We start from the raw sequence: 57527 nt of genomic DNA, 5'->3' as shown, positions 1-57527 counted from the left end.
TCCACGCCACATTTATTCCGGCCCGCTCAGCGATATCCAGCACATTGTCGGTCGATTTGGCTACCTTTTCACGGTAATTTTTTCTGTCCAACAGCGAGAACATACAGGGTACGGACACTGCAGTAGCGGTACCACAGGACCAAACGTTATCGAAACTGAACACATTCCGTTCGGCCAGCATAGGGTTCGTGATTTTCGTATATCCATTCAGTGAAAAGTGATCCCATCGTGCGGTTTCTCCAACCACCAAAATAATTAGCCGCCGTTTTCGATCCGACACTTCCTGTCTGGCATCCAGACCAATTTTCTTAAATGACGTGTCATCGCTATCTTCGAGCTTCCCCTGGACGTATTTTATCGCCGTGTATACCGGTGTTTCAGGGTTTGAATAGAAGCGAACCGATTTATGCTCTCGAAAAAACGACGCATAGCTACTACTAAACAGAAACAGCATCAAAATAATTGCAGCACCGGACAAGACAATTAGCTTTCCACGAGACAGTGCCTCTCGAATTACCGCCTGTTTACTGACAGGCATGAACCAAAGCAGGGTGCAGGGAAGAACGCCGGAAAATACCAGATAAATAAATAGCCTGGCATTTAGCAGTCCCAGCGACTCGGATGCATCGGTTTGCAACGCACTTTGGAGTATCTCACTGCTGATAACGACATTGTAGGTATCCATAAAGTATGCCGACGCTGTTGAAACCAGCAGGACGATCATAAGTAACGGCTTATACAAACGCCCAATCGCGAAGGTCGATATCAGGATGTTGGTCAATGCAATCAGTAGTATGACCAGAGAAGAGATGAACCCTGCATTCTTCCAGGAAACCGGATATATGGCGAACAAATTGGAAAAGAATGCAAAGTTACCGGTTACCGTCACCCAGATCGAAACGGCGACGATAACCAGAATGGATGGATATTGACGTTGTTTCTGCGCAGACATCTAGAACCTTGCCTCTGGCGATTTGACTCACCGAGAGACTAGGCTTAAGGAAATCAATTTCTTGTTCAGACAATGTCAAAAATTTGTCAAAACGGGTAATGGAATAGAAAAATTGCGCCCAAACTACACTTTCGCCTCTAATCAGCTTTTAGATCCACGCAAAATACACATCCCTGCGGCTGTAACTGGCGGACGCTGACGCTCCATCCCTGATACTCGCAGATCCGTTTCACGAGGGAAAGTCCCAGACCAAGCCCTTCCCCCCGGGCATGATCCCCACGCTGGAATGGCTCAAACAGCCGTGATTGCTGCTCAGGTGCGATTCCGGGCCCGGTATCTTCCACTCTAAATCCACCATTGAACAGTTGCAGCTCTACCCTGCCCTTTTCCGTGTAATGAAGAGCGTTACGCAGAAGGTTTGACATCACCGTCCGAAGAAATATCGCTTGATACCGGTTGTCATCCGCCTCCTCCAGAGTGCAGCGATAATCGATACCACGCGCCGCAAACTGTGGCCCCCAAAATTTATCCTGCTCGATCGCCGCATCTTCCAATGGCACAAGACTCACACTGTCGGTCATTGATCCCTTTTCCCGCGCGAGTAATAGAAGCGTTTCGACCAATTCAAGCATTTCATCACTGGCCCGGCGGATGCGGGCCACCTGCTGCATCTGCTTGTCGGTAAGTCCGGTTGAATGCGACAACAACTCGCATGAAGTACCAATGACCATGAGCGGTGTACGCAGCTCATGACTGACATCACTGGTAAATAGCTTTTCCCGATCCAGTGAACGCCGCAATTGCGCGAAGGTCTTATCAAACGCCTCGGCCAATCTTCCAACCTCATCATCTGCGTAGTTTTTGGCGAGTAGCTCACTGCCTCGATACCGAGCGCCAGAGCGAACGTCATTCGCAAGCTGGGCAACTGGCTGCAACACCCGATTTGCCAGCAGAGCGCCTAATCCCCAGGCAATCAGCAGGCTGACAAGAAAACAAGCCAATACCGCTTGATAAATCAACTGCTCTCGAGCTTCAAACTCACGCTGATCCTGAGTTAGAACATAGGTGTGGTCATCACGCAGTAACTTGAATGCGTAATACGCCTGCTCCCCAGCGACCACCTCGGAAAACCCCGGCTTCAGCGAAAGAAACTCCGCAGGTGGGTACAGCTGTTTGGCCGCCGTGGTGTACAACTTTTCACTCTTGTCTAATTGCACTGCCCGCCCTGTACCGAGAGCATCCACCGCGATTTCAAGATCCGAACGCATGCCTTTGGAGACCAGACGCTCTTCGACATGATGAACAATTTCAACGATTCCGAAAGAAAATGCACCACTGGTCAACAACGTCATCAGTACGAAGGCAAAAACGATTCGCTGCTTTAACGGTTGTCTTGCGCTCACGATTCGATCTCCGCAAGACGGTAACCAACGCCATGTACGGTATGAATCAGCTGTTTCGCGAAGGGTTTATCGACAACCTGACGCAGCTGATGTATGTGACTTCGCAGGCTATCTCGGTCAGGGATATCTTCACCCCAGATTTCCATTTCCATGACTTCCCGCTTTACCACCGCAGGGCTCTTACGCATCAGCAATACCAGGAGCTTGGTCCCCATGGGATTGAGTTTGAGTGGCTGACCGGCGCGGACAGCCTGATGTGTTGCCGGATCGAATACGAGATCGGCTACACGTAGCTCCACCAGCCCTACTCCCCGACTCCGCCGAGTAATCGCTTCGATCCGCGCCACCAACTCTGCCAGTGAAAAGGGTTTGATCAGATAATCATCAGCACCTGCCCGAAGTCCACGCAGACGATCATCCAGTGCATCTCTGGCGGTTAACATCAGAATCGGGGTATCACGCCGTGCGTCTTCCCTGAGTTTCTGGCAAAACTGGTAACCATCGAGCCCCGGAAGCATGATATCGAGTACGATCAGGTCGTAGTGATGGGTCGCTGCGAGATGCAGACCGCTGAGGCCATCCTGCGCACAGTCTACGCTGAAGCCGCCCATTTCCAGATAATCAAGCACGTTTGCGAGAATATCTACGTTATCTTCAACCACCAGAATCCGCATCGACACCCTCCGCTCGCTCTTATTGGAGATAAAATTCTCCGCGCATATTTAATGACTAGCAAGACAAATCTATAGCTTCTCCCCCATTGCTGCGGGCCGCAGTTTTCAGGTCACTTGATTTCCGTATATGATGCGACCCCGCTGACTCCCAGTAAATCCGATCTGGGTATCGTTGACTCGAGGAAAATACCATATGGGACGCTGGAGACCGCCGCGCCCGCGAGGCTCACGCTACATCACCCCAGAGGGTGCCCAGCGCATGCGTGCCGAAGTCAAGCAACTGTGGGAAGTGGAACGCCCGCGGGTTACCCAGGCTGTAAGCGACGCAGCGAAACTCGGGGACCGCAGCGAGAATGCGGACTACATCTACGGCAAGAAAAGACTGCGGGAAATCGACAGTCGAGTGCGCTTTCTCACCAAGCGCCTGGAAGAAATTACCGTGGTGGATCGTATCCCTGACGATCGCGAAAAGATATTTTTCGGTGCCTGGGTCACGCTGGAGGATGAAAACGGTAACACGGTCCGGTACCGCATCGTCGGACCGGACGAATTCAATGTTAAGGAAGGCCTGATTTCCATGGATTCCCCGGTCGCCCGCGCGCTACTGGGAAAGCGCCTCGACGATGAGGTAGAGGTGCAGCAACTGGAACAATGGGTAACCTACTACATTGTCGAAATCGACTACCTGGAAATTTCCACAGGAAATTAGGCTCCTGCTGCAGCAGCTCCGTCAATCACTACTATTCCAGGGAAAGCAATACTGGCAAGCACCGGTCAACCGACTTGAGTTGACCTGGATAGAAATGGATAGAGATGGAAAGTTGAGCAAATAGCCTCAACTCACAAAATTTCGGAGCGGATCAGCTCGCCAGTCAATGCTTCAGCAAATTTCTGTACATCGGCCTCTTCCGGCATTATGTAGTTGGTCGCTGCAATAGTGCGAACGTACGTATCAGCGACCATGCTCCAGACCAGTTTTTGGGTAACGACACTGAACAGTTTGATCTCTGCCCTTGCCACCTGTGTCGCTGGATAGTCCCTTTCGACCTGTTTCACCTCCAACACATTGACAGAAAGAACCGACGTATATTCACCGGAAGTTACCACGGGCACAACTTGCCTGCGACTCGGCCCATGTACGCCCGGTACTGCTATATGCCAGGCGACTGCAGACACTCCCTGATCTTGCAACTGCCGCACCACAACACTCTCTACCATGTCGCTCACCACCGGGGTACGCGTATAGACAATCACCATGGTCCGCCCCATTGTGTAGGCGCCACTGCCAGGGGCACTCCATACATTGCTGACCTCGGTCGTCGTATGAGTACAGGCTCCGAGCATCAGTGATAGGGTAAATATCAGTACGCGTGGTATCTGAAACAACGAACACATCTGCCATCTGGTCCAGCTTGTTTTCAAGGATCGATCCTTTAGGTGATTCGTCATCGCGATGCCCTAAAACGTCATACGGCTGGTGAATTGAAAACGGGTCACAGAGCCCCTTCTGTCATCCCTGTCGACGCGAGAGCCATAAATCGCTTCAACACCAAACAGCCACTTGGGAAAAGGCGTCCACACAAGGTTAGCGCTGCTGTACTTTGCGCGCCGGTAGGCTTCAGGTCGCTGAAATTCGTAGTTGTCCACCCGGAGTTGCCCATGTGTTACCACTGAATAGAAATCCGGATTCCACCAGTGCTGAAATCCAAGATAGCCGCCCCGTGAGGTGATGGTATCCAGGGTATCGTTTTCGAAGTCATAAATGGCACCAGGCGGAGAGTCATTCAATAGGCCACCAATACCTTCTCCAAGAACGTAGCCGAACGTCAAAAAATCCTGTTTATTTGACCAGGGCATATTGATTCTTCCGGAGAGATTTACGCCCCAGGCACTCTCGGATATTGTGCCCTCATTGTTCGCACTGAAGCGGAGGTCGCGGGTAATTACCGCACCCTCAATATGCGCGTCATCCGTCTCCCACGCGAGAGCAGCCACGGTATCCGGCCACTCCGGCACAGAATCCAGGTCCGCAAATATTTCCACGACCTCGAATAAGGGCGCATTGGTAAAAACCCGGCCATTCGGATCTTCCAGGGCCAACTTCAGATTGAGGCAGCGCCTGAGTTCCTTCGTCCAACGCAGCATCGCGCGCCGGGTTGCCACCGCTGAGGGCGGTCCCTCAAAGTCCAATGTATTGGGGAATCCGGGCAGGTACGTAAAGGTGGACCAGTCTTGTCCCAGCAAAAGATCGCCACCGAAAAGAATATCACTCACCTCACCGTAAGCCTGACGCAAACGGGGATCGGCATCTGCGGCAAAGAATTGACCGAAGTAGTCCATGGAAATGAAGGTTGTCAGCTGGTGCTTGCCAACGGGTGTCCGGGTTTCCACCGCAAGCCGCGAGGTCTGAACCGAAAAATGGGTGAGGCCGTCAGACCCCTCTGCGGGGATACCGCCGCGTGTCGCGATGGCAGCGGTAACAAACGCTGTCGGTGAGCCAATAGCATGATTGTCGTGGGAGATATCCAGCTCGGCAAAACCGCTGATTTTGAAACGTGTTTTGCTCCCAAACACATCAAATGAGCCGGGCCAATTGACCTCAGCCTCTTGCGCCTCTTTATCCAAAAGTACTTTCAACTCGGTTTCTTCAGAGGAAGTGAGTTCTACGGGATGGACCGAAGGATCTGAAGGGACCGAAGGTGTTGAAGGGGTAATTACCGGTTGCTGTTGCAAGGCTTCGAGTTGCCGGCGCAACCGCTGCTGTTCGCGTTCCTGCGCGTCCAGGCGGCGCTGCTGCACCTTAATGACCTCGAGCAGTTGCCCTGTTTCGTCATTTTCACCCTGAGCATATGAGGAAGGTACTGCCAGTCCGACACTGACAACGAGCCAAGCAATTAAAAAATAGTGAATTCGCACGTGCTAGAACCGTAAACCTACCCAGTACCCTATAGGCCCCGCATCTTGCGGGGATACTTTTGAAGGTAAAGTTAGTCAACAATTTCCCCTGCGCGTGTTTCGCTACGCCTGCCTATGCGAATTTTCGACATTGGCAGGCACTCCAGTCTACCGACGGTCTTAAAAGTGGCAGACCTGTTACATTTTCGAGGTCGAATATGCGGAAATTTCTACCGACGATAAAACCGGTTCACGTGCGTGCCAGTCGGCGAGTGCCCTACGAGTATCGATATCAACCGCTGCACGGGGCATCGAGCAGGCGATAACCGGCAATTCGCCACTGTTTAGCAGATTGCGCGCGCCTATATCAACACTTCGATCAACACTTCGATCAACACTTCGATCAACACTTCGATCAACACTTCGATCAACACTTCGATCAACACGTCGATCAGCACTTGGGTTTCCAGGGAGATTTTTCAGCATCTCAAAATATGGGGCCCCGAATATTGCGGGCACGCCGTGGCGCCCGAAGTAAGCCCCGCAGACAATATTGTTGCGGTCAAATTGCGACAGTAGCGCCCGTATGTCTTCTTGAGTGATCGCCACTTGATCTGCCAGCAGTATCAATACGCCATCAAATTCCGCGGCGATCGCTGCAACGCCAGTTGCGATAGAGCTACCCAGGCCACGCTGCCAGTTGGCATTGTGAATCAGCGTCACGCCGGAAATCCTCCCCGCACTCAACGCCATCGCAATCTCACTGTGCCAGGCGCCGGTTACCGCATAGGTTTCCGCAACCAGTCCGTGCACACAATCCACCGAGGATTGCAGCATGGGAACCCCGTCAACCTCGGCCAGATGCTTGCAGCCGCCAAACCGCGCCGATTCCCCGGCTGCCATAATCAGTGCGGCGATGCGTAACTCATTCACAATTCAATATTCCACTGATGGAGCGTCCACTACCCTGGTTCAGCGCCGCCTGGCACTCTGCCAGGATGGACAGGGCGATGGTTTCCGGGAGGTCGGCGCCGATTTCGAGCCCCGCCGGACCGGCGATTTGCAGAGAACACGTTTGCAAGTCAATTCCCGCTTCCACAATCACCCGCTCGCGACGGTTTCGCGGTCCGAGCAGTGCGAGGTAGTGCAGCGACTCGTTGTACAGGGCCGACAGGGCCGCGGCGTCCAATCCGATACTGTGGCTCATCAGTACCGCCGCGGTGACGTTATGGCTGCACGCAAATGCCGTCAGCTGCTCAACCGGCATATTGAGCAAGTCATCAGCACCAGGAAAATACTCGCGCCGGGCATTGGCCGGGCGTGGGTCCCACACGCTGATACGCCAACCCAGCTCGTGCCCAATTGCCGCCAGCGGTCGCGCATCAATACCTCCACCGACAATCAGCAGGTGCGGCGGTGGGGTTACACCGGTGCACAGCCACAGGCTTTCCCCCTCTTCCACCAGTTGCGCACGCACGCGGAAAGAATCCCCGCGGACCGGATCACTGTCCATAAAGCGGGCCCGGGTTGTGCCGCAGTTATCGGGAATGTATTGGTAGTAATACCCGCTGCGAAATCCCTGTAGCGCAAAGTGTATGCGATCAAGTTCGAGATAGCGGTTTGCGCGGTGCAACGGCTGCAACAGAATATCCACGGTTCCACCACAGCCGATCCCCAGCTGGAAGGACAAATCATCTTCGTCGCTGCCGTCGTAGGTCAGGGTCACCGCGCGGCCACTGTGCATGACGCGGCGTGCCTGCCGGTGAATGTCCGACTCCAGGCATCCGCCGCTCAACATACCCAGCTGATGTCCACCAGAACTGAACAGCATCATGGCGCCAGCCTTGCGGTAGCAAGGGCCGGCGGTGCGGAACACGGTACCCAGTACCCAGTCGCAGCTATCGCGCAGCGGATACCAGGTTTTCAGGAGTGAGATCAGGTGGTTCGACATCGACTACTCAAAACTCTTTATCAACAAGTCGTCGTCAAACCTTGATCGGTAATGTGTAGTAGCGCTTGCCGGTCGCCGCGGCCAGCGCGTTGGCCACCGCCGGCGCAATCGGCGGCACCCCCGGCTCACCGACACCGGTAGGAGGTTCCGCGGAAGGTACTATGTGCACCTCCACCTCAGGCATCTGGTTAATGCGCAGTACCTGGTAGTTGTGGAAATTGGATTCAACGACCTTGCCGTCCTTGAAGGTAATCGCGCTCACCAGCGCCGGTGCCAGACCGAAACCGATGCCGCCCTCCATCTGCGCGCGGATCACATCCGGGTTGATCGGCACACCACAATCCACCGCGCACACCACCCGCTCCACCTTGAACTTGCCGTCCTCCGCCACGGACACTTCCGCCACCTGGGCCACGTAGGTGTTGAAGGACTCGTGTACGGCAACGCCGCGGCCCCAGCCTTTTGGCAGTGTCTTACTCCAACCGGCCTTGTCTGCGGCCAGTTTCAACACCCCCTGCCACCGCGGGTGATCCGCCAACAATTTCATACGCAGTGCTAACGGGTCTTGCCCGGCTTTTACTGCCAACTCATCGATAAAGGTTTCCGTCGAATAGGCGGTATGGGTATGGCCCACAGAGCGCCACCACTGCACAGGAACTTTCTCTTCGGTGGAAGTGACTGCCACGCGCAGGTTGGGAATGGCATAAGGCAGCGTGCTCGCGCCCTCGACCGATGAGTGATCAACCCCATTCTTGATGCCCTGTCCAAATACCGTACCGGTAAGAATGGACTGGCCGACGATGTGCTGTTCCCAGCCGACAATATTGCCCTCGGCATCCATCCCACCTCGCACCCGGTGCACATAGGCCGGACGAAAATAGCCCGCGTGCATATCGTCTTCGCGGGACCACACCAGTTTGACCGGCGTACCCATTTTTTCCCTGGCGATATGCACCGCTTCCACCAGATAGTCGGAAACGGGATTGGCGCGGCGACCGAAGCTGCCACCGGCAAACAGCATATTCAGTTTTACCTTTTCTGCCGGAAGTCCCAGTAGTTTGCCGATATTCATCTGGTCCACGGATTGGAACTGCTCGCCGTTCCAGATTTCGCAACTGTCCCTGTTGACCAGCGCCACGCAATTCATGGGTTCCATCGCTGCGTGGGCTAGATAGGGAAATTCGTACGTAGCCTCGATCACCCTGTGCGCGGTAGCAAAAGCGCCTTGCACGTCGCCATCGTTGCGCGCAACGCTGCCGCTTTCTTTCGACCGAGCGCGGTACTCTGCCATCATTTCCTCGGTATTTCTGGTCATCGCCCGGGATTCGTCCCAATCGATTTTGAGCTTGTCCCGCGCGACCTTGGCACTCCAGTAGTCCCTGGCGATCACGGCTATACCGGTAGGGATTTCTATTACGTCCACCACACGATTGGACGCCTTGGCTTCCTCCGCGTCGAAGGATTTCACTTTTGCTCCAAAACGCGGCGGGTGAGCAACCATGGCGGTAAGCATGCCGTCCAGCCGCATGTCCTGGGTATAAACCGCGGTGCCGTCGGTTTTCCCCACATCCTTGCGCGGCAGGGGCTGCCCGATATAGGTAAATTCTCCAGGTGCCTTGAGGCGAATGGTGCTCTCATCCGGTACCGGTATTGTAGCGGCGAGTTCTGCCAGCTCACCAAAGCTCGCTTGTTTGCCGCTCCCCGGGTGGCTCACCACGCCCTTCTTCACCATAATTTCTGCCGCTGGCAGGTTCCAGCGCTGCGCTGCGGCAGCAATCAGCATTGCCTTGGCGGTGGCGCCGGCAATACGCATCTGCTGGTAGGAGTTGGCAATGGCCGAGCTGCCACCGGTACCCTGCATCGGGCCCCAGTGCAGATTGTTATAGCGCTTGCCATCGGCAGGCGCGCCAACGGAATCAATCTGCTCCCAGTCCGCGTCCAATTCTTCCGCCACCAGGCTGGCAAGACCGGTGTACGTGCCCTGCCCCATTTCCACGTGCTTGATAACCACCGCCACACGGTTGTCGGCACCTATACGCACAAAAGCGTTGGGGGCAAACATCTCACCCGCGGCCGCAGCCTCCGACCGTGGAAGGATTTTTGCCAACACCCCCGGGCTGCCGATCGCCAGGGTAAGGCCGGCACCGACGCCCCCCATTACCTTGAGAAAATTCCGGCGACTCTCACTTCTGCTTTCATGCCCGCTCGCCGAGCCATTCATATCCTGAAGATTCTTTTCCAACTCTGCTCGGGTTTCATTATCAATCCAGCGCATATTTCCTTCTCCCCTCAAGCCAGTTTCTTCGACGCATCTTTGATGGCACCGCGAATACGCTGGTAGGTGTTGCAGCGACAGATATTGCCGGACATGGCGGAATCGATATCTGCGTCGGTGGGTTTCGGGGTTTTCTCCAGCAGTGCGATGGCGGACATGATCTGGCCTGACTGGCAATAGCCGCACTGGACTACCTGTTCGTCATTCCAAGCCTGCTGAACGGCCTTGGCCACGGGGGAAGCTGCCGTCGAAGATACACCTTCGATGGTGGTGATTTTCTTGCCGGCCGCCAGCTGTACCGGTGTAGAACAGGAACGGATTGGCTGGCCATCCATATGTACAGTACAGGCGCCGCACAGGGCCATACCACAACCAAACTTGGTACCCGTCATTTCCAGATAATCGCGAATCACCCACAGTAGCGGCGTATCCGGCGTGGCGTCGACCTGATGATCCGCGCCATTGACGTTGAGTTTGACAGGCATGGGGTTCCCCTCTGGTTATGGATTTTTCTCAGCGATTCAGCGCACCGGTGCCCAAACTACAGGATCTCAAACTTCCAGCACGGAGCCCATTACCGATACTAATTGGTCGCTGCAACAAGTATTAGTTGGATCTTACTGGATTCTTGCCTATTCCTACTGCATTGGCGAGGAACGTATTGTGAGGCGCGGTACCGCGCTGCTAGGCTGCCAACCATGCATCCACCGAGTGAAACCGAATAGCCATGCCTGTCACGCCCACTCCATCCCAATCGGCTACCGATGCGCGGAAAGTTGTAACGGCCCCCGCCAGCACTGGCCTGGCGCAAAGAATGGCGCGCTGGACTGTGGGCCGGGAACAGCTGGAAACAAGTATTTCCGGTCTCTCGCTGCACCGCTGGGAGGCGCCAACGGAACAGGCGAGTTATATGCTCGCCCCCAGTATCTGCCTGATCGGCCAAGGCCGAAAACGCCTGGTGCTGGGAGAACAAGATTACATTTACGACACCAACAATTTCCTGATTACCTCGGTGGATTTGCCTGTCGTCACTCAGGTCATCGAAGCGAGCACAGCGCGGCCCTACCTGGGGTTGACCATGGCTCTGGACCTCCAGGTAATTGCAGAATTATTACTGACCCTTGATGACCATTCCCGCGCGCCCACTGCCAGCGATCGCGTGTGCCTTGCCGTCAGTGCTGTATCTCCGTTGCTGCTGAACGCATTTGAGCGACTATTGGATTTACTCGACCAACCCCAGGACATCACCGCTTTAGCGCCGCTGATAAAACAAGAGATCTTTTATCGTCTTTTGACCGGTGAACAGGGGCCGCGCCTGCGGCAGATTGTGACGGCGGGTAATCATGGGGAGAAAATTTCCCGGGTGATCGACTGGCTGAAAAAAAATCTGGAAAAGCCCTTTCGGGTAGAAGAGCTGGCGGCCACTGCCGGACTGAGTTCGTCCGCATTCCACCACCACTTTCGCGCCATGACTGCCATGAGCCCGCTGCAGTTCCAGAAACGCATGCGCCTGAACGAAGCCCGCCGGCTGATGTTGACCGAGCACTTGGACGTGTCTTCTGCAGCATTCAAGGTGGGCTACGAAAGTCCATCGCAGTTCAGCCGCGAGTACAGCCGTCAATTCGGCAATTCGCCGCTTCGGGATATCAAGCAACTGAATCAAGCACCTTAACAAATCAACTGCGGTACCCGCTCGGTACCTTCTCTCATAGTTTCTGTTGTCTGGAGATGAATATGAGCACCAACACCAAAGCCTTCGGCGCCTACGCTGGCGATAAACCACTGGAACCCATGCAGATCAAACGCCGGGCTCCTGGTGATCACGATGTACAGATCGACATCCAGTTCTGTGGCGTCTGCCATTCTGACCTGCACCAGGTACGCGCGGAATGGGCTGGAACCCTGTTCCCCTGTGTCCCGGGGCACGAAATTGTCGGCAAGGTATCTGCCGTCGGCAACCAGGTGGAAGATTTTGCGATTGGCGATCTGGTCGGTGTCGGCTGTATCGTGGACAGTTGCCAGCACTGCGACGACTGCGAATCTGGCCTGGAAAACTACTGCGACAGCATGACCGGGACCTACAACTTCCCCACCCCGGATGAGCCTGGCCATACCCTGGGCGGCTATTCCCAGAACATCGTGGTACACGAGCGTTATGTACTGCGTATTCGTCATCCAGAAGAGCAATTGGCGGCCGTGGCGCCGCTGCTGTGTGCCGGCATCACCACCTATTCGCCCCTGCGCCACTGGAAGGTCGGCCCTGGCAAGAAAATCGGTATCGTGGGTATCGGCGGTCTGGGTCACATGGGCATCAAACTCGCCCATGCCATGGGCGCCCATGTGGTGGCCTTTACCACCTCAGAGTCGAAGCGTGAAGATGCGAAAGCGCTGGGCGCAGACGAAGTGGTGATTTCCCGCAATGAAGACGAAATGGCCGCGCACGGGAAAAGTTTCGACCTGATCCTGAACACGGTCGCCGCCCCGCACGATCTGGATGCCTACCTAATGCTGCTGAAACGCGACGGCACCATGACCCTGGTGGGCGCACCGTCGAGTCCACACCCGTCTCCGCAGATTTTCAACCTGATCTTCAAGCGTCGTGCCATCGCCGGCTCCATGATCGGCGGTATCCCGGAAACCCAGGAAATGCTCGATTTCTGCGCCGAGCACGATATCGTCGCGGATATTGAAATGATTCGGATGGAGGAGATCAACGAAGCCTACGAACGCATGCTCAAGGGTGATGTGAAGTACCGTTTCGTAATCGACAGCGCCACGCTGTAATCAAAGCCTACCAGGCAATCAAATTCAGCGGGCACCTGCCCGCTGAATTCACATTGGGTTAGCGCACACCCTCCAGCAGATGTCGCGCAATAATCAAGCGCTGGATCTCACTGGTGCCCTCGTAGATGGTGGTAATGCGTACATCCCGCGCCATACGCTCCAGCGGAAACTCCCGCGTATACCCCACACCGCCGTGCATCTGCAGCGCAACATAGCAGGCTTCGTTGGCTTTCTCGGACGCATAGAGTTTGGCCATGGACGCCGCCGGGCCAAACGACTGACCGGCATCTTTCTGCCAGGCGGCCTGGAGCAACAGCAGCCGCGCCGCTTCCATCTCTGTGTACTTGTCCGCGAGCTGCCACTGCAGCCCCTGGAACTGTGCCAGTGGTTTGCCAAACTGCTCGCGTTCGTGAAGGTAACTGCGCGCGCAGTCCAGCGCCTCCAGACCAATGCCCAGCGCCAGCGACCCGATGCCAATGCGCCCGCCTGCCAGTTCGCCGGCAGCGATGCGGAATCCGCGGTTTTCCTCTCCCAGCATATTGCTGGCAGGAACGCGACAATCCTCGAAGGCGACCTCGTTGGTAACCGAGGCCTTCTGCCCCATTTTCTCTTCCGCCTTGCCGATGATCAGTCCGGGGGTGCCCGCTTCCACCAGGAAACAGGAAATTCCCTTGCCTTTCGGCGCCGCCCCATCGGTTACCGCCCATACCACGAACACACCGGCGAACTCGGCGCTGCTGATAAACAGCTTGCTGCCATTCAGTATATATTCGTCGCCATCTTTAACCGCGCGGGTGCGCATCGCGGCGGCGTCGGAACCGGAGCTTGGCTCGGTCAGACAAAAAGAACCCGCCGCGTATTCGCCGCTGCAGATCCTCGGCAGGAAGTCGTTTTTCTGCTCGTCAGTGCCCATCACCTGAATGACTTCGGCCACCATATTGGTGACCGATGTTGTCGTCGCCGTGGAGGCACAACCGCGAGCGATTTCCGTAATGGCCAGGCTGAAGGCGACCGTGCCAGCACCGGTGCCACCGAATTCCGGATCGATGTTGATCCCCATAAAACCGAGTTCTGCCAGCTCCCTGAGTTTTTGTAAAAACAACGGGCGGTTGCCGGTTTTGTCCAGGTCTGCGGCAATCGGTTTCAGTTCGCTGTCTGCAAACTGGCGCGCGGCCTCCTGGATCATCTGCTGCTCTTCGGTCAGTGCAAAATTCATGACGTTTTCTCGCTCATGCTCGCCTGTCGCGCACACTGCAGCGCAGGCTGGTTATTGTTTTAGTAGCCAGATTCTGTATCCGTAATATTCTGGTAAAGGCAATATTTGCAGATGGCAGTATCTGCTGAACGTATTCACCCGCCCTGCCGGAATAGAATTCGCCGCAGTGCGCCCTGCTGAACCGCCACGCCGAGCAGGATCAAACCGAGACCCGCTATGGTGGCGACGTGGATTTTTTCTCCCACCAGCAGTGCAATCAGGAGCAGTGATAGCGGTGGGGACAGATAGATAAAGTTGCTGATACGCGCGGTATTGTCACAACTGAGTAATGCGCCTTGCCACAGCAGGAAAGCAATGCCCATTTCAAACAGGCCCACATACAGCGCGCCCAGCCACCCGGCCGCGGGCGGCCACTGCCAGTCGTCCTGCCCGATTCCCTGCCAGAGCACGGCGACGATGAGCCACGGCAACCCACAGCAAAATGTCAGCAGTAAATTTACCGCAGCATTGCCGCCAATACGGGTGTTCAGCAACCAGTAGCAGGACCAGATCACCGTACTCAGTAACGCCAGCGCAACACCCAGAGGCTGATCGAATTGCATAGACAGGGGGTCGCCGCGGGTGGCGATCACCAATACGCCGGTATAGCACACCAACCCGGCAAGCAGATCCTGGCGGCGCAATTTCTGCTTCAGCAACGGGACAGATAAAAGTGCCAGTACCACACCCCAGGTGTAATTGAGGGGTTGCGCCTGCTGTGCCGGTAGCAGGGCGTAGGCATGGAAAAGTATCAGGTAATAAAGGAAGGGGTTGCAGAACCCCAGGGCAAGATACCAGTTGCGATTGGCGCGCCAACTACTGGCCAGCTCCGGCAATCGCCCCTGCCAGGTGATGACCCCGAGCATGAAAATGGTGGAGACCACCGATGCGATGGTCACCAGTTGCAGCGGCGACAGGTATTGCAGCGACAGTTTGAAAGCACTGGCCACCGTCGACCAGCACAGTACGGCCGCCAGCGCCAATTTGGTGGCGCGGCGGTTGCCTTGTATTGGCGATACCGCCTGCTCAGTCATGAACTGGACACCACCCATTGGAACTCATAAAACCCCGGCGTCAATTTACCCGCATAAACTTACGCATAAACTTAAGGGAAAGAACAGACGATCAACGCTTGCCGCTTTTCGGCTCGGGGTCCGGTACCGCCACCGAGGTATCTGTCTTCACCTCCTGGATCACCACATAAGTATGGGTTTCGCGCACGCCGGGGACAGATGCCAGCTTTTCGCCAAGGAATTGACGGTAGCCGAGCATATCCTTAATACGGATTTTCACCAGATAGTCGAAGCCACCGGCCACCATGTGGCATTCCTGAACCTCATCGAGGCCAGAAACGTGCTTATTAAATGCTTCCAGTGCTTCCGTGGCCGTATCGGTCAGGGAGACCTGGATATAAACCACCAGACCCGCGTGAACTTTCAACGGGTCCAACAGCGCTACGTATTCCTTGATAAAGCCCTCGCGCTCCAGACGCTTGACCCGCTCGAGACAGGGAGTCGGGCTGAGATTGACGCGACGTGCAAGCTCCACATTTGGCAGTCGCCCCGCGTGCTGCAAAATGCGCAAAATCTGGCGGTCGATACGGTCCAGATCTTCCAACTTACGAGACATAGCAAGATACCCTACTAGTGATTAAGCAGATAAGCGCTATATTTAACCACACCTTTTCCCAATATGGCGATTAATTCTGGGAGAATTCCCACATAATCCGGATTTTTATACTGCCCCTATTTAAGTCTGGGAGACATCATGACTACACAGTTCGCCGGAGATCTGCACAACGCCCGCCAAAAGGCTCGTGAATATCTGCATGCCGACGAAAACCAGTGCGTCAGCGAGCTGCTGGCCGCACCCCGCCCCGGAGAGGCACTGCGGGAGAAGATCCTCGCCACCGCCAGCCAGCTGGTGGTCAAGTCCCGCGAACATCGCAGCAAGCGCGGCACCCTGGATGCATTCCTGCAGCAATTCGGCCTGTCTAATAAAGAAGGCGTTGCCCTGATGTGTCTGGCGGAATCCCTGCTGCGGGTGCCGGATGCCGATACCGCAGACAAGTTGATTGCGGAAAAGGTGCACTCCGGTAACTGGTCCAGCCACCGCGGCCAGTCCGACTCCCTGTTCGTGAATGCGTCTACCTGGGGCCTGATGCTTACCGGCAACATCGTCGAGCTGGATCCGGATATTACCGAAAAGCCATCCACCTGGATGAAACGACTGGTCAGCCGCCTGGGTGAGCCCATGGTGCGCACATCCATGATGCAGGCAATGAAAATCATGGGCGGCCAGTACGTACTCGGCCGCAACATCAAGGAAGCCCTGAAGCGCGGCCCGGCGGAGAACAAGCCCGGCACTCGCTTTTCCTTCGACATGCTGGGAGAAGGCGCCCGCACCATGGCGGACGCCCAGCGCTACTTCGACGCTTACATGATGGCGATTGAGGCGATCGGCGCCGACAATCTGAAAAAAAGCAGTGACCAGCGCAATGTCGAGGAGGCCAACGGCATTTCCATCAAGCTCTCGGCCCTGCACCCCCGCTACAGTGAGCTACAGCGCGAGCGCGTTATGGGCGAGCTGCTGCCCAAGGTAAAAGAACTGTGCCTGGCCGCCGCCAAATACGACATGGGCCTCAACATCGATGCGGAAGAAGCCGACCGACTGGATATCTCGCTGGATATCTTTGAAGCCCTCGCCCGCGATCCGGCGCTGAACAACTGGCAGGGGCTGGGCTTTGTACTTCAGGCCTACCAGAAACGCGCCCCCCATGTGGCAGACTGGCTGATCGCCCTCGGCCGCGATACGGGCCGCAAGCTGATGGTGCGCCTGGTTAAAGGTGCCTACTGGGATTCCGAAATCAAACACGCCCAGCAGATGGGCCTTAGCGATTACCCGGTTTACACCCGCAAGTGCCACACGGACCTGTCCTATCAGGTGTGCGCGAGAAAACTGCTCGATGCTCGCGATGCCATTTACCCGCAATTTGCCACCCACAATGCCTACACCGTGGGCCTGATTCTGGAGCTTGCCGGCAACAGCAACGACTATGAATTCCAGCGCCTGCACGGCATGGGCCACCTGCTCTATGACCAGATCGAAGCGGTACATGGCAAGCGCGTACCCGTGCGCGTATACGCACCGGTGGGAGCCCACAAAGACCTGCTGCCCTATCTGGTCCGCCGTCTGCTGGAAAACGGCGCCAACAGCTCCTTCGTCAACCGCTTTATGGATGAGAAAACACCGGTCAGTGCTCTGGTGCAGGATATCCTCAAGCAAAGTGAAGCCTGCAACCCCTACCGCCACCCGGAGATTCCGGTACCAGCGGACATTTACATCGGCCATGAATCTCTGCCGCGGAAAAACTCCCACGGCTTTGAGTTGACCGACCCGCTCGCCGCAGCCCCCCTGCAACAAGTCGTAAGCGCGTCTGCAGGAAATACCTGGAGCGGCGCACCTATCGTAAACGGTGTTGCTGGCACTGCAGATTTGCCAGTACTGAATCCGGCGACCGGCGAGGTTGTCGGACACACCACCGATACCAGCCCCGAAATGATCGACAACGCATTTGCGGTTGCCGCCGAGCACCAGCGCGCCTGGAACCGCCTCGGTGGTAATGCCCGCGCGAACATTCTGGACAAAGTGGCAGACCTCTACGAACAGCACATGAACGAGCTGGTGGCGATAATCTGTCGCGAAGCGGGCCGCACCCTGAACGACGGTATTTCGGAAGTGCGTGAGGCAGTAGACTTCTGTCGCTACTACGCCAACGGTGCCCGCAAGCATTTCAGTGAAGCCACTGTGCTGCCGGGCCCCACCGGCGAGAGCAATGAGCTCAGCCTTTGCGGCCGCGGTGTATTCGTATGTATCAGTCCGTGGAACTTCCCGCTGGCCATTTTTACCGGCCAGGTTGTCGCGGCACTGGCAGCGGGCAATGCCGTGCTCGCCAAGCCCGCCGAGCAGACCCCCTGTATTGCGCACCGCGCCGTCCAATTGATGCACGAAGCGGGCATTCCGCAACAGGTACTGCACCTGGTAACCGGTACCGGAGCCGCCATTGGCAAGCCACTGCTGGACAACCCCCGCGTAGCCGGGGTGGCCTTTACCGGTTCCACCGAAACCGCCAAGCACATCAATATGCAGCTGGCAGCCAAAGATGGCCCCATTGTGCCGTTGATTGCGGAAACCGGTGGTCAGAACGTAATGATCGTCGACTCCACCGCACTGCCGGAACAGGTCGTGGACGACGTCATCAACTCCGCATTCCTGAGTGCTGGACAGCGCTGTTCTGCACTGCGAATTCTGTGTGTGCAAGACGTCATTGCAGACAACCTGATCGCAATGCTGAAAGGCGCCTGTGAGGAGCTGGTCCTCGGCGACCCGTCTCAGCTGGAAACGGATATTGGCCCGGTGATCGACGAAAAAGCCCTGGGCTTGCTGGAAAACCACCGCGAGCGCATGAGCATGGAAGCGAAGACCCTGTTTGCGTTTGACGAAAGCAAGCGCCCGCAAAACGGCACTTTCTTCGGTCCGCAGGTGGTGGAAATCAGCGATTTCAATTTGCTGAAGCGGGAAGTCTTCGGCCCCTTCCTGCACGTAGTGCGCTTCAAGGCAGAAGAACTGGAAGATGTGATTCGCCGTATCAACGCCACCGGCTACGGCCTCACCTTCGGCTTGCATTCCCGCATCGAGGGTCGTGCCAACGCCATCTTCAAGCGTATTGATGCGGGCAACTGCTATGTGAACCGCGATATGGTCGGCGCAGTTGTGGGGGTCAACCCCTTCGGTGGCATGGGATTGTCAGGCACCGGACCCAAGGCCGGCGGCCCACACTACCTGTTCCGCTTCGCCAACGAGAAAACCAAAACGGTCAATATCGTGGCTACTGGTGGTAACACCCAGCTGTTTACTCTGGGCCAGTAACGGTTCCGAAACCGCCTGCCAGAAGCTGAAAAGCGCAAGCCCACATGGCAACATGTGGGCTTTTTTTATCGACAAAAAAGGCCGGAGCGAAGTCCGGCCAAGCCAAGTCCTGTGAGTTGCCGAATAGCACTTGGAGTTAATTCAACACGCGGTATCCACGCCCGCGCAGACAATTGCGCGTGATATAGCGTTCTTCCGTATGGGCACTGCCTACCCCGCTGACGCCGCCAAGCAGGGCCCCGGCTCCGGCACCGGCAGCCGCGGCACTACTGGTATCGCCGATAATAGCGCCCAGCGCTCCGCCCAACAGTGCACCACCGGCAGCCCGCACAACCCCACGCCGCCCCGCGTCATAGCGCGCGGCCGTCGCCAGTCCGCGACAATCGGCGAGATCCAGCTGGTATTGCCGCATATTCACGCCGTAGGTATCAATCACAATACCGCCGGCTCCCGGCACTTGTTCAGGTTGATAAGCGCATCCCAGCACCGTTGCTGCGCTCAGGCCCACAGCGGCCAATAACTTGTATTTCATTGGCGCTCCTCACCACATATGTCGCCTGTTTCCCTTGTAGGTTTAGACGACATTGCGGCCCGGTGCCAGTTATCAGCAAAATTTTACCAAGCGTTGCAGGGAAGGACGAATCAGAGCTTCTCGATAGACGCCCATGTGAAGCGATGCACAGGAAACACGGGTGCAAGCCACTCTCAGGGATAGAAATAGCGGATAGACAACTTTTGACTGGCACCCTGCTCATCAAGCAGATTCACCACTCCGCCAAAATAACGCAACCGACGATCTTCAGGGGAATACGCCAGAAAGAGATCGCCGGCCAGCCAGCGCAACCAGGGCCTGGCAAGATCAACTTCCAGGCATAGCCATTGATCGTTTACTCTGCTCCCGCACCCAACTCTACGGGCCCGCAAGAGAACCACCTGCCCATGCACCGGCGAAGCAAAGTGGAATTCGATAGCCTTCCCCGACACCAGCTGCTCCCAACGCTGGCGCACAAACGGGTCGAAACCTGCATCAATAACATCCACATCCACCGCTGCGGTCATCCGCTCTTGCCAGCGACTCCGTTTATTTTTCCGGTAGCGCATGTGCCAATATTCGCCTGCACGGGTAATTTCACGCACCTCGTGGTGGCGAAAATCCTCTTGCTTAACTGCCGGACGCACAATATCCAGTGCGGAATCCGCATTACTGTTGGTGGGAAGCGACAGGCGCTTTACTGCAACCTTATGACCATCGGGGTCGTAGTACAGTACACGCGCACTACCCTCTTCGCCGCGCAGGAAATATTCGCAGTAACGCACATCTTCGACGTCACCGGCTCCAGAATCAAAGCTCTGCGCACGCCCCACCACCAGGGCCCCGCTAACCTCCTCCGGAGCGGGACAACCCGCAACGGATATGGCCGCCGCCAAGATCCACTCCATCACGCCGTGTACCTGAAACTGTGGAGTCTGGCCAGCCACATGGTGCCGTACAGAAACAAAGCCCAGAGTACGGAAAGCAGCAACAGGGTCTGCCCAACCGGCTCCGCCAGAGCGACCAGACCACCAACAGCCGCACCGAAGAAATAACTGAGAGGACCACCCACTGCACCGAACAGTGCCGCGACGAGGAGGTTGCGGCGGAGGAACACGAACGCGAATCGTAAGGCAAGGGCAAAATTAACCCACAAACAGACCAACCAGAGTGGAAGAAAATGAAATTCTGCACTTTTTAACGTCGGCCTGAACAAACCCAGCTTGAACAGAACGGCATCCATAGTGATTCCCACCAATGCGACCATCCCCACCCAAACGCAGCAACGCCCTATTAGCCCGGGAGAAAAATTATCCCCTTTTCCTACGCCACGCCTATCACCGACACGGCAAAACAACAACAGGATGAAGGCAATATTAAGTGCGGTTAATCCGATGAGCGAGACGGCTCCCGGATTTAACACACATACGAACCAGACAAACTCAAAAACCAATCCCGCAATCAGCTGGTGATGCAGGGGCGGCACAAAGGTATCGGTGTTGTCCACTTATGCTCCCGCCGCCGCTTACCAAGGGTTACCTGCAGCCACTGATCAGCAATGACGGGGCAATTGTCGGCAACGGGGTTTCACGAAGGTAAACTGCGCGGTACTGATGGCGCGCTCCAGAAACCCTCCCTCGCAATAGCAGAAATAAAACTCCCACATATTGATAAATCTCTGATCGAAACCCTGACTGCGTATTGCCTCAACGTTCTCAAAAAAGGCATCGCGCCAGGCGGCAAGCGTTTTTGCGTAATCAAAGGTAATATCATCCAGACCGACAATCTGCATATCCGTATCTTCGGCAATATGCTTGGCAATAATTTGATTGGAAGGCAAGCAACCGCCCGGGAAAATATAACGCTGGATAAAATCGACACTGCTTTTGTAACTGTCGAAGCGCTGATCCTGAATCGTAATGGCCTGCATTACCATAATGCCATCCGGTTTCAACAAGCTACTGCAGCGGGAAAAAAACTCGCGGTAGTTTTCATGTCCCACAGCCTCAATCATTTCGATAGAAACCAGCTTGTCGAATCGGCCCTCGAGCTTATTACTATCCAGCTCGCGATAATCCTGCAGCAGTACGATAACGCGATCTTGTAATCCCTCGCGTTTCACCCATGCCCGGGCGTAGTCAAACTGTTCCCTGGAGAGCGTGATACTGGTCACTCTACAGCCATAGTGCCTGGCTGCATAAATCGCCATTCCTCCCCAGCCAGTGCCAATTTCGAGCAAGTGATCACTGGACTGCAATCTCAACTTGCGGCAGATGCGCGCCAGTTTGAACTGGGATGCATCAGCGAGGCTTGCTTCCCCATCGGGAAATACGGCAGACGAATAGAGCATGCTCGGATCGAGAAACAGACGAAAAAAGTCGTTACCAAGATCATAGTGAGCCGCGATATTTTTACGTGAGCCCTTGAGCGAATTCGCATTCAGGCGATGCAACCCTTTCAGCAGCAATCTTGAAACCGAACTCCAGCGAGAGTCCAGCTGCTCCAGCACCGACATATTGGCGACAAACACGCGAATCACCTGAACCAGATCTGGTGAATGCCAGGCACCATCCATATAGGCTTCACCAGAACCGATGGAGCCATTCAACAACACCTGCACGTATGTGGAAATGTCCCGCACATGGATATGCGCCTCAATTTCCGAAGTGCCCGGCGGCTCTCCAAACTGATGTGAGGGATTTTTCAGGCGGACGTCGTCGGCCTGCCCCGGCATGGAATGCTCATACACATACAGGGTGCCGATTGAAATTTCAGCAAGGCGAGCCAGCACCAATTTACGCGCCAGTCGGTCAAACCAGGCTGCTCTTTTGCCCTCCGTATTGCCACCCTCTTTGCCTCCAGCGGCAGCCTGAGACGGTTGCGCAATGTCAGACGGCAGGTTTACGGAAACTCCTGAGGCCGTTTGCGAAGTGGTCATTGCGGCTTGAACTACAGACTTCATATCCTGCTGACTCCATCTTATGAATGCTTGTTGCTAGGGTGGCTAGAAGAAACAGCCGTTGTTTTTTCCGGGTGACTGAACAGCGGTACTCGCTTCAGCACCAGTCGCAGCGCCTGCCAGTATATGGCGACAATGACTTTTACGGTAAACAGTGGGAACTGGATCAGCTTTTTACGCAGTACCGCCGGAGATATTTCCTCCCGCGCAAGGCTCATGCAGGCATCAAAAACGCATTCACCCGCTTCTTGCGAGCGAATACTGACCGTAAGGCGATCACCTGGAGTAGTACTCCTCCACTGGTAAACCTGATCCAGAGGCATAAAAGGCGAAACGTGCAGTGTTTTCTGGAAACAAGTACGGTGTACCCTGCTCGGCTTTCTTTCTGAGGAGATTGCCTGATCGCTATCGCCGTTCATATTTACCAGGGACAACACGTATCCGTGGCGCTCATTCCAGGGTGTGTTATGTACATCAAGCAGCAGCGCTTCGACCCCACCGCCGGACTGATCAAAGCAGTAATAGATACTGATAGGATTCATGTTGTACCCGAAGTAGCGCCAATTGGCGAGTAAGGCAATTGGTCCCTTCGGACGACGACCGCTCTCCGCTTCAACTCTGTCACGCACCGCCTTGTCCAACGGCACTTCCGGATCGCCATAAAAATCAGCGCGGCGGAACTGCGCTGGTGCGCGACCGCGATCAGACCAGAACGCCGACTGTGCAAGGATTTCCGGGAGTTCATCCAGAAACGCGTACACCATAAAACCGCGGTACCGAAAGCTGTGAGCCCGTGGTTTAAAACGTCTGTGCTGAATCCAGCCAGTATAGATACCACTGCGCACTAAAATTCCACTCCCAGGCCACGTGCGACCCGTATCGCGCTCACCACACCGTCCTCGTGAAAACCATTTGCCCAGTAAGCGCCACAAAACCAGGTGCGCCGGACACCGTTAATTTCTCGCCAGCGGCTCTGTGCCTTATTTCCCTCGGCGGAGAACTGGGGATGGTCGTATTCAAAACGTTGCAGAATCTTTTGGGGATCAATCGCAGAGTCGGCATTAAGCGTCACACAGTAAGTATGTTTGCTATTGAGACGCTGCAGAATGTTCATGTTGTAGGTAAGTACCGGCAACTGATCCTGTGCACCTTGCAAGCGGTAATTCCAGCTGGCCCAGGCGGTTTTACGGGAAGGTAGAAGGCTGGTATCTGTATGCAGCACCACTGAATTTTTTTCATAGGGTATCTGCGCAAGGATATCTGACTCCTCCACACTGGGGTCCTGCAGCATCGACAGTGCCTGATCCGAATGACAGGCCAGCACCACCTCATCAAAGGACTCGCTTCGCTCGCCCCCTTCGGCATCGCGAAAGGTCAACTGCACACCCGCTTCAGTGCGACGGATTCGGGTCACCGGACAAGAAAGGCGAATGCGATCACGAAATCCTTCCGTCAGTGGGTCGATATACGTTCGGGAACCGCCTTTTATCACCCGCCACTGCGGGCGGTTGAACAGATTCAGCAAACCGTGGTTGTAAAAGAAGCGGATAAAAAAATGTACCGAGAAATCAAGCATCCGCGCCATGCTCGCTGACCAGATGGCGGATCCCATGGGAACCAGATATCGGTAGGCGAATTCGCTGGAATAGTTGTTACTGGTCAGATAATTCCCGAGCGTCATTTCTTCATCCAGCGCACCCTGCTTCCAGTCTGCAACGGCGTCGCGATTGAAGCGCACAATATCCCGAAGCATACGCCAGTGACCGCCATCAATCAGATTGCGACGCTGGGCAAACAATGAATTGACGCTATTACCGGCATACTCGAAGTTGTCTTCCGGGGCGGCCACACTGAAGCCCATATCCGTGGGCTGGGACTCTACGCCGAGTTGCTGTATCAACTTGATGAAGTTCGGATAGGTCCAGTCATTGAACACGATAAAACCGGTATCTACCGCCAGCTTCCGTCCGTCTTCGTCTACATCCACAGTAGCGGTGTGCCCTCCTAGACGGTCTCCTGCCTCGAACAGAGTGACCTGGTATTTCCGCTCAAGCAGAAACGCGGCGGTAAGTCCGGCAATCCCGCTTCCGACAATGGCAATACGCATCAGGTATTCCTCAACTTTCTAATTCTTGTGATGCGCGGTGCGCAGAGTTTGTACCAAACCGGCCGAAAAAATCCGAGCAGCCGCAAAGGCCAGCTCAGGCGACGCGGAAAATCGATAATCGAACGCTTCCCTTCAAGACCACGCAGAATTCGCTGCGCGGCCTGTTGCGGGCTCATCAGGAATGGCATGGAAAAATCATTGCTTTCGGTCAGGGGCGTATCAATGAACCCGGGGCGAATCAGCACCGTGCGCAGGCGCACACGGGATGTATCTGCACGCACGGCATCGAGAAAATAACTGAGTGCCGCCTTGGAAGCCCCATAGGCTTCGGCACGGGGAAATCCGACAACCGAGGAGAGGCTACCCACGGCGGCAAACACCGGTGTGCGACTGTTCGCCAGCAACGGCAAGGCGTAGTGGAGCGTATTGACCACACCAAAAAAATTCGCATTAAAAACCCGGCGGTACAGTTCAATATCGAGCTTCAGGTCGTCTTCGTACTCGCAGATTCCAGCACAGGCAATGACCAGATCCAGCTGATCGGTAATCTCCGCAAGCGCCCGACCGGCATCCGACATGGCCCCGTCATCTCCCACATCGCAGGGCAGAACCCGGATCAACTTTGGCGTCGGCTGCTGGATAGTCAACAGCGCGTCGCGATTGCGACCACTGATGATTACAAAATGCCCTTCCTCGACCAGTTGTCTTACCAGTGCCTCGCCAATACCGGAACTTGCCCCGGTCACCCAGACGATTTTTTTACCCGCAAGTCTGGCTGAGTCGGCGCTGGACAACACCTCAGTTTGACGGTTCATCTATGCGCTTCTCGCTTGCTTGTGCTGTGACGCTTCCCTTTGCCAGGCTGGCTTTGACCAAGTTCACTACGCGACCCAACACTGGAATCTGTTCATAGACCATGGCCCCCAGATCGTATACGTCCTCGTGCATCACTACCCTGTTCAACTGCGGGTCTATCAGCAGCAAAGACGCACCGCGCAATTTAAGAGGACTACCGCCTCCCAGGCGCGGGTGCCGGTAGTACATGGTCCACCATAGGCTTACCCGACCACCATCGATCAAGGATTGATCAAACTCAAAACGACATTCCTGCAGATTTTCTGCCATCCCGGCAAAGTAGCCCTGTAACGAGGCTAGCCCACAGAGCTCATGTACCGGGTCACGAAAAACAGTGTTTTCCGCGTAAATCTCCGCGATCTGCCGGGAATCTGCGGCGAGAAAGTCCGAATAGAGCTCCCTAATCCGCGTCACCAACGCGTCCATACCCGACCTCCTAATGACAAAATCATTGTTCTTGATCTCTCCTTACGCTGAATGGGAGATATCGGATTACTGCGCCAAGGGGGGCACTTCAGCCGTTTAGCACCGGCAACGGGCCAACGAGTGATCCAAAGCGGGAACACTCGCGTAAACAGTGCAACAAATGGTGACTTCCAATGATTTCAGCAAGCGAAACGTAATAACATGGCGGCAACGGAAGCGAGAAAAGGTGGTCTGAAGACAATGCAGTCTTCCCCGCAAACACGAGACGACGAATGGAGCGCCCTCCTGGTCAAGGTGGGCAATAGCCGTGATCGACTGGCATTTGAGCGTTTGTTCTCACACTTCGCACCTCTGATCAAAGGCTTCCAGTTCAGTCGGGGTGGCCAAAGTTCGGCACCCGAGGCCGCGGACGAACTCGTACAGGAAGTCATGTTTCGGGTATGGCGCAAGGCTCCGAGCTTCGATCCACAGAAATCATCTGCGAGCACCTGGATATTCACCATTATGCGCAATTGCCGTATCGATGCGCTGCGCCGCAACAGCCGTCTGCCAGATACCGATGACACCCTCGAAGTAGAGGATATCTGGGATGACAGCCAGGACAATCAGCCATTGATCTTTCTGCAGCAGTCGCGCAGCCAGAATTCCGTGGCGGCAGGACTCAAGAGCCTGCCCCCGGAGCAAAGTCACGTTATTGAAAAAGCATATCTGGAGGGAAAATCTCACAGTGAGATCTCCGTGGAGCTGGGCCTGCCCCTGGGGACCGTCAAATCCCGCGTGCGCCTGGCATTGAAAAAATTACAGAGCACTCTTGTCAGGTAGGTAACCATGATTCATCACCACCCCGACAACAATATGCTGCTGGAGTATGCCAGCGGCAGCCTGAACTGGGCACACAGCCTCGTGGTGTCCGCACACCTGCAGCTATGCACCAAGTGCGCCGCACAGTACCGCATGATGAACAGCATCGGTGGTACCTTACTGGACAGCGCCGTACCAGCCACCAACGAAGACGGGGAAAGTGCGAACGCCTTTGCGCGCCTGATGGACAGAATTGAGTCTGGCGATCAGGCACCGGAGAAACAGGCGGAAAAGGTTGTGGCGCGTGTCCACAAACCGTTCGCGATGAAAGATCCGGTATTTTCCGACCTTCCCCCTGTGGTCTCAAAGTTGATGCGCACCAATTCAACCCTGAAATGGCGCCGCCTGTCGAAGGGACTGAAAGAAGCGCGCCTGAAAACCGGTCAACGTCACCACGAAGTGTCATTCCACCGCATTGCACCCGGCAACAAAGTCGCCGAACACGATCATCGCGGCAAGGAAATTACCATGGTGCTATACGGGAGCTTCTCCGATGCCGATGGTGTTTATACCCGGGGCGACTTTCTGGTGCGGGAACCCGGTGAAATCCACCGTCCCACCGCCACTCAGGACCAGGAGTGTCTGTGCCTGTCCGTGGTTGAAGCACCGGTAGCGCTGACAGGGGTCTTCGGCAAGCTGATCAACCCGTTCCTGTCGATCAAGCCTCAGTAGCCGACACTTTTGTTCCGAAAGAGCAGATAGCAACAAGCCCGGAATTCCCGGGTTTGTTGCTATCCATATGAACCAATTTTCAAATCGGACTTCCGGGCTCCCGGATTTAAGCGATCACCGCACCGCGGCGATCACCCCGGCTGGGACACAGGGACTGCCACCGTCGGTAAAGCGGCTTTTCAACAGATCCCAACGCGGCCGGATGACTGACATCTTCTCTGCACGCACATGCCCGTACCCACGAACCTCCTGAGGTAATGCCAACAGTTCGGCCGCGACATCCGCATTTCCAGAGGCCAGCGATGCAGCCACCGCACGCACAGTGTTATGCACTTCCCGTGCCCAGCGCCGTTCATCACGACGCTCGCTGGTGTAGCCGAACACATCAAAAATGGTCCCGCGCAGCGCCTTACCCTTCGCCAGTACCGGCAACACCCTGGCGAGCCAGGGACCGAACGTAATCTTACGAATCTTGCCACTGGCATTTCCGCGCGCGATCAACGGCGGTGCCATCAGGAAACGGATTTTGTAATCACCACTGAAAGTATCCTGCAGCTGTCGTCGGAAGGAATCACCACTGTAGAGACGCGCTACTTCATATTCATCCTTGTAGGCCATGGCTTTGAACAGACTCCGGGCGGCGATGCGAGTGAGATCGCTATTGCTGCCCGGAAGCCGGCGTTCTGCCTGCTGTAATTCGGCAATAGCAGAGGTAAATTTCCCCGCGTAGCCTGTGCCCTGATATGCGATGAGTTCTGCCCGCAATCTCGCAATCAACTGATCTGTCGTCTCCAGTGGTTGTGCGAAATCAAACGCTCCGGCCGGGACAATCAGCTCGTCAATCGCCTGCGGATTTTCCACCAGCAGGCGTCCGGCCCGGAACGCGCGCAGGTTGTTTTCCACCGCCACACCATTTAACTCAACGGCTCGCTCAATCGCACGCTGAGACACAGGCAACAGTCCCTGCTGGCACGCATAGCCCAGTAGCATCAGATTCGCCGCAACCGTATCGCCGAACAACGCCTCTGCATAACGATTGGCATCGAAGGCAAAGTAGCTCGCGGCCACAGACTCAATACTTCCCTCAGTGGCCTGTGCTGGGAACGCGAGATCGTTATCGCGCACAAATGCGGCAACAGGTACTGCGGCGGTGTTGAGCACTGCCCGCATTTTTCCGCGGGCAAACTTGTTACGCTGGCCTGCGGCAGTGACCATGTCGCAGCCTAACAGCAGATCCGTGGAGCCATCGCGAATACGCGCGGTGTTTATATCCTCCGGCCGGTTACCCACTTTTACATGTGCCACCACAGCACCATTCTTTTGCGAGAGACCGGTGAAATACAGCGTAGTACTGCCCTTTTCCTCCAGGTGCGCAGCCATCCCCAGTAGCGCGGCCACTGTGAGTACGCCACTGCCACCGATACCTGCCACAAGAATATTCAATGGCTGCTCCAGTTGCGGCCTGGGCGCCGCTGAAAGATTGGCCGTGGCGAGATCAATTGCATCAGCGAGAGTGTTCAGGTCCGATTTTTTAAGCGCCCCACCCTCGATGCGCACAAAGCTCGGGCAGAAGCCGTCGGCACAGCGCATGTCTTTATTGCAGCTGGATTGATTCACCTGGCGCTTGCGGCCGAATTCTGTCTCCAGTGGTTCCACCGCGATACAACTGGATTGCACGCTGCAATCCCCGCAGCCTTCACACACCCGATGATTGATCAGCACGCGCTGTGCGGGATCGACCATCTGTCCTTTTTTGCGTCGACGGCGCTTTTCTGCCGCGCACACCTGCTCGTAAATAATGGCGGTGACGCCGACCACCTCGCGCAGGTTGCGCTGTACCAGATCCAGTTCATGGCGATGGAAAATCTGCAGCCCGTCCGGGAGAGCCTGGCGATGATCACGCCAGTGGTCGGGGTTTTCGCTGACCAGGCAGACCTGCCCGACCCCTTCCGCGAACAGCTGGCTGGACAGGCTCGGCACGGTGACTTCGCCATCGGCGGGCTGGCCACCGGTCATGGCGACAGCATCATTCAGGAGAATCTTGTAGGTAATATTGACGTTGCTCGCAACCGCCTGGCGAATGGCCAACAGACCCGAGTGGTTGTAGGTTCCATCTCCCATATTCTGGAAGATGTGTTTGTCGGAAGAAAAGCGGTGCAAGCCGACCCAGTGCGCGCCTTCCCCCCCCATGTGAGAATAGGTATCGGTGCGCAATCCTTTCCCCAACGCCATGATGTGGCAGCCAATACCGGCACTGCCGGTGCTGCCTTCGGGTAATTTGGTTGAGGTATTGTGCGGACATCCGGCACAGAAAATGGGCTCCCGGGACAAGAGACCACTGACCTTGACGGGAACATCGGCACCCAGGCTCTCGGCCAGCGGCACCAGTTTCGCAGCCAACTCGGTGTCCGCCAGCCAGCGGGTAATAGCCTTCGCTACCTGATCCGGTCCAAGGCCCCAGATAGCTGGCAACAGTTCCGCCCCCTGCAGATCTTTTTTGCCCACGACTTTAGGTCGACGACTATCTGCCCAGCCGTAGAACAGATTTTTTATCTGGTCTTCCACCAGCGGGCGCTTCTCTTCCACCACCAGTATTCGCTCCATACCACCGGCGAATTCGCTCATACCGCGGGGTTCCAGCGGCCAGCTCATGGCAACCTTGTAGATGGAAATACCAGCGGCAAGCAGATCCGGTTCACTCAGGTTCAGGAGTTTCAGTGCTTCCAGCAGGTCGCCATGGGCCTTGCCGACGGTAACGATTCCGAAGCGTTTTTTCGGCGCCGCGACAATGGTCCTGTCAAGCCGGTTGGCATACGCAAATGCGCGGGCGGCGGGCAGTCGCTCTTCAAGCATACGCCGTTCGTATTCCATCCGCTCGGCAGGCCAGTTCAGGTGCGGGTCATAATTGAGGCCATGGGCAGGAACCGCAAAGGCCGCCGGCGCCACAAACTGCGGCAGCTCTGGAACGAGTATTGACGCGCCGGCCTCCACCGTTTCGGTAATGGTTTTGAAGCCAACCCACAAACCGGAAAAGCGCGACAACGCAATACCCGCAAGGCCCAGCGTGAGATACTCATCGATGGTGGCAGGAAACAACAGTGGCATCATCACCGACTCGAAAATCTGGTCGGTATTGTGGGAAAACATCGAGGATTCCGCCGTGTGATCATCACCGCACAGTGCCAGTACACCGCCGAGCTTCGAGGTCCCCTGAATATTGGCCTGTCTAAATACATCGGCGCTACGATCAACACCATGGCCTTTCCCATACCAGATGGAGAAGACACCGTCGCGGGTGGCCTGGCGACGGTAGTGATCCAGCAGCTGGGTACCCCAGATATTCGTGGCGCCCAGGTCTTCATTAATACCTGGCTCGAAGTGAATATCCTGCTCGGCCAGTATTTTTTTGTGACGCCAGAGAGCCTGGTCGTAGCCTCCGAGCGGCGATCCCCGATAGCCGGAGATAAACCCCGCGGTATTCAAACCGGCCCGCTCATCAAGCCGCTTCTGCATCAGGGGCAAGCGCACCAGCGCATCAATACCGGTCAGAAAAATACGGCCGGATTCCCGGGTAAACGCAGCCTTGAGGGAGTAAGCCCGATCAAAGCCCAGCTCCTGATCTGATTCCACCATCGCCATGGTTAGGTGACCTTCTCGTTATTGCAGGATCCGACAATTCCGGCGCCGCAGATTGCGTCATCCGGGCCAGCAGAATCCGGTGAGGTTTTGTTGTTCTCGGTAAACTATCACCAGACAAACCGGCAGGTCATACCAAATTCGCTATAAAAGCGGCGGCCAACGGAAAGAAATCACCACTCTTGGAATGATTTCTGCAATAATTAGGCAGTCAGCCCGAGGAATCGAGAATCCTTATCAAATGACTTGTTGTGCTGATATCGCGGGCGAAATTTTCTGCCACAGCGCGGCTAAGCCTACTAGGCAAACTGGCCAATTCAGATATTCTGGCCAGCAACCCAGCGCTGTTTATCGCCTGCAAAAATGAACCAACCACTCTCTGAACAACGCATCAGGAATTCAGGTACCGCCATGGCCTATTTGCTGGACGCCATCGACAAGCACATACTGGAAATACTTCAGCAGGACGCGACCATCCCCAATATCGAGCTGGCGGAAAAAGTGTGTCTGTCCCCCTCCCCCTGCTCCCGCCGGGTCAAGAACCTGCACGAACAGGGGTTTATAAAACGCGCAGTAACGCTACTGGAACCCGATATGGTCGGCCTGCCGGTCAGCGTGTTTATCCAGGTCACCCTGAACCATCAGGTAAAGAAAGAACTACAGAATTTTGAGTCCACCATCGGCCAATGGCCCGAAGTGATGGAATGCTACCTGATGACCGGCGATTTCGATTACCTGTTGCGTGTGGTGGTGCCGAACCTGCACGCCTACCAAGAATTCCTGGACAAGAAACTCACCGAGTTGCCGGGTATCGACCATATAAAGAGCAGCTTCTCACTCAAGCAGGTGCGCTACCGCACCGAGCTGCCACTGGACCAGCTGCTGGAAAAATAATTCAGCGACGGAACAGGCTCAGAACCACGCTCAGTACGACACTGAGAATGATCATGGACGTGATGGGAAAATAGACGCGACTGCGCTCGGATTCGATACGGATATCCCCCGGCAGTCGCCCAAACCAGCTGAACAAGTTTGGAAAGAAATGCAGTAAGACGCCCACAATAACCAGGGCACAACCAGCCACAATCAGCCACTTCGGCACAGCATCGCCTCCCGATATCCTTTGTTGCAAGTCTAGAAGAGCCGCCGGGCCGCGGTATCTGCGGACACTAAAAAGCGAAGAAATATATCCACAAAAAACCGCAACGTTTTAGCGCTGCGGTTTTTTCGTTGTCAGAGCATCAAGTGCTGGTGAGGTTATTCACCGGCACCAGCAGCAGTCTGGCCCGGCAACGGGAAACCGCGATCGCGCATCAACGGCTCGATTCCGGCATCGCGCCCCCGGAATAATCGGTAAGCCTCTGCAGGATCCATCCCGTTGCGCGGTGCAAACAGGTATTTCACCAGTTTCGCAGCCACTTCCTTGTCGTAGAAGCCACCCTCTGCCTCGGCGAATGCCTCGGACGCGTCGGACGTCAGCACATCCGCCCACATGTAACCGTAATAGCCTGCCGAATATCCCTCGCCAGAGAATACGTGGGAGAAATGCGGCGTACGGTGGCGCATCACCAGCTGCGAAGGCATACCCAGACTGCTCAGAGTTTCACGCTCGAACTTGTCCGGATCAATACCGGCGGGATCGATCGTGTGCAACTTCATGTCCACCAGCGCTGATGCCAGGTACTCCGTGGTAGCGAATCCCTGATTGAAGTTAGCCGCCTTCTTGATTTTGGCGACAAGCTCCGCGGGAATCGCCTCACCGGTTTTGTAATGTACCAGGTAATTATCGATGACTGGATCTGTACTCAACCAACGCTCCAGTAACTGGGACTGAAACTCAGTGTAATCGCGCACACCACTGTTCAGGGTCGGGTAGCTCACCTTGGAAGACAGGAAATGCAGCGCGTGGCCGAATTCGTGGAAGAAGGTTTCGGCATCGTCCCAGCTCACCAGTACCGGCTCGCCCGGAGCACCCTTAATGAAGTTGGAGTTGTTTGACGCCAATACGGTCTGCTTGCCATCAAAAGAGCTGTGATCACGGTACATGGTCGCCCAGGCACCGGAGCGTTTGCCTGCGCGCGCAAACGGATCCAGATACCAGAGACCAATATGCTCACCAGTAGTTTTGTCTTTGACTTCCCAGACCTTCACATCTTCATGGAATACGGGGATTACGCCCTCATCCACTGCGCTGAAACTGAAGTTGAACAGCTCCCCGGCGACATAGAACATCCCCTCACGCAGTTTGTCCAACTGCAAGTACTGCTTTACCTCATCGGAATTCAGGTCATATTTCGCCTTGCGCACCTTTTCCGCGTAAAAGCGATAATCCCACGGCTCAATGGTGATACCAGCATTTTCCGCATCCGCCACCGCCTGCATATCCGCGACCTCTTCGTGCACACGGGCAACCGCTGCCGGCCACACTGCTTCCATCAGCTCGATGGCACTCTCCGGTGTTTTCGCCATGCGGTTCTGCAGGCGCCACTCCGCATAGTTGTCGAAGCCCAGCAGGCCCACACGTTCATCACGCAACTGCAGGATTTCAGCGATGATGGCATTGTTGTCGTGTTCACCACCGTTGTCGCCACGACTGTAATAATTGGTCCAGACCTGCTCGCGCAATTTGCGATCCGTGGAGTAAGTCAGGAACGGATCCATGGAAGAACGGGTATTGCTAATCGCGTATTTGCCCTTCTGGCCTTTTTCTTCTGCCAGGGCGGCGGCTGCCTTGACGAAGGATTCCGGCAATCCACTTAGTTGATCCTCAGCAAGGAACAGATCGTAGCCTTCCTCGTCTGCCAGAACATTGTTGCCAAATTGAGTATGCAATTCGGCCAGGCGCTTGTTGATCGCTGCATAGCGCGCCTGCGCTTCTCCCGTCAGCGTCGCACCGTTCGTCGCGAACTGATCGTATATCAGCTCCACCACGCGAATTTGTTCGGCGCTCAAGTTGGCATCGTCACGGGAGTCATAGACCGCCTTCACTCGCTGGAAAAGTTTGTCGTTCTGAATGATTTTAGAGCTGAAGTCCGCGAGCTTCGGCGCCATCTCCCCTTGCACGTCGCGGAATTCCGGCGACGACATATTGGATCTCCAGATACCCCAATAAGTGAAGACCTGGTCCAGAAGCTTCCCGCTGCGCTCCATTTCCGCAATGGTGTTGGCAAATGTCGGTGCCTCTGAATTACCGGCAATCCTGTCAATCTGTGCAAGCCGCTGGGCCATGCCGTATTCCAGTGCAGACATAACGTCTTCCACCTTCATTTTATCGAAAGCCGGAACGCCGCCGTAGGGACCCGTCCACTCCGCCAATAACGGGTTAGTTTTCGCAACATCCGCAGCGGCCGCGGAAGCTGTCGCCTGCTCAACGGGGTTGGCAATATGCTCCTGTCCGGATTCTTTCGTACACCCAGCTAAACCTGCCAGGGCAGCGGCGATGGAGATAGCGATCAGCGTTTGGCGCATTGACTCGGTCCTCTTGTCTGCATTTTTTTTGTTAAATTTCTGCTTGCCGGAGTGTAACCGGAGGGTATATAGATCGCTACGCCCCACCCAACACCACAAATTTTTCACCGAGATCCAGAAACGAGGCAGAAGATCCCCCCAGCATTGAATAACAATTCGGAGGAAAGCACGGGCTGGATATACATCAATCATTTGATAACGGCTTATTAAGTGTATAGTTTTATCCAGGTAACTGAACGGCAACCAGGATTCTGGCCGCCAGTTGTCCAGAATCCGGGAGAATTTGCACAGAAACTTAAAAAATGAACGGTAGAAAATAAACTAAAGAAACGGGAGGGGCGGGAAAGAATGAAGAACGGAAATTCGACGTAGCGGCCGATCAGCCCCGACGATCCTCGACGATGGTCCCTACCGTATGCAACTCAGCTTCATGGCCAACTTCCCGCCAAGGTTCACGGAGCGCCTCGCCAATCCAGGCCTGCATCGCGGGCAATGCCAGAATGCGCTGGCAGTAAGCCATCGCCTCAGCACCCAGGGATAATTGATATCCCTGCAGGCGAATGACCACTGGCGCAAAGAAGGCATCCACGGCGGTAAATGCCGCCCCCGCCAGATAAGGACCGCCAAACCGATGCAAACCCTGCTGCCAGAGCTCATCCACCCGGTCCAGATCTCGCTGCAACGCAGCATCCACCTGATGAAGGGATACTGTCACCCCGCAATTCATACTGCATTGATTGCGCAGAGCGAAAAATCCCGCGTGCATTTCCGCTGCGGCGCAGCGAGCCCATGCCCTCGCCTGTCGCTCCTGCGGCCACACCTGGGGCAAGGATTCGTAAAGATATTCTGCAATGGCAAGTGAATCCCACACGGTGGTCTCGCCATCGACCAGACACGGCACCAGGCCAGTGGGAGAAAATGTGCGGAATTTATTCCAGCTACCGCCATCATCAAACGGCACCAACCGCTCCTCAAAGGGGATATCCAGCGCCTTCGCTAACAGCCACGGGCGCAACGACCACGACGAATAGTTTTTGTTACCGATATACAGCTGATACATCCCGCCCCCCTCAAAAATTTATACAGTGGTGCCACGACCATCGCGCAACAATTCAGAGATGCAAAATGCCAGCTCCAATACCTGATCCGCGTTCAGACGAGGGTCACATTGGGTGCGATAGCAGCTGGCGAGATCCGCATCGGATATTTTCCACGCCCCGCCGGTGCACTCGGTGACGTGCTGCCCAGTCATCTCCAGGTGAATACCACCGGGATGGGTACCTTCTGCACGGTGGACCGCGAAGAAATCGCGAATTTCTCGCAGTACCTTGTCGAAATTCCGTGTTTTGTAACCGCTGGATGACTTTTCCGTATTGCCATGCATCGGGTCGGTACTCCAGACGACCGAGCGCCCCTCCCTTTCCACCGCGCGCACCAACGCTGGCAACTTTTCACCCAGGGTTTCCGCGCCCATGCGCGCAATCAGCGTAAGCCGCCCGGGTTCGTTGTGCGGGTTCAGCCGATCAATCAGGCGAATCAGTTCATCGGTCTGCATACCGGGACCAACCTTCACCCCGATAGGATTCCAGACGCCAGCCAGAAATTCCACATGAGCCGCATCCAGCTGGCGTGTACGCTCCCCGATCCACAGCATATGTGCGGAGCAGTCATACCACTTGCCTGTGAGGCTGTCTGTACGGGTAAGTGCCTGCTCGTAATTCAGCAGCAAGGCTTCATGGGAGGTATACAGCGTGGTCTCACGAATAGCTGGGGTATTGTCGGAGTTCACCCCGCACACTGCCATAAATTCCAGCGCATCCTGCAACCGTTCAGCCAACTGCAAATAGCGATCACGCAATGGATTGTTTTCCAGGAAACTCAGATTCCAGGCATGGACCTGATGCAGATCTGCCAGACCACCCTGAGCGAAGGCGCGCAGCAGGTTGAGTGTGGCCGCAGACTGGTTGTATGCGGTCAACATACGCTGCGGATCCGGCACCCGGGCCTCAGCGGTGAAATCAATTCCATTGATGATATCGCCCCGGTAACTGGGCAGTTCCACCCCGGCTACCGTCTCCATATCTGCGGAGCGCGGCTTGGCATACTGCCCGGCCATGCGCGCCACCTTCACCACTGGCAGGTTGCCGGCAAAGGTGAGCACCACCGCCATCTGCAGCAGCACCTTGAATGTGTCGCGAATACGGTTTGCATTAAAGTCCGCAAAAGATTCCGCACAATCGCCCCCCTGCAGTAAAAACGCCTTGCCCTCGGCCACTTGCGCCAACTGTCGGCGCAACTCTCTGGCCTCTTCAGCAAATACCAGTGGCGGATAACCGGCAAGTTGTTCTTCAACGGCCTCTACATCGGCAACCGAGCGATACTTCGGCTGCTGATGGGCCGGCACTTTACGCCAGCTGGATGGATCCCAGGGTTTGACTAATGACTCGGACACGGGCTTCTACCTCAACTTCCTTATTCGGCTCAACATCAAATTTACTGAGCGGGCGCACCACAGGCAGATGCACCGGGAGGAAAATTTTGTAAGCGGCAGCGCGCTGCCGCACTTATCAGGACGGCTGCAAGCGCTCCTGTCAGGACTCCAGGACTTCAGTAACGGACTGACAGAAATACGCCATATTGCTCTGACTCAGACCAGCAATACTAATGCGGCTGGAATCTACCATATAAATAGAATATTTCTGTTGCAGCTTCTGCACCTGTTCAGGATTAATCCCCAGAAACGAGAACATGCCCTTCTGCTGCCGGATAAAACTGAAGTCGCCAACGGCACCGGCAATCTGCAGACTCTCAACCAGACCTGCACGCAAGCTATTGATGCGTTCGCGCATTTCGGTCAGCTCTGCCTCCCAGTTTGCCCTTAGTCCGGCGTCGGTAAGAATCGACTCCACAATCGCACCACCGTGATTCGGAGGCATGGAATAGTTGCCGCGCACCACATTCAGCAGCTGACTCTGACCGCGATCCGCCGCCGCGGCGTCGCTGTAGATCACCATAGCGAGGCCGACGCGCTCGCGATACAGGCCAAAATTTTTCGAGCAGGACGCGGCCACAAGAACTTCCGGCACAGATTCTGCCATCAGGCGCAGACCGTAGGCATCCGCCTCCAGACTCTCCCCGAAGCCCTGATAGGCCATATCGATAAATGGTGTGAAGCCCTGTTTCTGAGCCATTTCAGCCAGTACTTTCCACTGTTCACGACTGAGATCCGCACCGCAGGGGTTGTGGCAGCACGCGTGAAACAGCACCAGATCGCCCTCGCCGACATTCTTGAGGGTTTCCACCATGGCGTCGAACCGGAGACTGCTGGTGGCGCGGTCATAGTAGGGGTAACTCTTAATCTGCAGACCCGCATTGCCCAGCAGGGGCACATGGTTGGCCCAGGTAGGATCGCTCACCCAGATAGTCGCGCCGGCTTTGGCCCGGTTTGTAAATTCCGCCAGTACGCGCAGTGCGCCACAACCACCAGGGGTTTGCGCGGAGCGCACACGGTTCCCCACCAGTGCCGGGTGGCCAGCGCCCAATACCAGCTCCTGCATGCCGGTATTGAATTCCGGCGTGCCCGCAGGCCCGACATAGGCCTTTGTTTCCTCGCTCTGCAACAGACGGGTTTCCGCTTCTTTCACTGCCTGCAGAACCGGGGTATGGCCCGCTTCGTCTTTATACACACCAACGCCCAGATCAATTTTGTGTGGATTGGTGTCTGCGCGATAGCTGGCCAGCAGCCCCAGAATCGGATCCGCGGGCAGGCTGTGCAAATGATCAAACATGGTAACTCCTGGTAATTCGACGAGGCGCACGTGTGTCAGGGCGCCTTCTGAAAAATTCGCGGGAATGACGACAGGCGAGCGATTGGCTTAGTCAATCAGCCCGCGGTTTTCCCAGTCCTGCGCCCGCGCCATCAGCTTTTCAATAATGCTGTCGAGCTGGCCGCGCTCTTCCGAGGAAAGTGAGCTCATCAGGTCATTTTCATACTGTTGCGCCAGCGGCACGATGCGGTCGTAGACATCCCGCCCGAGCTCCGACAGGTTTAACACCTGGCGGCGGCGGTCGGCGTGGTCCTCGCTGCGGGTGATGTAGTCGTTCTTGATAAGAATGGACACCGCGCGGCTGATAGCAACCTTGTCCATCGCCGTCTGCTCAACCAGATCCGCTGCGGACAGGTCGGGAAAACGTCCGAGAATCGCCATCACGCGCCAGGCAGGGATAGTGAGGTCGAAGCGCGCGCTATAAGCATCCGCGATGGCATTACTGACGCGGTTGGAAAGTACCGACAACCGGTACGGCAGAAATTTCTCCAGCCGCAGATCGTCCGGACGCACCGCATCGATGGGATCAGTCAGCTCTGCGGTTTCGCTTCGTGTGTTATCAATTGTCATCGCGCTTCATTCACCTGCTGAGGGACGGGGTTGTACCAGAATTCAAATGTAACTAACATTGGTTTCAAATGTAACCACTGCCGCAGAAAATTTTGGCAGCCTCAGGCTCCCAACGGCTGCCGATGCGGGTGCTCATCAACACGTCCAATCGACCAGAAGGGCTTCCCAAGGCAGCGATCACGGTTGAATAGATCGATAACCAGGTACACCCGTACAACCTCAGACGAAATCGGCCGCGCATTATACGGGGTTTGACGCCATTTTTGTCAGACCAAAGGCTGTTTCGCGCAAACAATTTGCGCGAGCGTATCAGAGCCACTTTCGGGTTGCCCAACCTCCAGCTTGCACCCCCAAGAAAGGGGCGCATGGACAGGAATCAATTGAATGGAACTGCACGGCTACTTTCGCTCCTCCGCCAGCTATCGGGTACGTATTGCGCTCAACTTGAAAGGTCTGGATTACGAATACCACCCGGTAAACCTGCTAAAGGGAGAACAGCAGGAATCAGAGTATCGCCAGCTAAACCCCCAGGGATTAGTGCCAGCCCTGATCGAAGGGGGCGACGTTCTGACGCAATCACTCGCGATACTGGAATGGCTGGAGGAGCAGTATCCAGAACCCTCCCTGTTACCCCGCAATGCCCTTGATCGCGCCCGGGTACGCGCACTGGCTTACAACGTTGCCTGTGACATCCAACCAGTACAAAACCTGCGCATACTCAAATACCTGCAATCAGAACTGGGCGCCAGCGACACGCAGAAAGTGGCGTGGATACGCCACTGGATCGATGGAGGCTTTCAGGCCCTGGAGATCCAGCTTGACGGACTGAGCGGCGAATTTGTAAGCGGATCTGAACCGGGCCTGTTCGAATGTTGCCTGATTCCGCAGATCTACAATGCCGAACGCTTCGGCATGGAAATGCACAACTACCCCAATATTGCCCGGATTGCAGCAGCCTGCGCATCTCTGCCTGCATTTGAAAAAGCGCGCCCCGAAAACCAGCCCGACAGCACACTCTGAGACCTAATATTTAACAGCGATTACAGTGCTCTCAGTGTACGGAGAGCCCTCAGCGCATAGAGAGCCCTCGGCGCATAGAGAGCCCTCAGCGCATAGAGAGCCCTCAGCGCATAGAGAGCCCTCAGCGCTTAGAAAGCCCCCAGTGTTAAATACACTCAGACCTCTTTCTGCAAAACCCCGGTCGCATCCCTGATCGTCAGTGTGCGATGCGGGAACGGAATTTCAATCCCCGCGTCCTCCAGAGCTCGCTTCACAGCCGTCACTACCTCGCCGCGGGATGCCCGCTCCTGCAGAGGCGTAGAACCACCCCACCATGTGACCTCAATATCGATGCTACTGTCCCCAAACGCGCGGGGGAAAATCTGGATCGGCTCGTCGTCACGGACCATTTCACAGCCCAAAACCGCGTTCTCGATCACTTTTACCGCCGCGTCCACATCCTCGCCGTATCCCACGCCGACATAAATGGTAAAACGCCGCTTGTTGCGATCCGTAAGAATTTCACAGGGATTCTTGAACAGAAACAGATTGGGCACAATCACCAGCTCTCCCGTTGTACGGCGAATCGTGGTGTTGCGCACTTCTACCGCCTCAACCCGCCCCTCCACCTGCTCGCACTTGATGACGTCTCCCGCCTCGAAAGGAAAGCGCCACAGGATCAGAATTCCGGCAAAGAAGTTTTCAAACATATCCTTGAACGCAAATCCCACCGCCACCGAGAGCAACCCCAATCCGCCCAGGGCCCTGGCCGGCGTCAACCCCGGAAACAGGATCATCGCGGCAATCAATAATCCCAGCAGCCAGATGACGATTCTCGTCAATCGCACCAGCAGATCGTGCAGGGATGAGCGTTTGGTGGTTTTTCTGGCAAAACGGCGGGTAAATTTCCCGGCGACAATAGACACCCCCCAGGTCAGCAGCAGCATCACCAAACCGGCAACGAAGAACGGGATATGCCCGAGAAAAGCATTCCAGATATCCAGCATGGATCCGGTCACCGCCTCAAGCACATGGGAAAACGAGGTTGGCGCTACCTTGGCCAGTTCGAGTGTTTCGGCTAGTTCTTTGGTTTTGTCGTCGACAGGGGGTTGTGCCTGCACGGTGCAGCTCACGGGGCTCAAGCAAGAAAAGCCGAAAGTGAAAAAATGAAACATAAAGTACATAGCCGCCGAAATCGTCCAGCCGCTGCTCCCAGCCAGGTTGTCAGTCCTCTTCCGTCACATAATCCGCTTGGCGCAACCACTTGGTCGCGATCCATTTCTCGCCCTCCCCTACCGGGCTACCTCCATGCAGGGTCTGGTAATCCAGTTCACCACGTTCGTTGGCATACGAGAAAAACAGACCGCACCCCTTTTTCGGTAAAATTTCCAGTGCCAGCTTTGGGAATACCGTTGCCCCTCCCGCGACGACGTCATTAAGGTACATGATCAGGGTGCCCACACGCTGCCCGCCATGTGACAAAACCTCCCTATGACCCGCTCGTTCGGGGCTGAAAAAATCGTAATGGGGCCTGTACTGTGCTCCGCGCTCGTAATGCAGAATCTGTAGTGGCTCCCCTCTTCGCGCCGACACCCCCAGCAACCGGGCGATACGGTTTTCAATCGCCGCAATCAAGGGACATTCCGCCCGCTGAAAACAGGCACCATAACTGGTGCGCGCCTCCCCCAGATCAAAGGCGCCGTTATCTGAGTTGACCACCCGGGATGGCTTCAATTGTGGACGAGAGAGCTCTATGAGGGCATTACACTCACTGGCAGATAGAAGGTTGCCAAAAAGTATGAGATTGGGACTGCGCAACGACAGCAGGACTTCCACCCGCTGTGTGTCCACAGGGATATTATTCGTCTGCGGCTCGAACAGACGGAAGCGCTGACCGGAATCCGCTTGCGCCCGGGGCAATCGGCAATCTGGGTCTCCGCTTCCACCAAAATCGGCGATGCACTGCTTCACCGCCCGAGAAATACTGGGCTGGTAACCTGCTCGCAGCAGCGCCTCGACCATCACCGATGGCTGCTGGCCAGCTTTTACCGCGTCGCGGATCCACTGCTGAAGGTCCGGCTGAAGTTCGGCAAACTCCACGGAATACTCCTTTTAAACGCCCCCGCTCATTGCCTTTGCAGCTGTGGTGCGCCACCCAGATATTTGTTATTCGATATTTGGCACTGCAGACCCTGGATGACGCTTCAGCGACAGGTTCTGAAACGCGACCTGAGTATAGTCCCCGCCGGATATTCTTGTGTTGAACCCAATCCGTACGCTACTACTACCGCTGGATCCTGTACCGATACCCCTCCACCGCTGAACCGGACGTCACAGAAATGGTCTAGACCTGAAACAACGCGGCCACTAATTACCGGGGGAACACATTGAATAGCTTGTACTTGTATATGAAGTGGAATAGAAAAAATCTGGTCGACATCGCCGGCACACTGCGCACACGGGCGTTTGTACTATTGCTGTTGGCCTTGTCTATACCGGGTTGTGCCACCCTGTCGCCGGAGTTTGAAAAGCCGGAAGTGCAGCTAACCGCGCTGGAACCCCTGCCCGGCAACGGTAGTGGCGACCTGCGTTTTCGCATCCACCTGCGCGTGTTCAACCCCAACAACCGTGAATTGTCCCTGTCCGGCCTGTACTACACCCTCAAATTGGCGGGCCACAAGGTGATCACAGGTACATCGAGTAACCTGCCGGTGATCCCAGCCTACGGTCAGGACGCCATCGTGGTAGACGCCTCGGCCAACATCATGGGGTCGTTTATGGCAGCGGCAGAGCTCATTCGGCTGCAGGGAAACAGCGTGCCCTACGAACTGGAAGCAAAGTTAGGATTGAGGCAGTCCATTCTGCCCGCGATTCGCGTAACCAAACGCGGTGAGATAGATCTGGGGCAATACCAACGCTAAGCCCCCGGGATCGGGGCCAAACTTCCCTAAATTCGAGAACATGGAACCAAAACGTAAAAGTGAGAGGAAGAGAAGAGTCCGGGGCCTGTTGAGACAACGGCCCCAGCTATTGGGAAAGCGGATACGGGGAAAGATCAGCGCCGAGCTACCAAGATACCGCCAGTCATGGCCGCGATGGAGCCGAGAATACCCAACCCCATGAGACTGTAGAGACTGATACTCTGCTGGGCTGCCTGCGTGAGCACCTGTTCGAAGGGGAACTGCCAGCAGACAATGGCGGACGCCGCGACCACGGCCGCGTACTGATAACGGGTCGCCCGACGCTCGGCGCGCTTCGCCGGCACCGGCGGCAGTTCCGCCATAACACGCTCGCAAAAGCCGTCATCATCGAGATGAGGCTCACTGAACTGCAACTGCTGCGACAGCCATGCATCAAAGTCCGGCTCACCCTCCAGGGCACCGTGCGCGGACTGAACAATACCGTCTTTGATCACCATACCTGTAGAACCACCCGTTGTGTTCCGGGAACCTGCTGATTGATGTTTGAAATCAGCCACCGACTACCTCCTCCCGCCAGGCCTGAAGCAGCGTCTGCAACTTGGCTCTTGCGCGATTAACGTGAGATTTTACCGTGCCTAGCGGCAACTTCATAATACTGGCAGCCTCCTCATGGGAAAAACCGCGCTGCATACACAGATGTACCGCTTGCCGCTGGGCTTCACTCAACTCCCCCATCGCCGTATTCAGATCTCTGGCCATACCCAGCTGCTGCGCCTCTTCGACGCTCTGCTGAGCCTGGGCACGGTCAACCGCATCCTGATCCACATCCGGTGCGTTCTTGCGTTTGTAGCTCATGACCAGATTGTAGGCAATACGGTACAGCCAGGTACTGAAGCGCGCATCCCCCCGAAATGCAGGCAATGCCTTGTAGGCCTTGATAAAGGCCTCCTGCGCCATATCGTCGGCCAGCCCCTGGTCGCCATCACACAGCTGACGAAGCGAGAATCGCAGCTGTGACTGATAGCGACGAACCAGCTGGGCGTAAGCCCGCTGGTCCCCGTCATCGACGACGCGCCTGATCAGATCCTCATCATTGAGGTTCATGGGTCGCCGTCCTTAACCTGCTTGCTGGTGATCGAGCTTCCAGTTGATATAGCGTGCCACACCGATAAACAGCGGGATCAGGCCCAGGCTACCCACCCCCACACCGGCGGCGGCAGTGAGCCAGATAAAGATTGCCGCGCCCACAGCCATCAGGGTAAATCCGCGGTCCCTGGTACTCCCAGTGCTCTCTCCTTCCAGCGCGTCCAGCAGCTCCGGCGGGATATCGCGCCCCTCGGAAACCATACGATTGATGTTCTCCATCACCAGCTGCTTTTTGCGATAGCTGTTGCGGGTGACCAGCCAAACAATCAGGATGGGGGTACCAAAAACAGCCAGGATGGCAATCACGGGAATAACCAGTGCAATGTCAGAATCATCCGAGTCGCTGTAGTTATAGGCGTAGACCTCTGCCTTGCGCTCCAGATCCCGCGCCGCGCGGGCGTGCTCCCGCGCCTGCCGGGCATGTTCCCGGGCCATTTCCGTGGAGATACCGATGTCGATATTGCGCGGCACCGATTCCAGCGATTCCTCGATCACCAGGCCCTGCTCGTCGAGTACGCCCTTCTCCTTGAGCTTTTCATAGATGCGCCGGGTCACCGCGCCGCCGAATTCTTCACCGAGATCGATCTCGACATTGGCCGTTTCACCGTTCTCATCCCGGGCATGGATCCGCAGGCTGCCGTCCCCCTGACGCAGGATACGCACCTGTTTAGTCGCCTCTTTCTCTACCGGTTCCGGCGCTACCACTGGGGCTGGTGGCGTCGGCGGCTGGGGCGCCTCGCCGACCTCGTCCTGTGCCCACAGGGATCCGGAAACCCCCATACTCAGAGTGGCTGCGACGGCAAAGGCCCAGATGGGCATGCGTTTACGCATGGTGGTGTTACTCGCTCTCATTGATGTTATCTCGCTCTTGCAATTTACCTGATCGCGGTGCTTTCAGTGATACTTCCCCCGCAACCATCCGCACGGCAAAATCAGTCGTCGGATCAACTGGCGCAGGATTGTACCTTTTTCGACCAGTTTGTATCAGGGGTACCGCAGCAGCCGCCCGTTTCAGTGCGACTTTTACCTTTCAGCAGATGGACGTGGGGAGAGCCGCATTTGGATGCAGAAACTCTGAGCAAATTGCTATGTGACCAGTTCACCCTATACCCCCACCGGTTTCCGCTCGGCCGTTGACACTGAACATCTATACAGATACTGTACATGCATCCACTTCAATAACAACACACGGTTATTGCCAAGAATAAACGCCCAAGACCATCAGGAGGCCCTTATGGCGGTAGTAGCAGTCTGGAAATGCGATAGAGACGGAGCCATGTTCGACAACAAAAAAGATGCCGAAGAACACGACAAAATGCTGGAACTGGCAGCCAACATCACTGCCCTGATCGAGCGTCATGTTGATGGCGTTTCCGAGCAAGCCAGTGAAGAAATTGGCCTGATGCTGGCCAAGCGCCGCGAAGTACTGGCCAAGGCCTGTAAAGGAAAGCCAGAAGATTTACTGACAGAAGATGACGCTTTCGAAGAACAACCCGTAGCCCACGGCGAAGAAAACGTCACTCCCCTGGCCGCCAACCAGTAAGCGGTTGCCGCAGGCTCATACGATACCCGTACAAGCCTGCGCAGATTCCATTCCATCCCTGTACTCTGCCCGGCTTGCCGGGCTTTTTTTCACTCCGTTTTCTTCTCAGAACACAGACAGAATGTTAATCACCGCCAGGATAATGATCACCAACCAGGTGAGCGCAGTGCCGACAAAACGCCCCGGGTGATAGCCTCCTTTCCCGCCGATCAGGCCAATCGCGTGCAATAAACGGGCGAACACCAGTGTCGAGCCCAGGCTGTGCAGCCACAGTGGTGCCAGCCCGTTGATTTCTGCCGCCATTAACAGGAGCAATGCGATAGGGACATATTCCGCCGCATTGGCGTGGGCCCGCACCAGCACCTCACCCTGTTTATCGCCACCAGTTCCGATACCAATTTTTTTACCGCGGCGAAACCCAACCACTCTGAATGCCAAAGCAATCATCAGCAAGCCACACAACCCGGCATATAACGCGGTAACTTCAACACTCATCAGCTTTTCCAACCTGTTTCATACTTTTTTTTGCGCTACTTCTAACTTGCACTTTATAACGCTAACAAGTAGCAACTTATCGTTCGTAGGCATGCCCGGTACCTGCTTTAGGGTGCAGATAGCGATCCCGCAGGCGCGTTGAGCGATTCACCAGGGACTGCGGCTGGCCATCAATCAACAGCATTTCCGCATAGGACGTCACCTCCAGTGGGTCCCCACTCCAGACGACCAGCTCGGCCAGGTTACCCGCCGCCAGAGTCCCCCCTTCGAGTCCAAAAATTTCCGCAACATTGGCCGTAATCGCTTTGATCCCATCCTCATAGGGCAATCCGTAGGCAACCGCATTACCCGCGCCCTGACGGGACAGGTAGCTATTGTGTGAGCCTGCATAACCAGGGCCACTGATCGCCACGGTTACGCCGGCCTTGTGCAGCAGCGCTGCGTTATCCATGCGCGCCCCGAGCGCTTCAAACGCGCTGGGAGTATTCCCCAGGGCGTCGATCACCACTGGCACCTGTGCATCGGCCAGGGCGTCTGCCACCATCCATCCTTCGGCCGCGCCGAGTATGATCAGTTTCAGGTTGAACTTCTTTGCCAGTGCCAGTAACTGCAGGATGTCGCTGGAGCGGTCGGCAGCAATCAACAGTGGTTGCTCGCCACTCAACGCTGGCTGCAGTGCATCCAGATCTTCCAGCGAATAGTCCAGCTCGCGCCAGTCGCCACGGCGAACCGCAGCGCGGTTAGCCGCATATTCCCCAGCCTGACTCAGCGCCTGTTCAATCTGAGCATACGCCAGTGCACGGCTGCCACCGGCCAATTGTGCACCGGATTCACCAAAGTATACTTTCTGTACCAATCCGGTTTGGGTGACGCTGTCATAACCTCCAGTGAGTTTGATGGCGAATCCCTGACCGGCAAAAATCTTTTCCTCGCTGCCGGGAAGTACCACCGCTCGAGTCAGGCCCCCGGCGCGATTGAATGGAATCAATGTGGACTGCGGATTAAATGCCACCGCAGGATCAAAACCAGCACCGAGCGGCGCGTCGCTGATGGCACTGTCATTGGTAGATGCCGCTGCGCCGATTTCGGTAAGCCCCAGTTCGCTGCTGGGAGCAATAATGCCCGGCGTCACCACCTTGCCCTTGCCGTCGATCACGAGGTCCGCGGTCACCGCGTCCAGGTTCTCTGCAATCTGCTCAATGCGCCCATCCCGTACCAGCATGTCTCCGACTGTCAGAGTGCCCTGCTCATCCAGGGTAATAATTTTCGCACCCTTGATCAGCAGGGTGTCAGCGAACAGCTGAGGCGCTGCACCGGCAACCAGCGCGGCCAACAACACCCCATAAAATTTGAATCGCGTATTCTTGTTCATTATTGCTGACCTCCTTCCGGCAGGCGCTCGCCTTCCGCATCGAGAATGCCCAGTTCAAAATCGCTGTGAGGCTGTCGCGAGGGATCGTCGCGGTCATACATCAGCACACCGTCAATGAAGACCTGATCCGCTTTGGCATAGACACTGAAGGGATTACCCGACCAGATGACCACATCCGCCATCTTGCCTTTCTCCAGGCTTCCGGTGACCGCGTCGATACCCAGGGACTTTGCCGGGTTGAGCGTCATCCAGGTAACCGCGTGCCGGGGCTCGATATGGAAGCCGGCGCGCTGCCCTGCCACCATGGCCTTAGCCGTCTCCTGATTAAGATGCTGGATGCCGATGGCAGAATCCGAATGGATCATGGCACAGGCCTTGGCCTGGTCGACGATGGCGATGTTTGCCTCGGTCATATCAAACGCTTCGTGCTTGAACCCCCACCAGTCCGCCCACATGGCCGCACAGACTTTGTTCTCCGCGAGCAGGTCGGCAACCTTGTAGGCTTCTACCGCGTGGTGAAAGGTGGAAATCTGGAAATCGAACTCCTTGGCAATATCCATCATGATCGCCATTTCCTCACCGCGATAGCAGTGGTTGTGTACCAGAATTTCGCCATTCAGCACCCCCGCCAGGGTTTCCAGCTGCAGGTTCCGCTCTGGCTCTTCCCCGCCCTTGCCCTGGTAGTCCTGCCACTTGTCCCTGTACGCTGAAGCTTCGATCCACGCCTGGCGGTAACCGGCGACGTTGCCCATACGGGTGGATGGCAGGGAGCCCTTGCCACCATAGACCCGTTTGGGGTTTTCTCCACAAGCCATTTTCAGGCCGTAGGGAGCGCCGGGAAATTTCATATCCTGTACGCTGCGGCCGGGGACATTTTTCAGGGTTACGCCGCGGCCACCGAACAGGTTGGCCGAGCCAGGCAGAATCTGCAGCGTAGTCACGCCCCCTGCCAGCGCCAACGCAAACTGGGGATCCTGTGTCCACACCGAATGCTCTGCCCAAACCTGTGCGGTATTCGGCGCAGTCATTTCGTTACCGTCCTGGGAAGACTCGATGGCCGGCGCGGGGTAGTCCCCCAGGTGAGAGTGCACGTCAATGATGCCGGGAGTAACCCACTTGCCCCGAGCCTCAATAACCGTCGCTTTGCGTGGGGCCTTCAGGTCTTCACCCAGCGCCGAAATTTTGCCGTCTTTTAGCAGCAGATCGGTATTAAGGCGTTGTTCACCGGTGCCCGTGAGTAGCGTGGCACCGCGAATCAGCACTGGCGTAGCTTCATCAGCTTTATAGGTAGAAGGGAAAGTATCCTGTCGGGCGAAGTCGGCTTTTCGGGCTTCCGGCTTATCGCCACCTCCACAAGCCGATAATAGGCCAATCAATATCGTACTGCCTACCCAGCGAAACACCCGCTGTACTCGAATGTCAGCGCAGATTATCGACGGCGATAACTCTGGAGTTTGATACATGCCCCCTCCCGGTTTTCAATTATTTTTAGTAGCTGTGTTTTTGTAACAGCATTCAATGCTAACAGCTATGACGAAAACTATTACGTGTTCCTCAAGTCAGGCGGGCGAGTTAATAGTGCAGAATCTTGATAATACGCTCCCCATTGTCACACTCCCCCACTACTTCGGGCTCGGAAATCTTTGATCCAGCCTGAATCACCTTGTTGGACGGATAGGAAACAAAACAGGCGTAATTGAAGTTGACAGCCCAGTTGCACCGAATCAGACCGTCGTCCTCCTCGTAAAACCGCTCCTGGCAGAAACTCAGGTAGGGACTCTGGCCACCGCCAACACGGTCCTGAACCGAGTCCTCCGACTGTGCAGAGACAAGTAACGGCAACTGGCACACCAATAACACCAGGAGAAAACCGGAAACTCGATACCAGCGCTTCATAACAGCACCCGCGATACGTATTCACCACTCTGAATAGCCTAGCAGCTACGGCGCGCCGTTCGTTAAATTCGCGCATCAAACCCACGCACACGTGGTGACCGAGCGGTCTACCATCTTCACTGCTATCATTGCCCTCTATTCAGCAAGCCCAAGAAAATCTGCAACGCCATGCCTCACAACTGCCCCTGCAGCTCGGGAAAGCCTTTTGCCCAGTGCTGTGATATATATCTTTCCGGCAAAGCCTACCCAAACAATGCAGAAACCCTGATGCGCAGCCGCTACAGCGCCTACGTCACCGGTAACCTCCCCTATCTCCGCAAAACCTGGCATCCCGACACCTGCCCCGAGCTCAGCCCGGAGGAATTGACTACCCAGTGGTCTCGACTGGAGGTGATAAGGAGTAAACTGGGACTGAAAAAGTCCATTGTGGAATTCAAAGCGTGGTATTTGGAGGGGGACATAGAGCATGCCCTTCATGAAATTTCACTGTTCAAGCTGCACAAAAAGCGCTGGGTATATGTGGAACCCCTGAGCGACTTTCCCCAATAGACTACAGCCCTGAATCAATCAGAGCTGTAGCCACTCAGCCTTTAACGCAGATCACCTGTTTCAGGGTATGCACCACATCCACCAGATCCGTTTGGTTCTCCATCACCTGGTCAATATCTTTATAGGCCGCCGGGATCTCATCAATTACCCCTTTGTCCTTGCGACACTGAACCCCCATTGTCTGCGCTACCAGATCCCTTGTGGTGAATCGCTTGCGCGCTGCTGTGCGACTCATGCGTCGCCCCGCACCGTGAGCACAGGAACAGAAAGCTTCCGGGTTCCCGCGGCCACGCACGATATAGGATCGGGTACCCATGGACCCGGGAATAATTCCCAACTGGTCATGCTGAGCACTGATCGCCCCCTTACGGGTAACGAATACATCGCGCCCGAAATGCTGCTCGCGCACCACGTAATTGTGATGGCAGTTGATCGCTTCAGAAGTCAGTGTGAACGGTGGCAACTGTCCCTGTAGAACCTCCAATACCAGCTTCATCATCTCCTGACGATTGACCCGCGCATACTCCTGCGCCCAGTGCACCGCGTCGACATATTCATCGAAGTGCGGATTTCCCTCCTGGAAATAGGCCAGATCACGGTCTGGGAGGTTATGAATATGTCCCTCCATGTCCCGTTTTGCCAGCTGGATAAAGTGCTGACCAATGGCATTCCCTATTCCACGGCTGCCGGAGTGCAGCATTACCCAGACAAAATTGTCTTCATCCAGACAGATTTCGATAAAGTGGTTCCCACCACCGAGTGTCCCCAACTGAGTTACCCAGGTCTCCTGGGGATTACGCAGCTTCTTGAGCAATTCTGGATGGCGGGCAAACAACAGGTCGGCACCAGAAGCGAGATTTTTCGCTGCATTTTCTCGGGCGTGAACCTGTTTGTGGCGCGCGAAGCCCACCGGCACCTGAGCCTCAATCGCATCCTGCAGCGGCTTCAGGTTGTCCGGTAACTGATGAGCATGCAGGGACGTGCGCACGGCATTCATGCCACAGCCAATATCAACGCCCACCGCCGCCGGAATGATTGCTCCCAGGGTCGGGATCACCGAGCCTACCGTTGCGCCAATACCCATATGTACGTCCGGCATCGCCGCCACATGAGAATATACGATGGGAAGCTGGGCAATATTCTTCAGCTGTTGCAATGCCGAATTTTCAATATCCGAGGTGAAGATTTTTACCGGTACAGAACCCGGCTGTGCATTGTTATTAAGTACCATTTTTACAGGCATAACGATTTCCTTGTTTACACCAATCGATTGTTTGGTCACCGCCCTTAACGAAGCCCGCTCATCGGGTGTGAAGATCGCAACTGCTCAGCATATAATGCTGTCGCTACCCCCCATACCCCAGAACAGCTGAATGACTCCGGAATTAATCTACGACGACCCGTACCTGGTTGCCGCCTACAAACCAGAAGGCTGGCTGGTTCATCGCTCCGATATCGACAAACACGAAAGCCGGATTCTCCTTCAGTATTTGCGCGATCTTGTCGGCTGCCACCTGTTTCCGGTACACCGTCTGGACAAACCTACCTCCGGTGTCATCCTATTTGGCAAGAGCGGCGAAACTGCCGCCGCCCTACAAGCGCAACTGAACAGCGACACCTCAGTTAAAAAATACCTGGCGATTTGCCGCGGCTATTGCCCGGAGCAAGGGGTGATCGACCATCCCCTGCCACCGGTTGCAGACTTCAAACACCAGCGTAAACGCCCCAAGAGTGAACTACCTCGCCAGAGCGCAATTACCCGATACCGGCGTCTGGGCACCGTAGAGCTTCCCTATGAAGTCGACCGATATCCCAGTAGCCGATACTCTCTGGTCGAGGTCCAGCTTGAGACCGGCAGGCGCCACCAAATTCGCAGGCACTTCAAACACATTTCACACCCACTAATCGGCTGCCCAAAATACGGAAAATCGACACATAACCGTCTGTTCGCCGCAGAATACAATTGCGCAAGACTGCTGTTACACGCCTACGAGCTGTCGCTCAACCACCCGGTTACCGGCGAAAAACTCACACTGGTCGCCAACCCCAGGGGATGCTTCCAATCCTTGCTGGAAACCTTTGGCTGGGTGTTGCCGACTTAACCTGCAGACTTTCTGCGGCTGACAAACTCTCGGCGCTGGCGAGTCACCTCATACAGCACTACGCCGGTGGTTGTGCCAAGATTCATGCTTTCTATGATTCCGCACATAGGAATATTGATACAAAAATCACTATTCTCCACCGCCAGATCACTGATTCCCTGCGCCTCACTGCCGAACCACACCGCGAGCCTTTTGTGCGTATATCGCCCTTGATGCAACACTACATTCCGCTGCCCTTTGGTGTGTGGAGAAGTCACTACAGAGACGAACTTGTGCTTTTCAAGATACGCCAGGCACGACTCGGTACTGGGAAAGGTTTTTACAAAACTCCACTTTATCGCCGAGGCAGACACCTTCAGCAGGCTTCGTCGATCTCGCATCTGCTCCCAGCTTTCCGGCAGTACCTTTCGACTATCCACCACGTAGATTTTTTCCGCCCCCAGCGCATTGGCGTTACGGATTGCTGAGCCGATATTCATGATGTTCATCGGGTTTTCCAGCACGACAATGAGGTTTTTGCAGCGGAGCCCTTTCACTTTATCCGCCCTTTTGCGCAGATTGCTCTTTTCTTCCTTGATGTTCACGAAAACTCCTTGATAAATCTGTTTTCTTTCGGGGTAAATCGATCCCGCCCCGAACGGGATCTGCCCGCACTCTGAATCTTGATAAACGTTACCCTGTCGCTCGTGCGATACCCCCGCGCAATCAGGAATTCCTTTGCCGCCTCACGGTCTGCGGGGGAAACCTGATTTAACACCACCTGTGTGGGCAGTATCTGCTTACCACTACACCAGGCCAAAAAACCGAGCAGGCTTTCACGGCTTGTCGCCGGGCAAATGATCTGGAGAACGCTGACCGGGTATTCCCGCATCAATTGCTTGGCTCCAACGTAATTTGTAGCTGTCAGTCCCGCGCCAAGTTCACGGGCACCAATAAACAGTCTCATGGGTACCTCCCTTGACTGTTGGCATTGTTTGGCGGGCGGCCCCAGGGTTCTAACCCGGGACTCGAGCTTCAGAGGCTTGCGCGTTTCCAGCTACTCTGATCCGCCAATTTTCTAAATTCACCGCCCCGACCTCGCGATGAGCACGACTGACCTGTTGCCAGCCCCTTGCAACGAATCGGGAGAAGGATTTGACCGCTGCACAATTGGTATCCCCAACGGGGCTCGAACCCGTATCTGCTGCTTGAAAGGCAACTGTCCTGACCATTAGACGATGGGGACCGAAATCATTACGGCAAACCTATTGAGACTGCCGTCGACACTGGCCGTAGTGGTTTCACATACATTTCTTCAGGCAAAAGAAAACCCGGTTAACGAAGTTCGCCAACCGGGTTCTCGAAAATTTAGCTCAAGCAACCGGCCGGCACGCAGCCGACCGATTGGGTCGTGCTACGCTTTTAAACGCTCACCACTTTCAAATCCCTTTCCTTGAAGCACTACGTCATCAAGGTTCGCCAGTACTATTCCTGCTGGCCTGGGGTAATCCGAAAATTGCACCTCGTCAAAACCCGTGCGTAAAACACTGGCATGTGAAACACAGATACGCGCATTCCGCTCCCGCAACCGGGCAGAATTTAGTAACTCGCTGTTTCTTTGCAGATTCAACATGGTGGTGTTCCTTCGCTTCGCTCTATTCGTTTTAAAACACAGCGCCAGAAAGCCCTTTGGCGAAAAGAGTATGTATTCTCTCCAGCCACGTATAAACCTATCAGGTTCCCCCGGACTTTCAACCCCAAAAAACATATTTTTCTTTATTTTTCAATGACTTAATAAACTTTGAGCGAGCCATCACCTGCCGAAAGATTCAGCATGAAAGTGTGGGCATGGGTGCCGGTGTGCACGCAATTTCATTGGCTCAGTTCAGTCTCGTTCTCGGCAATATTTGCAGCATTTCTTCCTTCCAACTGGTAGTCCGCGGCGGGCTCGAACCGCCTCCCTTCGCTTATGAAGCGAGCGCTCATACCGGATGAGCTATCGGACCAATAAATAACAGACAACAAAAAGCCCCCGTAAGCGAACCTACGGGGGCGTTTTGTTTCCACATCCGCGAGGCTCGCGCCTCCCGGGTACAAGGAGGCCGTTATGTCAGACTTTTCTCGTCACGCATGAACCCACCGCACAAGCATGGCTGCAGTGCGGGGCTTATCCGGGTGAAAATTCTGGGCAATGTGGTCACAACAATCTCCTCTAAATTCACTGTGAATACTAGACGCTCAGGAAGATTAAACAATAGCCATACTCGAGAATGTAGCGCCCGAATCTGCATAAATTGAATCGAGTTGTCATGTTTTGCTTGACTCACGTGCCATGAGTCATTATTGTGCGCCACCTACGCGCTCGTAGCTCAGCTGGATAGAGTACCTGGCTACGAACCAGGCGGTCGGAGGTTCGAATCCTCCCGAGCGCGCCAACTAAAAAGCCCGATCCAAATGGATCGGGCTTTTTCGTATGACCTTCCCTCAACCGAATCCGAATGGTGTCAGGCGGACTCCACCTGAGGGATTCCCCCCTGAGTACCCACTTCAGCTGCACTGGCAGAATTGCCCTCTACGAGCGGCACGGTTTCAAGTGCCCACTTCAGATGCGGATTGGTTCTGCGTGCAGGGGAAGGAATCGTGAAAACCTTTTCCCCCTCGAATGCCTTCATCGCTCGGGTGTCTATCTTCCAACCCATTTCAATATGCTTGCGCCGGATCATGCGCCAGGCACTCATAAATTTATCCTGCTCCACGGACACCTCATGCTCCAGGGTCTCGGGAAGGTAGTTGGGTGAAAGCGCTTCAACAATATCCGCATCCTCCTGGAATACTTTACTGGTGCGCTTGATCGACCCCTTGTCGAATATGGGGGACTTGAAGAAGTTGCGCACCTGTACCGCGAACGAGCGCGTGGTATTTTCGTCTACCGGAGTGTTGGCATCGAAGATAATCATTTCCATCCAGGAGTTCACCTTGATCTGCAGGCGCACACAGTGACCAGGCAGGTAGAACGACGGCGTGACGTGGGTGGCCGCCTTGTCCTTGCGGAAAAACTTCAAAAGCCCGAAATTGCCCTGTAATTGGGGCGGATACAGGACGTTGGAAGAGCGCCCCCAATAGTCCCCACGTTCGACTTCGAGGATTTTGTTCTTGTCCGCCATTTCCCGATAACCAAACCCGGGGTGCACAAAGGCGGTATGGGCGATATCAATCCCATTTTCCACCACACGGTCTACGGTGCCCTTCCAGGTAAACTCCAGAGATACCGGCCGCCAGTTCGCCTTGTCGTCATATTCCGGGAACTCGGGTATGGGGTAGCGCTCGGACTCAGGCAGATCCCCGAGGAACACCCAGATCATGCCGTAGCGTTCTTCCGTGGGATAGGCATCGATTCGTGCGCGCTCGGGAATCGGCGCGCCCTCTCCACGGGAAGGAATAAACTGCACCTTGCCCTCCGCATCGAATTCCCAGCCGTGGTACGGGCAGGCGACACAGTTGCGCTCGGTGGTCCAACCATTGGACAGGGATCCACCACGGTGGATACACACATCACTAAGACAGTGCACTTTTCCCGTCTTGTCCCGGTAAAGAACGAAATTCTGCCCGAGCAATTTGGCCTTAACTGGCTTGTCTTTTACTGTTTTTGACCATTCGGCCACATACCAGAGATTGGTCAGCATCTTTCGCCCCCCTCCAAGTGAAATTTTGGCACCCAAATTTTGAGGCCTTCCAGTACTTCTCCCGGCGCATCTTCCGGTGCTAAATGTTTACGCACGCTCTCGCTCACGGGATCACTTTTTCATGCAGTCTAGCGTCAGAATCAGACGGAATGTTGACTAATATCAACTGTATCTACCACCTGCCAGGCCGGCACTCCACCGCACTGTGGCCAGCCGTTCAAGCGGTTGCCCTGGAACCGGCAAAAGCACGAAACGCTGTACTCACGCCCTGCAGGGTTTCCCGTATCTCGGGAATCCTATCCATGCCCTCCCACCAGCCGGAAAACGCGGGGAAATCCGCCAGGATTTCTTTCTTTCCCAGCCCTTCCAATAACAGAAATAGATAAAGCACACTGGGGGCAAGTGCGATATCGCCGAGATCCAGCGCCCGTTCCGCCAAAGAGCCTCGTGCCGCAATCAGTCTTTCTCCTTTAGCCAGCTCGGTATGCAAGGCATCCAAAGTGGACGCTGTTACCGCCTCCCCAGCCAAAACCGATTTAAACAGCGGAAACAATGCATTGGGAGCCAGGTGGAGATCCGCATAACGAGCGAGTTCACGCATCTTGCCCCGGGCCAGCGCGTCCTTCGGTATCAGGGACGGGATCTCGCCCCCGATCTCCTCAAGGTATTCGAGAATCGCCCAGCTCTCTCCCAGATAACGTCCGTCATCTAATTCAAGTATCGGTACTTTGCCGAGCGCAAAGCGTTTCAGAAAGCCTTCGCTACGCAATGGCTCAGGTGGAGGAAGCACCTCCACCGGTAGGTTTTTCAGTTTGATCTGCGCACAGACACGTGCGCCGTAAGGGGAATGGGGAACGGTGTATAACTTCACGATCACTCCTGGTTTGCTTTCCCGTTATCAGCAATGGTCTTTACAAGCTGTTAATTAAGCAGGTGCAACCCGTAAGCGGCGTTGACCAGCAGGCCGACCCAGATCAGATACACAAAAGGCCTACAGGCGGCAATACTGCCTCGGATGGTCCGGTTCGTGTGATCATCTGCACCTTTCTGCAGTAGTGTGCCCCAGGCAACAATAAAATTCTTCAGACGCACACGAATCATCAAGCCACAGAAAACAAGCAACGCAAACACAGCCAGTTTGATCGCCAGCCAGTTGGAGGAAAAGATGGCGTTGCTCAACAAGGCCCAGGCGGCGACCCCAAGCAGGCCGGCAATCAGCACTACCCGCAGGGCGAAATCCAGCCGGGTCAATACCGGAATAAACCCCTTGCCGTGGCTGAAATGCAACACAGCAACCAGGGCAAACCAGCCCAGACAAATCGCCCACGCAGCGACGACTACCCACACCGGCACAGAAAACTGACCGGTCAAAAAGGCCAGCTGCAGACCCAGAGGCAAAATCAGAGGCATGCAGAATCGCGGCCCCTGATCACAGCCCATCATAATGGTCAAAGCGGTACTGCGGGCCTGAGGGCTAAGGTCTTCCCGCGCAACAAAGCGGCTCGCGTAAAAGGTGCCAAGATCGCCTCCCAGCCAGTAAACGAAACAGAGGTTATGAAAAAACTTGATCAGTAAATAGACACTCATAATAGGCAACTGGGCATGTTTGTTAGGTATTGATTCCGGAGGGTGTTCAGAGATTACCGCCCCACTCTTCAGGCCTCACTATATGCGTGAGGCCGGGAGGGCAAATTGATAAAGGTCACAGGAGGCTGGAGGAAAATCTCCCTGGCCACTGCCCCTGCATATCCGTAAGACGAATCATCCAGTCGCGGCCCGCCTGATTCCAGCGATAGGCATGCAGTAAGCCG

The 57527-nt window shown here is 55.5% G+C and carries 56 protein-coding genes and 3 tRNA genes (2 of these 59 only partly in view); 13 read left to right on the top strand and 46 right to left on the bottom strand.

Going from position 1 to position 57527, the window contains the following annotated elements; translation table 11 throughout:
• The 3 genes from PVT68_RS01050 to PVT68_RS01040 all read right to left on the bottom strand — a co-directional run.
• On the bottom strand, nt 1-952 hold the 5' portion of the coding sequence (locus tag PVT68_RS01050; protein ID WP_280320721.1) for a phosphoethanolamine transferase. It extends 650 nt beyond the left edge of the window; 952 of the gene's 1602 nt are visible here — the first part of the coding sequence; the start codon lies at nt 950-952; the stop codon falls past the left edge of the window.
• 137 nt (nt 953-1089) lie between these two features.
• Nucleotides 1090-2355: a sensor histidine kinase gene (locus PVT68_RS01045; protein WP_280320720.1), complete on the bottom strand. Its 1266-nt coding sequence runs from the start codon at nt 2353-2355 to the stop codon at nt 1090-1092.
• Nucleotides 2352-3029: a response regulator transcription factor gene (locus PVT68_RS01040; RefSeq protein WP_280320719.1), complete on the bottom strand. Its 678-nt coding sequence runs from the start codon at nt 3027-3029 to the stop codon at nt 2352-2354. Before PVT68_RS01040 ends, PVT68_RS01045 begins: the two co-directional genes overlap by 4 nt.
• Before the next feature lie 193 nt (nt 3030-3222).
• Between PVT68_RS01040 and greB the strand changes: the two genes are divergently transcribed.
• Nucleotides 3223-3738, top strand: a complete 516-nt coding sequence (gene greB, locus PVT68_RS01035) for a transcription elongation factor GreB (RefSeq protein ID WP_280320718.1) — start codon at nt 3223-3225, stop codon at nt 3736-3738.
• Nucleotides 3739-3869: 131 nt separating this feature from the next.
• Here greB and PVT68_RS01030 read toward each other — a convergent pair whose 3' ends face one another.
• The 6 genes from PVT68_RS01030 to PVT68_RS01005 form a co-directional block, all read right to left on the bottom strand.
• On the bottom strand, nt 3870-4286 hold the full coding sequence (locus tag PVT68_RS01030; protein ID WP_280320717.1) for a hypothetical protein: 417 nt from the start codon (nt 4284-4286) through the stop codon (nt 3870-3872).
• 201 nt (nt 4287-4487) lie between these two features.
• Entirely contained in the window at nt 4488-5828 is a 1341-nt protein-coding gene (locus PVT68_RS01025) for a DcaP family trimeric outer membrane transporter (RefSeq protein WP_280320716.1), read from the bottom strand.
• Between the two features lie 294 nt (nt 5829-6122).
• The gene (locus tag PVT68_RS01020; protein ID WP_280320715.1) at nt 6123-6857 is read right to left on the bottom strand and encodes a nucleotidyltransferase family protein; all 735 of its coding nucleotides are present in this window, start codon (nt 6855-6857) and stop codon (nt 6123-6125) included.
• Nucleotides 6850-7875 (bottom strand): XdhC family protein, encoded by a 1026-nt coding sequence (locus PVT68_RS01015; protein WP_280320714.1) that lies wholly within the window; start codon nt 7873-7875, stop codon nt 6850-6852. The genes PVT68_RS01020 and PVT68_RS01015 overlap by 8 nt, the downstream gene beginning before the upstream one ends.
• 34 nt (nt 7876-7909) lie before the next feature.
• Nucleotides 7910-10150, bottom strand: a complete 2241-nt coding sequence (locus PVT68_RS01010) for a xanthine dehydrogenase family protein molybdopterin-binding subunit (protein ID WP_280320713.1) — start codon at nt 10148-10150, stop codon at nt 7910-7912.
• Nucleotides 10151-10164: 14 nt separating this feature from the next.
• The gene (locus PVT68_RS01005) at nt 10165-10635 is read right to left on the bottom strand and encodes a (2Fe-2S)-binding protein (protein WP_280320712.1); all 471 of its coding nucleotides are present in this window, start codon (nt 10633-10635) and stop codon (nt 10165-10167) included.
• 329 nt (nt 10636-10964) lie between these two features.
• Here PVT68_RS01005 and PVT68_RS01000 point away from each other — a divergent pair, with 329 nt between their 5' ends.
• Both PVT68_RS01000 and PVT68_RS00995 read left to right on the top strand, forming a co-directional pair.
• Nucleotides 10965-11822, top strand: coding sequence for an AraC family transcriptional regulator (locus PVT68_RS01000; RefSeq protein WP_280320711.1), 858 nt, complete (start codon nt 10965-10967; stop codon nt 11820-11822).
• 62 nt (nt 11823-11884) lie between these two features.
• The gene (locus PVT68_RS00995) at nt 11885-12934 is read left to right on the top strand and encodes an NAD(P)-dependent alcohol dehydrogenase (protein WP_280320710.1); all 1050 of its coding nucleotides are present in this window, start codon (nt 11885-11887) and stop codon (nt 12932-12934) included.
• Between the two features lie 58 nt (nt 12935-12992).
• On the opposite strand, the gene PVT68_RS00990 is transcribed toward PVT68_RS00995, so the two are convergent.
• From PVT68_RS00990 to PVT68_RS00980, 3 genes are all read right to left on the bottom strand, one after another.
• The gene (locus PVT68_RS00990; protein ID WP_280320709.1) at nt 12993-14150 is read right to left on the bottom strand and encodes an acyl-CoA dehydrogenase family protein; all 1158 of its coding nucleotides are present in this window, start codon (nt 14148-14150) and stop codon (nt 12993-12995) included.
• A gap of 134 nt (nt 14151-14284) precedes the next feature.
• Nucleotides 14285-15223 carry a DMT family transporter gene (locus PVT68_RS00985; RefSeq protein ID WP_280320708.1) on the bottom strand — a complete coding sequence of 313 codons (939 nt, stop codon included), beginning with the start codon at nt 15221-15223 and terminating at the stop codon, nt 14285-14287.
• A gap of 91 nt (nt 15224-15314) precedes the next feature.
• Entirely contained in the window at nt 15315-15818 is a 504-nt protein-coding gene (locus tag PVT68_RS00980) for an Lrp/AsnC ligand binding domain-containing protein (RefSeq protein WP_280320707.1), read from the bottom strand.
• 138 nt (nt 15819-15956) lie between these two features.
• Between PVT68_RS00980 and putA the strand changes: the two genes are divergently transcribed.
• Nucleotides 15957-19118, top strand: a complete 3162-nt coding sequence (gene putA / locus PVT68_RS00975; protein WP_280320706.1) for a bifunctional proline dehydrogenase/L-glutamate gamma-semialdehyde dehydrogenase PutA — start codon at nt 15957-15959, stop codon at nt 19116-19118.
• A gap of 136 nt (nt 19119-19254) precedes the next feature.
• Here putA and PVT68_RS00970 read toward each other — a convergent pair whose 3' ends face one another.
• The 8 genes from PVT68_RS00970 to PVT68_RS00935 form a co-directional block, all read right to left on the bottom strand.
• On the bottom strand, nt 19255-19650 hold the full coding sequence (locus PVT68_RS00970) for a glycine zipper family protein (protein WP_280320705.1): 396 nt from the start codon (nt 19648-19650) through the stop codon (nt 19255-19257).
• 173 nt (nt 19651-19823) lie between these two features.
• Complete coding sequence (locus PVT68_RS00965) at nt 19824-20558, bottom strand: hypothetical protein (RefSeq protein WP_280320704.1); 735 nt, start codon at nt 20556-20558, stop codon at nt 19824-19826.
• The gene (locus PVT68_RS00960) at nt 20558-21157 is read right to left on the bottom strand and encodes a DUF2878 domain-containing protein (RefSeq protein ID WP_280320703.1); all 600 of its coding nucleotides are present in this window, start codon (nt 21155-21157) and stop codon (nt 20558-20560) included. Before PVT68_RS00960 ends, PVT68_RS00965 begins: the two co-directional genes overlap by 1 nt.
• 45 nt (nt 21158-21202) lie before the next feature.
• Nucleotides 21203-22612 carry a cyclopropane-fatty-acyl-phospholipid synthase family protein gene (locus tag PVT68_RS00955; protein ID WP_280320702.1) on the bottom strand — a complete coding sequence of 470 codons (1410 nt, stop codon included), beginning with the start codon at nt 22610-22612 and terminating at the stop codon, nt 21203-21205.
• Nucleotides 22613-22629: 17 nt separating this feature from the next.
• Entirely contained in the window at nt 22630-23454 is an 825-nt protein-coding gene (locus PVT68_RS00950) for a DUF1365 domain-containing protein (protein ID WP_280320701.1), read from the bottom strand.
• Entirely contained in the window at nt 23454-24716 is a 1263-nt protein-coding gene (locus tag PVT68_RS00945) for an NAD(P)/FAD-dependent oxidoreductase (protein WP_280320700.1), read from the bottom strand. Before PVT68_RS00945 ends, PVT68_RS00950 begins: the two co-directional genes overlap by 1 nt.
• Nucleotides 24716-25531, bottom strand: a complete 816-nt coding sequence (locus PVT68_RS00940; RefSeq protein ID WP_280320699.1) for an SDR family NAD(P)-dependent oxidoreductase — start codon at nt 25529-25531, stop codon at nt 24716-24718. The genes PVT68_RS00945 and PVT68_RS00940 overlap by 1 nt, the downstream gene beginning before the upstream one ends.
• Nucleotides 25515-25997: a nuclear transport factor 2 family protein gene (locus PVT68_RS00935; RefSeq protein WP_280320698.1), complete on the bottom strand. Its 483-nt coding sequence runs from the start codon at nt 25995-25997 to the stop codon at nt 25515-25517. The genes PVT68_RS00940 and PVT68_RS00935 overlap by 17 nt, the downstream gene beginning before the upstream one ends.
• A 240-nt stretch (nt 25998-26237) precedes the next feature.
• Between PVT68_RS00935 and PVT68_RS00930 the strand changes: the two genes are divergently transcribed.
• Both PVT68_RS00930 and PVT68_RS00925 read left to right on the top strand, forming a co-directional pair.
• The gene (locus tag PVT68_RS00930; RefSeq protein ID WP_280320697.1) at nt 26238-26819 is read left to right on the top strand and encodes a sigma-70 family RNA polymerase sigma factor; all 582 of its coding nucleotides are present in this window, start codon (nt 26238-26240) and stop codon (nt 26817-26819) included.
• 6 nt (nt 26820-26825) lie between these two features.
• On the top strand, nt 26826-27530 hold the full coding sequence (locus PVT68_RS00925; protein ID WP_280320696.1) for a ChrR family anti-sigma-E factor: 705 nt from the start codon (nt 26826-26828) through the stop codon (nt 27528-27530).
• Between the two features lie 114 nt (nt 27531-27644).
• On the opposite strand, the gene PVT68_RS00920 is transcribed toward PVT68_RS00925, so the two are convergent.
• A complete protein-coding gene (locus tag PVT68_RS00920) occupies nt 27645-31169 on the bottom strand; it encodes an indolepyruvate ferredoxin oxidoreductase family protein (RefSeq protein ID WP_280320695.1) in 3525 nt (1174 codons plus the stop codon).
• Between the two features lie 408 nt (nt 31170-31577).
• Between PVT68_RS00920 and PVT68_RS00915 the strand changes: the two genes are divergently transcribed.
• Nucleotides 31578-32060, top strand: a complete 483-nt coding sequence (locus tag PVT68_RS00915) for an Lrp/AsnC family transcriptional regulator (RefSeq protein WP_280320694.1) — start codon at nt 31578-31580, stop codon at nt 32058-32060.
• 1 nt (nt 32061) lies between these two features.
• On the opposite strand, the gene PVT68_RS00910 is transcribed toward PVT68_RS00915, so the two are convergent.
• The 6 genes from PVT68_RS00910 to PVT68_RS00885 form a co-directional block, all read right to left on the bottom strand.
• Nucleotides 32062-32268: a DUF2905 domain-containing protein gene (locus PVT68_RS00910; RefSeq protein WP_280320693.1), complete on the bottom strand. Its 207-nt coding sequence runs from the start codon at nt 32266-32268 to the stop codon at nt 32062-32064.
• A gap of 155 nt (nt 32269-32423) precedes the next feature.
• Nucleotides 32424-34634 (bottom strand): M3 family metallopeptidase, encoded by a 2211-nt coding sequence (locus tag PVT68_RS00905; protein ID WP_280320692.1) that lies wholly within the window; start codon nt 34632-34634, stop codon nt 32424-32426.
• A gap of 379 nt (nt 34635-35013) precedes the next feature.
• Entirely contained in the window at nt 35014-35694 is a 681-nt protein-coding gene (locus PVT68_RS00900; protein WP_280320691.1) for a glutathione S-transferase family protein, read from the bottom strand.
• A gap of 18 nt (nt 35695-35712) precedes the next feature.
• Entirely contained in the window at nt 35713-37086 is a 1374-nt protein-coding gene (locus PVT68_RS00895) for a class II 3-deoxy-7-phosphoheptulonate synthase (protein ID WP_280320690.1), read from the bottom strand.
• A gap of 139 nt (nt 37087-37225) precedes the next feature.
• Nucleotides 37226-38422, bottom strand: a complete 1197-nt coding sequence (locus PVT68_RS00890; RefSeq protein ID WP_280320689.1) for an amino acid aminotransferase — start codon at nt 38420-38422, stop codon at nt 37226-37228.
• An 87-nt stretch (nt 38423-38509) separates the two neighbouring features.
• Nucleotides 38510-39031 (bottom strand): MarR family winged helix-turn-helix transcriptional regulator, encoded by a 522-nt coding sequence (locus PVT68_RS00885; protein WP_280320688.1) that lies wholly within the window; start codon nt 39029-39031, stop codon nt 38510-38512.
• Nucleotides 39032-39415: 384 nt separating this feature from the next.
• Between PVT68_RS00885 and maiA the strand changes: the two genes are divergently transcribed.
• Complete coding sequence (gene maiA, locus PVT68_RS00880) at nt 39416-40051, top strand: maleylacetoacetate isomerase (protein WP_280320687.1); 636 nt, start codon at nt 39416-39418, stop codon at nt 40049-40051.
• A 155-nt stretch (nt 40052-40206) separates the two neighbouring features.
• Here the strand turns inward: maiA and PVT68_RS00875 are convergent, their stop codons facing one another.
• Together PVT68_RS00875 and PVT68_RS00870 are read right to left on the bottom strand one after the other, a co-directional pair.
• Nucleotides 40207-41151: a mechanosensitive ion channel family protein gene (locus PVT68_RS00875; RefSeq protein ID WP_280320686.1), complete on the bottom strand. Its 945-nt coding sequence runs from the start codon at nt 41149-41151 to the stop codon at nt 40207-40209.
• Nucleotides 41152-41254: 103 nt separating this feature from the next.
• Nucleotides 41255-42130: a 2OG-Fe(II) oxygenase gene (locus PVT68_RS00870; RefSeq protein WP_280320685.1), complete on the bottom strand. Its 876-nt coding sequence runs from the start codon at nt 42128-42130 to the stop codon at nt 41255-41257.
• Nucleotides 42131-42438: 308 nt separating this feature from the next.
• Here PVT68_RS00870 and PVT68_RS00865 point away from each other — a divergent pair, with 308 nt between their 5' ends.
• Nucleotides 42439-42951 carry an LEA type 2 family protein gene (locus PVT68_RS00865; protein ID WP_280320684.1) on the top strand — a complete coding sequence of 171 codons (513 nt, stop codon included), beginning with the start codon at nt 42439-42441 and terminating at the stop codon, nt 42949-42951.
• Between the two features lie 134 nt (nt 42952-43085).
• Here the strand turns inward: PVT68_RS00865 and PVT68_RS00860 are convergent, their stop codons facing one another.
• Genes PVT68_RS00860 through PVT68_RS00850 form a run of 3 tightly spaced genes read right to left on the bottom strand, consistent with a single transcriptional unit; the run spans nt 43086 to nt 44949 of the window.
• On the bottom strand, nt 43086-43448 hold the full coding sequence (locus tag PVT68_RS00860; protein WP_280320683.1) for a hypothetical protein: 363 nt from the start codon (nt 43446-43448) through the stop codon (nt 43086-43088).
• A 52-nt stretch (nt 43449-43500) separates the two neighbouring features.
• On the bottom strand, nt 43501-44055 hold the full coding sequence (locus tag PVT68_RS00855) for a sigma-70 family RNA polymerase sigma factor (RefSeq protein WP_280320682.1): 555 nt from the start codon (nt 44053-44055) through the stop codon (nt 43501-43503).
• A 12-nt stretch (nt 44056-44067) separates the two neighbouring features.
• Nucleotides 44068-44949, bottom strand: coding sequence for a DUF6249 domain-containing protein (locus PVT68_RS00850; RefSeq protein ID WP_280320681.1), 882 nt, complete (start codon nt 44947-44949; stop codon nt 44068-44070).
• Nucleotides 44950-45331: 382 nt separating this feature from the next.
• Here PVT68_RS00850 and PVT68_RS00845 point away from each other — a divergent pair, with 382 nt between their 5' ends.
• Complete coding sequence (locus PVT68_RS00845) at nt 45332-45640, top strand: YebG family protein (protein WP_280320680.1); 309 nt, start codon at nt 45332-45334, stop codon at nt 45638-45640.
• 105 nt (nt 45641-45745) lie between these two features.
• Here PVT68_RS00845 and PVT68_RS00840 read toward each other — a convergent pair whose 3' ends face one another.
• The 4 genes from PVT68_RS00840 to PVT68_RS00825 form a co-directional block, all read right to left on the bottom strand.
• Complete coding sequence (locus PVT68_RS00840; RefSeq protein WP_280320679.1) at nt 45746-46135, bottom strand: MAPEG family protein; 390 nt, start codon at nt 46133-46135, stop codon at nt 45746-45748.
• A 76-nt stretch (nt 46136-46211) separates the two neighbouring features.
• Nucleotides 46212-47507 carry an amidohydrolase family protein gene (locus PVT68_RS00835; protein WP_280320678.1) on the bottom strand — a complete coding sequence of 432 codons (1296 nt, stop codon included), beginning with the start codon at nt 47505-47507 and terminating at the stop codon, nt 46212-46214.
• On the bottom strand, nt 47507-48883 hold the full coding sequence (locus PVT68_RS00830) for an amidohydrolase (RefSeq protein WP_280320677.1): 1377 nt from the start codon (nt 48881-48883) through the stop codon (nt 47507-47509). Before PVT68_RS00830 ends, PVT68_RS00835 begins: the two co-directional genes overlap by 1 nt.
• 196 nt (nt 48884-49079) lie before the next feature.
• Nucleotides 49080-49403, bottom strand: a complete 324-nt coding sequence (locus tag PVT68_RS00825) for a hypothetical protein (protein WP_280320676.1) — start codon at nt 49401-49403, stop codon at nt 49080-49082.
• 168 nt (nt 49404-49571) lie between these two features.
• Here PVT68_RS00825 and PVT68_RS00820 point away from each other — a divergent pair, with 168 nt between their 5' ends.
• Complete coding sequence (locus PVT68_RS00820; RefSeq protein ID WP_407666116.1) at nt 49572-49952, top strand: YchJ family protein; 381 nt, start codon at nt 49572-49574, stop codon at nt 49950-49952.
• A 34-nt stretch (nt 49953-49986) separates the two neighbouring features.
• On the opposite strand, the gene PVT68_RS00815 is transcribed toward PVT68_RS00820, so the two are convergent.
• A complete protein-coding gene (locus PVT68_RS00815; RefSeq protein WP_280320674.1) occupies nt 49987-51195 on the bottom strand; it encodes an RtcB family protein in 1209 nt (402 codons plus the stop codon).
• Nucleotides 51196-51325: 130 nt separating this feature from the next.
• Here PVT68_RS00815 and PVT68_RS00810 point away from each other — a divergent pair, with 130 nt between their 5' ends.
• Complete coding sequence (locus tag PVT68_RS00810; RefSeq protein ID WP_280320673.1) at nt 51326-52054, top strand: pseudouridine synthase; 729 nt, start codon at nt 51326-51328, stop codon at nt 52052-52054.
• Here the strand turns inward: PVT68_RS00810 and PVT68_RS00805 are convergent.
• From PVT68_RS00805 to PVT68_RS00785, 5 genes are all read right to left on the bottom strand, one after another.
• Nucleotides 52051-52638: a TrmH family RNA methyltransferase gene (locus PVT68_RS00805; protein WP_280320672.1), complete on the bottom strand. Its 588-nt coding sequence runs from the start codon at nt 52636-52638 to the stop codon at nt 52051-52053. The two genes, PVT68_RS00810 and PVT68_RS00805, sit on opposite strands and share 4 nt — an antisense overlap.
• Nucleotides 52635-53000 carry a hypothetical protein gene (locus PVT68_RS00800; protein WP_280320671.1) on the bottom strand — a complete coding sequence of 122 codons (366 nt, stop codon included), beginning with the start codon at nt 52998-53000 and terminating at the stop codon, nt 52635-52637. Before PVT68_RS00800 ends, PVT68_RS00805 begins: the two co-directional genes overlap by 4 nt.
• 204 nt (nt 53001-53204) lie before the next feature.
• Nucleotides 53205-53279: transfer RNA gene (locus tag PVT68_RS00795), tRNA-Glu, on the bottom strand.
• Between the two features lie 168 nt (nt 53280-53447).
• Nucleotides 53448-53666 (bottom strand): hypothetical protein, encoded by a 219-nt coding sequence (locus tag PVT68_RS00790; RefSeq protein ID WP_280320670.1) that lies wholly within the window; start codon nt 53664-53666, stop codon nt 53448-53450.
• Nucleotides 53667-53963: 297 nt separating this feature from the next.
• A tRNA-Met gene (locus tag PVT68_RS00785) sits at nt 53964-54039 on the bottom strand.
• Between the two features lie 352 nt (nt 54040-54391).
• Here PVT68_RS00785 and PVT68_RS00780 point away from each other — a divergent pair.
• Nucleotides 54392-54468 (top strand) — tRNA-Arg (locus PVT68_RS00780).
• Between the two features lie 69 nt (nt 54469-54537).
• Here the strand turns inward: PVT68_RS00780 and PVT68_RS00775 are convergent.
• The 4 genes from PVT68_RS00775 to PVT68_RS00760 form a co-directional block, all read right to left on the bottom strand.
• Complete coding sequence (locus PVT68_RS00775) at nt 54538-55716, bottom strand: aromatic ring-hydroxylating dioxygenase subunit alpha (RefSeq protein ID WP_280320669.1); 1179 nt, start codon at nt 55714-55716, stop codon at nt 54538-54540.
• Between the two features lie 217 nt (nt 55717-55933).
• A complete protein-coding gene (locus PVT68_RS00770) occupies nt 55934-56587 on the bottom strand; it encodes a glutathione S-transferase family protein (RefSeq protein WP_280320668.1) in 654 nt (217 codons plus the stop codon).
• A 50-nt stretch (nt 56588-56637) separates the two neighbouring features.
• Entirely contained in the window at nt 56638-57303 is a 666-nt protein-coding gene (locus PVT68_RS00765; RefSeq protein WP_280320667.1) for a hypothetical protein, read from the bottom strand.
• Nucleotides 57304-57418: 115 nt separating this feature from the next.
• A protein-coding gene (locus tag PVT68_RS00760) for a hypothetical protein (RefSeq protein WP_280320666.1) crosses the window boundary here: on the bottom strand, nt 57419-57527 show its final stretch. It continues 638 nt past the right edge of the window; 109 of the gene's 747 nt are visible here — the last part of the coding sequence; its start codon lies off the right edge, out of view; the stop codon is at nt 57419-57421.

This window comes from Microbulbifer bruguierae (assembly GCF_029869925.1).
GTDB classification, from domain to species: Bacteria; Pseudomonadota; Gammaproteobacteria; order Pseudomonadales; family Cellvibrionaceae; genus Microbulbifer; species Microbulbifer bruguierae.
The sequence above is the reverse complement of the archived record's forward strand: the minus strand, read 5'-3'. Positions and strand labels throughout refer to the sequence as shown.

Excerpts from the sequence above, each read along its gene's own strand:
- PVT68_RS00840 (WP_280320679.1), bottom strand. The coding sequence starts at position 46,135 with ATGAGTGTTGAAGTTACCGCGTTATATGCCGGGTTGTGTGGCTTGCTG.
- PVT68_RS00865 (WP_280320684.1), top strand. The coding sequence starts at position 42,439 with ATGAAGTGGAATAGAAAAAATCTGGTCGACATCGCCGGCACACTGCGC.
- PVT68_RS01005 (WP_280320712.1), bottom strand. The coding sequence starts at position 10,635 with ATGCCTGTCAAACTCAACGTCAATGGCGCGGATCATCAGGTCGACGCC.
- PVT68_RS00965 (WP_280320704.1), bottom strand. The coding sequence starts at position 20,558 with ATGGAGTGGATCTTGGCGGCGGCCATATCCGTTGCGGGTTGTCCCGCT.
- PVT68_RS00810 (WP_280320673.1), top strand. The coding sequence starts at position 51,326 with ATGACTCCGGAATTAATCTACGACGACCCGTACCTGGTTGCCGCCTAC.
- PVT68_RS00955 (WP_280320702.1), bottom strand. The coding sequence starts at position 22,612 with ATGAAGTCTGTAGTTCAAGCCGCAATGACCACTTCGCAAACGGCCTCA.
- PVT68_RS01015 (WP_280320714.1), bottom strand. The coding sequence starts at position 7,875 with ATGTCGAACCACCTGATCTCACTCCTGAAAACCTGGTATCCGCTGCGC.
- PVT68_RS00935 (WP_280320698.1), bottom strand. The coding sequence starts at position 25,997 with ATGGACGCGTTGGTGACGCGGATTAGGGAGCTCTATTCGGACTTTCTC.
- PVT68_RS00825 (WP_280320676.1), bottom strand. The coding sequence starts at position 49,403 with ATGAAGCGCTGGTATCGAGTTTCCGGTTTTCTCCTGGTGTTATTGGTG.
- putA (WP_280320706.1), top strand. The coding sequence starts at position 15,957 with ATGACTACACAGTTCGCCGGAGATCTGCACAACGCCCGCCAAAAGGCT.
- PVT68_RS00980 (WP_280320707.1), bottom strand. The coding sequence starts at position 15,818 with ATGTCTCGTAAGTTGGAAGATCTGGACCGTATCGACCGCCAGATTTTG.
- PVT68_RS00820 (WP_407666116.1), top strand. The coding sequence starts at position 49,572 with ATGCCTCACAACTGCCCCTGCAGCTCGGGAAAGCCTTTTGCCCAGTGC.
- maiA (WP_280320687.1), top strand. The coding sequence starts at position 39,416 with ATGGAACTGCACGGCTACTTTCGCTCCTCCGCCAGCTATCGGGTACGT.
- PVT68_RS00940 (WP_280320699.1), bottom strand. The coding sequence starts at position 25,531 with ATGAACCGTCAAACTGAGGTGTTGTCCAGCGCCGACTCAGCCAGACTT.
- PVT68_RS00905 (WP_280320692.1), bottom strand. The coding sequence starts at position 34,634 with ATGCGCCAAACGCTGATCGCTATCTCCATCGCCGCTGCCCTGGCAGGT.
- PVT68_RS00835 (WP_280320678.1), bottom strand. The coding sequence starts at position 47,507 with ATGAACAAGAATACGCGATTCAAATTTTATGGGGTGTTGTTGGCCGCG.
- PVT68_RS00930 (WP_280320697.1), top strand. The coding sequence starts at position 26,238 with ATGCAGTCTTCCCCGCAAACACGAGACGACGAATGGAGCGCCCTCCTG.
- PVT68_RS00815 (WP_280320674.1), bottom strand. The coding sequence starts at position 51,195 with ATGCCTGTAAAAATGGTACTTAATAACAATGCACAGCCGGGTTCTGTA.
- PVT68_RS01010 (WP_280320713.1), bottom strand. The coding sequence starts at position 10,150 with ATGCGCTGGATTGATAATGAAACCCGAGCAGAGTTGGAAAAGAATCTT.
- PVT68_RS01040 (WP_280320719.1), bottom strand. The coding sequence starts at position 3,029 with ATGCGGATTCTGGTGGTTGAAGATAACGTAGATATTCTCGCAAACGTG.
- PVT68_RS00850 (WP_280320681.1), bottom strand. The coding sequence starts at position 44,949 with ATGAGAGCGAGTAACACCACCATGCGTAAACGCATGCCCATCTGGGCC.
- PVT68_RS00990 (WP_280320709.1), bottom strand. The coding sequence starts at position 14,150 with ATGAATTTTGCACTGACCGAAGAGCAGCAGATGATCCAGGAGGCCGCG.
- PVT68_RS00925 (WP_280320696.1), top strand. The coding sequence starts at position 26,826 with ATGATTCATCACCACCCCGACAACAATATGCTGCTGGAGTATGCCAGC.
- PVT68_RS00845 (WP_280320680.1), top strand. The coding sequence starts at position 45,332 with ATGGCGGTAGTAGCAGTCTGGAAATGCGATAGAGACGGAGCCATGTTC.
- PVT68_RS00765 (WP_280320667.1), bottom strand. The coding sequence starts at position 57,303 with ATGAGTGTCTATTTACTGATCAAGTTTTTTCATAACCTCTGTTTCGTT.
- PVT68_RS00915 (WP_280320694.1), top strand. The coding sequence starts at position 31,578 with ATGGCCTATTTGCTGGACGCCATCGACAAGCACATACTGGAAATACTT.
- PVT68_RS00890 (WP_280320689.1), bottom strand. The coding sequence starts at position 38,422 with ATGTTTGATCATTTGCACAGCCTGCCCGCGGATCCGATTCTGGGGCTG.
- PVT68_RS00970 (WP_280320705.1), bottom strand. The coding sequence starts at position 19,650 with ATGAAATACAAGTTATTGGCCGCTGTGGGCCTGAGCGCAGCAACGGTG.
- greB (WP_280320718.1), top strand. The coding sequence starts at position 3,223 with ATGGGACGCTGGAGACCGCCGCGCCCGCGAGGCTCACGCTACATCACC.
- PVT68_RS00800 (WP_280320671.1), bottom strand. The coding sequence starts at position 53,000 with ATGAGACTGTTTATTGGTGCCCGTGAACTTGGCGCGGGACTGACAGCT.
- PVT68_RS00945 (WP_280320700.1), bottom strand. The coding sequence starts at position 24,716 with ATGCGTATTGCCATTGTCGGAAGCGGGATTGCCGGACTTACCGCCGCG.
- PVT68_RS00995 (WP_280320710.1), top strand. The coding sequence starts at position 11,885 with ATGAGCACCAACACCAAAGCCTTCGGCGCCTACGCTGGCGATAAACCA.
- PVT68_RS00920 (WP_280320695.1), bottom strand. The coding sequence starts at position 31,169 with ATGGCGATGGTGGAATCAGATCAGGAGCTGGGCTTTGATCGGGCTTAC.
- PVT68_RS00855 (WP_280320682.1), bottom strand. The coding sequence starts at position 44,055 with ATGAACCTCAATGATGAGGATCTGATCAGGCGCGTCGTCGATGACGGG.
- PVT68_RS00985 (WP_280320708.1), bottom strand. The coding sequence starts at position 15,223 with ATGACTGAGCAGGCGGTATCGCCAATACAAGGCAACCGCCGCGCCACC.
- PVT68_RS00885 (WP_280320688.1), bottom strand. The coding sequence starts at position 39,031 with ATGACAATTGATAACACACGAAGCGAAACCGCAGAGCTGACTGATCCC.
- PVT68_RS01030 (WP_280320717.1), bottom strand. The coding sequence starts at position 4,286 with ATGGTGATTGTCTATACGCGTACCCCGGTGGTGAGCGACATGGTAGAG.
- PVT68_RS00900 (WP_280320691.1), bottom strand. The coding sequence starts at position 35,694 with ATGTATCAGCTGTATATCGGTAACAAAAACTATTCGTCGTGGTCGTTG.
- PVT68_RS01000 (WP_280320711.1), top strand. The coding sequence starts at position 10,965 with ATGGCGCGCTGGACTGTGGGCCGGGAACAGCTGGAAACAAGTATTTCC.
- PVT68_RS00775 (WP_280320669.1), bottom strand. The coding sequence starts at position 55,716 with ATGCTGACCAATCTCTGGTATGTGGCCGAATGGTCAAAAACAGTAAAA.
- PVT68_RS00790 (WP_280320670.1), bottom strand. The coding sequence starts at position 53,666 with ATGTTGAATCTGCAAAGAAACAGCGAGTTACTAAATTCTGCCCGGTTG.
- PVT68_RS00860 (WP_280320683.1), bottom strand. The coding sequence starts at position 43,448 with ATGGTGATCAAAGACGGTATTGTTCAGTCCGCGCACGGTGCCCTGGAG.